The organism is Flagellimonas olearia (assembly GCF_009184425.1).
Classification (GTDB): domain Bacteria; phylum Bacteroidota; class Bacteroidia; order Flavobacteriales; family Flavobacteriaceae; genus Flagellimonas; species Flagellimonas olearia.
On sequence record NZ_WELG01000002.1, the window covers coordinates 1443046 to 1500716 of the forward strand.

At 45.1% G+C, this 57671-nt stretch carries 51 protein-coding genes and 2 riboswitches (2 of these 53 only partly in view); of the genes, 29 read left to right on the forward strand and 22 right to left on the reverse strand.

All coding sequences use genetic code 11. The features are described from left to right. Together F8C76_RS15860 and F8C76_RS15865 are read right to left on the reverse strand one after the other, a co-directional pair. Positions 1-1312: the 5' portion of a sensor histidine kinase gene (locus F8C76_RS15860; protein ID WP_152132604.1), read on the reverse strand. It extends 182 nt beyond the left edge of the window; 1312 of the gene's 1494 nt are visible here — the first part of the coding sequence; it begins with the start codon at positions 1310-1312; its stop codon lies off the left edge, out of view. 10 nt (positions 1313-1322) lie between these two features. Then, positions 1323-2036, reverse strand: a complete 714-nt coding sequence (locus F8C76_RS15865) for a response regulator transcription factor (RefSeq protein WP_152132605.1) — start codon at positions 2034-2036, stop codon at positions 1323-1325. Positions 2037-2262: 226 nt separating this feature from the next. Here F8C76_RS15865 and F8C76_RS15870 point away from each other — a divergent pair, with 226 nt between their 5' ends. Further along, positions 2263-3846: a spondin domain-containing protein gene (locus F8C76_RS15870; RefSeq protein WP_152132606.1), complete on the forward strand. Its 1584-nt coding sequence runs from the start codon at positions 2263-2265 to the stop codon at positions 3844-3846. A gap of 100 nt (positions 3847-3946) precedes the next feature. Here the strand turns inward: F8C76_RS15870 and F8C76_RS15875 are convergent, their stop codons facing one another. Both F8C76_RS15875 and F8C76_RS15880 read right to left on the reverse strand, forming a co-directional pair. Beyond that, entirely contained in the window at positions 3947-4816 is an 870-nt protein-coding gene (locus F8C76_RS15875) for a polysaccharide deacetylase family protein (protein ID WP_152132607.1), read from the reverse strand. A 139-nt stretch (positions 4817-4955) separates the two neighbouring features. Beyond that, positions 4956-5228 carry a DUF4242 domain-containing protein gene (locus tag F8C76_RS15880; RefSeq protein WP_152132608.1) on the reverse strand — a complete coding sequence of 91 codons (273 nt, stop codon included), beginning with the start codon at positions 5226-5228 and terminating at the stop codon, positions 4956-4958. 189 nt (positions 5229-5417) lie between these two features. On the opposite strand from F8C76_RS15880, the gene F8C76_RS15885 reads away from it, so the two are divergent. Further along, positions 5418-5606, forward strand: a complete 189-nt coding sequence (locus tag F8C76_RS15885; RefSeq protein WP_152132609.1) for a hypothetical protein — start codon at positions 5418-5420, stop codon at positions 5604-5606. Positions 5607-5660: 54 nt separating this feature from the next. Here the strand turns inward: F8C76_RS15885 and F8C76_RS15890 are convergent, their stop codons facing one another. The 13 genes from F8C76_RS15890 to F8C76_RS15950 form a co-directional block, all read right to left on the reverse strand. After that, on the reverse strand, positions 5661-6164 hold the full coding sequence (locus F8C76_RS15890) for a hypothetical protein (protein WP_152132610.1): 504 nt from the start codon (positions 6162-6164) through the stop codon (positions 5661-5663). A 111-nt stretch (positions 6165-6275) separates the two neighbouring features. Next, positions 6276-7508 carry a cyanophycinase gene (locus tag F8C76_RS15895; RefSeq protein WP_152132611.1) on the reverse strand — a complete coding sequence of 411 codons (1233 nt, stop codon included), beginning with the start codon at positions 7506-7508 and terminating at the stop codon, positions 6276-6278. A 100-nt stretch (positions 7509-7608) separates the two neighbouring features. Next, positions 7609-8502 (reverse strand): cation diffusion facilitator family transporter, encoded by an 894-nt coding sequence (locus F8C76_RS15900; RefSeq protein WP_152132612.1) that lies wholly within the window; start codon positions 8500-8502, stop codon positions 7609-7611. Between the two features lie 23 nt (positions 8503-8525). Further along, positions 8526-9197 (reverse strand): hypothetical protein, encoded by a 672-nt coding sequence (locus F8C76_RS15905; RefSeq protein WP_152132613.1) that lies wholly within the window; start codon positions 9195-9197, stop codon positions 8526-8528. A 57-nt stretch (positions 9198-9254) separates the two neighbouring features. Continuing rightward, on the reverse strand, positions 9255-10721 hold the full coding sequence (locus F8C76_RS15910; protein WP_152132614.1) for a sulfatase: 1467 nt from the start codon (positions 10719-10721) through the stop codon (positions 9255-9257). 72 nt (positions 10722-10793) lie between these two features. Next, positions 10794-11147: an iron chaperone gene (locus F8C76_RS15915; RefSeq protein WP_152132615.1), complete on the reverse strand. Its 354-nt coding sequence runs from the start codon at positions 11145-11147 to the stop codon at positions 10794-10796. Positions 11148-11151: 4 nt separating this feature from the next. Then, positions 11152-12210 (reverse strand): endonuclease/exonuclease/phosphatase family protein, encoded by a 1059-nt coding sequence (locus tag F8C76_RS15920; protein ID WP_152132616.1) that lies wholly within the window; start codon positions 12208-12210, stop codon positions 11152-11154. 116 nt (positions 12211-12326) lie between these two features. After that, entirely contained in the window at positions 12327-13709 is a 1383-nt protein-coding gene (locus tag F8C76_RS15925; RefSeq protein ID WP_152132617.1) for a S41 family peptidase, read from the reverse strand. A gap of 67 nt (positions 13710-13776) precedes the next feature. Continuing rightward, positions 13777-14601: a thymidylate synthase gene (locus F8C76_RS15930; protein WP_152132618.1), complete on the reverse strand. Its 825-nt coding sequence runs from the start codon at positions 14599-14601 to the stop codon at positions 13777-13779. Positions 14602-14773: 172 nt separating this feature from the next. Then, the gene (locus F8C76_RS15935) at positions 14774-16234 is read right to left on the reverse strand and encodes a NupC/NupG family nucleoside CNT transporter (protein WP_152132619.1); all 1461 of its coding nucleotides are present in this window, start codon (positions 16232-16234) and stop codon (positions 14774-14776) included. A gap of 9 nt (positions 16235-16243) precedes the next feature. After that, the gene (locus F8C76_RS15940; RefSeq protein ID WP_116217306.1) at positions 16244-16876 is read right to left on the reverse strand and encodes a bifunctional nuclease family protein; all 633 of its coding nucleotides are present in this window, start codon (positions 16874-16876) and stop codon (positions 16244-16246) included. A 91-nt stretch (positions 16877-16967) separates the two neighbouring features. Continuing rightward, positions 16968-17936, reverse strand: coding sequence for an electron transfer flavoprotein subunit alpha/FixB family protein (locus F8C76_RS15945; RefSeq protein ID WP_129654782.1), 969 nt, complete (start codon positions 17934-17936; stop codon positions 16968-16970). A gap of 96 nt (positions 17937-18032) precedes the next feature. Further along, positions 18033-18779 carry an electron transfer flavoprotein subunit beta/FixA family protein gene (locus F8C76_RS15950; protein WP_152132620.1) on the reverse strand — a complete coding sequence of 249 codons (747 nt, stop codon included), beginning with the start codon at positions 18777-18779 and terminating at the stop codon, positions 18033-18035. Between the two features lie 172 nt (positions 18780-18951). On the opposite strand from F8C76_RS15950, the gene F8C76_RS15955 reads away from it, so the two are divergent. From F8C76_RS15955 to F8C76_RS15970, 4 genes are all read left to right on the forward strand, one after another. Next, positions 18952-19929: a pyruvate dehydrogenase complex E1 component subunit beta gene (locus F8C76_RS15955; RefSeq protein ID WP_129654778.1), complete on the forward strand. Its 978-nt coding sequence runs from the start codon at positions 18952-18954 to the stop codon at positions 19927-19929. 158 nt (positions 19930-20087) lie between these two features. After that, complete coding sequence (locus F8C76_RS15960) at positions 20088-22583, forward strand: DUF5686 and carboxypeptidase-like regulatory domain-containing protein (RefSeq protein WP_152132621.1); 2496 nt, start codon at positions 20088-20090, stop codon at positions 22581-22583. A 75-nt stretch (positions 22584-22658) separates the two neighbouring features. Next, positions 22659-23186: an inorganic diphosphatase gene (locus tag F8C76_RS15965; RefSeq protein ID WP_152132622.1), complete on the forward strand. Its 528-nt coding sequence runs from the start codon at positions 22659-22661 to the stop codon at positions 23184-23186. A gap of 113 nt (positions 23187-23299) precedes the next feature. Beyond that, positions 23300-25699, forward strand: coding sequence for a sodium-translocating pyrophosphatase (locus F8C76_RS15970; RefSeq protein ID WP_152132623.1), 2400 nt, complete (start codon positions 23300-23302; stop codon positions 25697-25699). Between the two features lie 215 nt (positions 25700-25914). Here F8C76_RS15970 and F8C76_RS15975 read toward each other — a convergent pair whose 3' ends face one another. The 5 genes from F8C76_RS15975 to F8C76_RS15995 form a co-directional block, all read right to left on the reverse strand. Beyond that, complete coding sequence (locus tag F8C76_RS15975) at positions 25915-26631, reverse strand: energy transducer TonB (RefSeq protein ID WP_152132624.1); 717 nt, start codon at positions 26629-26631, stop codon at positions 25915-25917. A 126-nt stretch (positions 26632-26757) separates the two neighbouring features. Beyond that, a complete protein-coding gene (locus tag F8C76_RS15980) occupies positions 26758-27198 on the reverse strand; it encodes a DUF1801 domain-containing protein (RefSeq protein WP_152132625.1) in 441 nt (146 codons plus the stop codon). 5 nt (positions 27199-27203) lie between these two features. After that, positions 27204-28484, reverse strand: coding sequence for a serine hydrolase domain-containing protein (locus tag F8C76_RS15985; protein WP_152132626.1), 1281 nt, complete (start codon positions 28482-28484; stop codon positions 27204-27206). Between the two features lie 27 nt (positions 28485-28511). Further along, positions 28512-28724 carry a hypothetical protein gene (locus tag F8C76_RS15990; protein ID WP_152132627.1) on the reverse strand — a complete coding sequence of 71 codons (213 nt, stop codon included), beginning with the start codon at positions 28722-28724 and terminating at the stop codon, positions 28512-28514. Positions 28725-28840: 116 nt separating this feature from the next. Beyond that, on the reverse strand, positions 28841-29458 hold the full coding sequence (locus F8C76_RS15995; protein WP_129654762.1) for a deoxynucleoside kinase: 618 nt from the start codon (positions 29456-29458) through the stop codon (positions 28841-28843). A 321-nt stretch (positions 29459-29779) separates the two neighbouring features. Here F8C76_RS15995 and metK point away from each other — a divergent pair, with 321 nt between their 5' ends. The 23 genes from metK to F8C76_RS16110 all read left to right on the forward strand — a co-directional run. Next, on the forward strand, positions 29780-31033 hold the full coding sequence (gene metK / locus F8C76_RS16000) for a methionine adenosyltransferase (protein WP_152132628.1): 1254 nt from the start codon (positions 29780-29782) through the stop codon (positions 31031-31033). A gap of 104 nt (positions 31034-31137) precedes the next feature. Continuing rightward, a complete protein-coding gene (locus tag F8C76_RS16005) occupies positions 31138-33072 on the forward strand; it encodes a CocE/NonD family hydrolase (protein ID WP_152132629.1) in 1935 nt (644 codons plus the stop codon). 74 nt (positions 33073-33146) lie between these two features. After that, a riboswitch (SAM riboswitch) is annotated at positions 33147-33256 on the forward strand. A 110-nt stretch (positions 33257-33366) separates the two neighbouring features. Then, positions 33367-34644, forward strand: coding sequence for an O-acetylhomoserine aminocarboxypropyltransferase/cysteine synthase family protein (locus F8C76_RS16010; RefSeq protein WP_152132630.1), 1278 nt, complete (start codon positions 33367-33369; stop codon positions 34642-34644). A gap of 32 nt (positions 34645-34676) precedes the next feature. Next, entirely contained in the window at positions 34677-38060 is a 3384-nt protein-coding gene (gene thrA, locus F8C76_RS16015) for a bifunctional aspartate kinase/homoserine dehydrogenase I (protein WP_152132631.1), read from the forward strand. Then, a complete protein-coding gene (locus tag F8C76_RS16020; protein ID WP_152132632.1) occupies positions 38057-39229 on the forward strand; it encodes a trans-sulfuration enzyme family protein in 1173 nt (390 codons plus the stop codon). The genes thrA and F8C76_RS16020 overlap by 4 nt, the downstream gene beginning before the upstream one ends. A gap of 58 nt (positions 39230-39287) precedes the next feature. Continuing rightward, on the forward strand, positions 39288-39698 hold the full coding sequence (locus tag F8C76_RS16025; RefSeq protein WP_116217323.1) for an RrF2 family transcriptional regulator: 411 nt from the start codon (positions 39288-39290) through the stop codon (positions 39696-39698). A gap of 180 nt (positions 39699-39878) precedes the next feature. After that, a complete protein-coding gene (locus F8C76_RS16030; protein WP_129654750.1) occupies positions 39879-40145 on the forward strand; it encodes a DUF2061 domain-containing protein in 267 nt (88 codons plus the stop codon). Positions 40146-40156: 11 nt separating this feature from the next. Continuing rightward, a complete protein-coding gene (locus tag F8C76_RS16035) occupies positions 40157-40780 on the forward strand; it encodes a phosphoadenosine phosphosulfate reductase domain-containing protein (protein WP_152132633.1) in 624 nt (207 codons plus the stop codon). 62 nt (positions 40781-40842) lie between these two features. Further along, on the forward strand, positions 40843-41781 hold the full coding sequence (gene cysD, locus F8C76_RS16040; RefSeq protein WP_417935929.1) for a sulfate adenylyltransferase subunit CysD: 939 nt from the start codon (positions 40843-40845) through the stop codon (positions 41779-41781). Between the two features lie 13 nt (positions 41782-41794). After that, a complete protein-coding gene (locus tag F8C76_RS16045) occupies positions 41795-43042 on the forward strand; it encodes a sulfate adenylyltransferase subunit 1 (RefSeq protein WP_129654744.1) in 1248 nt (415 codons plus the stop codon). A gap of 83 nt (positions 43043-43125) precedes the next feature. Beyond that, a complete protein-coding gene (locus F8C76_RS16050) occupies positions 43126-45216 on the forward strand; it encodes a ferredoxin-like domain-containing protein (RefSeq protein WP_152132634.1) in 2091 nt (696 codons plus the stop codon). Further along, positions 45209-45985 carry a uroporphyrinogen-III C-methyltransferase gene (gene cobA, locus F8C76_RS16055; RefSeq protein WP_152132635.1) on the forward strand — a complete coding sequence of 259 codons (777 nt, stop codon included), beginning with the start codon at positions 45209-45211 and terminating at the stop codon, positions 45983-45985. The genes F8C76_RS16050 and cobA overlap by 8 nt, the downstream gene beginning before the upstream one ends. Positions 45986-46030: 45 nt before the next feature. Next, positions 46031-47092, forward strand: a complete 1062-nt coding sequence (locus F8C76_RS16060) for an NAD(P)/FAD-dependent oxidoreductase (protein WP_152132636.1) — start codon at positions 46031-46033, stop codon at positions 47090-47092. A 90-nt stretch (positions 47093-47182) separates the two neighbouring features. Next, entirely contained in the window at positions 47183-48100 is a 918-nt protein-coding gene (locus F8C76_RS16065; RefSeq protein WP_152132637.1) for a helix-turn-helix domain-containing protein, read from the forward strand. Between the two features lie 83 nt (positions 48101-48183). Continuing rightward, a complete protein-coding gene (locus F8C76_RS16070) occupies positions 48184-48945 on the forward strand; it encodes an SDR family NAD(P)-dependent oxidoreductase (protein ID WP_152132638.1) in 762 nt (253 codons plus the stop codon). A 141-nt stretch (positions 48946-49086) separates the two neighbouring features. Beyond that, a riboswitch (SAM riboswitch) is annotated at positions 49087-49189 on the forward strand. A 135-nt stretch (positions 49190-49324) separates the two neighbouring features. Then, a complete protein-coding gene (locus tag F8C76_RS16075; protein WP_152132639.1) occupies positions 49325-50338 on the forward strand; it encodes a homocysteine S-methyltransferase family protein in 1014 nt (337 codons plus the stop codon). Further along, positions 50322-50792 carry a DUF4488 domain-containing protein gene (locus F8C76_RS16080; protein ID WP_249042436.1) on the forward strand — a complete coding sequence of 157 codons (471 nt, stop codon included), beginning with the start codon at positions 50322-50324 and terminating at the stop codon, positions 50790-50792. Before F8C76_RS16075 ends, F8C76_RS16080 begins: the two co-directional genes overlap by 17 nt. Before the next feature lie 11 nt (positions 50793-50803). Further along, positions 50804-53500, forward strand: coding sequence for a methionine synthase (gene metH, locus F8C76_RS16085; protein ID WP_152132640.1), 2697 nt, complete (start codon positions 50804-50806; stop codon positions 53498-53500). Positions 53501-53503: 3 nt separating this feature from the next. Then, positions 53504-54457, forward strand: coding sequence for a methylenetetrahydrofolate reductase [NAD(P)H] (metF, locus tag F8C76_RS16090; protein WP_129654725.1), 954 nt, complete (start codon positions 53504-53506; stop codon positions 54455-54457). A gap of 19 nt (positions 54458-54476) precedes the next feature. Continuing rightward, the gene (locus F8C76_RS16095; protein WP_152132641.1) at positions 54477-55577 is read left to right on the forward strand and encodes an acyloxyacyl hydrolase; all 1101 of its coding nucleotides are present in this window, start codon (positions 54477-54479) and stop codon (positions 55575-55577) included. A 2-nt stretch (positions 55578-55579) separates the two neighbouring features. After that, on the forward strand, positions 55580-56386 hold the full coding sequence (locus F8C76_RS16100) for a head GIN domain-containing protein (protein ID WP_249042437.1): 807 nt from the start codon (positions 55580-55582) through the stop codon (positions 56384-56386). 89 nt (positions 56387-56475) lie between these two features. Beyond that, positions 56476-57540, forward strand: a complete 1065-nt coding sequence (locus F8C76_RS16105) for a serine hydrolase domain-containing protein (protein WP_249042460.1) — start codon at positions 56476-56478, stop codon at positions 57538-57540. Positions 57541-57562: 22 nt separating this feature from the next. After that, positions 57563-57671, forward strand: partial view of a response regulator transcription factor gene (locus tag F8C76_RS16110; RefSeq protein WP_152132643.1) — the start only. It continues 626 nt past the right edge of the window; 109 of the gene's 735 nt are visible here — the first part of the coding sequence; it begins with the start codon at positions 57563-57565; the stop codon falls past the right edge of the window.

The following is a 57671-nucleotide window of genomic DNA, read 5'->3' on the forward strand; positions in this document are numbered from 1 at the left end:
GGTTTTCCTTGGCAATGCCAGGTCCCGAATCTTGGATGGTGACCTGTACATACTTGTTTAGGGTTTCAATCTTTACAACAACTGTACCTCCATGAGGGGTAAATTTTAAGGCATTGTCCATAAGGTTTTGAATGGCCCGCTCCACCAACGATATATCTGCAAAGACCAAAGGGATATTATCGGCCATGGACAGTTTTAGGTCAATATTCTTTTGTTTGGCAAACAACGAATAATTTCTGTGGATGTCATTGGCCAATTCACTGATGAGAAACGGTTCTTTTTTGGGTTGTATTTGATTGGCCTCCAATTTGGAGTACTCAAAAAGCTGTGAGATTAGTTTGGATAGTTTTTCACTGCTTTTGGAAATTGTGTTGAGGTATTCTTCCCGCTCTTTTTGGGAAAGCGTATGGTCCTTCATGTGCAGCGTTTCAATATATCCTTGGATTATGGATAACGGGGTGCGCAAATCGTGTGAAATATTGGCAATAAGTTCCCGTCGTAGCTCTTCCACGGACTTTATCTTTTCAATATCGGCCAAAATCGTGTCCGCCATGCTATTGAAAGTACTGGCCACATTGGCCAAATCGGTCTTTTCCGCATTCGCTATACGATATTTTAAATCGCCTTGCTGGAAACGTTTTGCAGCATAAATGATTTTTCTGAGACTCCGGGTAAGGTGCCAAATGGCCAGAACTCCCAAAAGGGTTGCAAAGATCAGGGTAAGTAGTGATCCCCCTAATCCCAATCGCATAAAATAGCTATTGAAGAGGTCGCTTCGGGTGGCCAGAAAATCTTCACCTGCCAAAATAATATAGATGTACCCTTCATGCCCTTCCTTTTGGAAGTGTGCCGCTGAAAAAATGGTCTGCTTGCTCAAATCCTTGGGGTCATCGCCTAAAATATAATGGGAACCTTGTTCAGCAATGAATTGCTTTATCGGAGCAAGATTTATCTTTTTTTCTTTGGTTTCAGGGGCGTCATGGTTCAGGACAACGGAGTATTGCACATGCCCTTCATTGTCCAACAAATAGACCTCAATGGCACGGTTAACGGCCATCATGTCGTGCATAATGTCCCCAAAAAGGGCTTTGTTCACCGTTCCTGTTGAATCAAAAGGATGGGTGTCCTTGAATTTTTCATCAATAAGGTCTTGGGCCAGATTGGCATGCAAACGCTGTGTGGTCTCGTTAAAATATTTGTTGGAGAGGTAAAAGGAAATCAAGGTATACCCAACCCCAGCAAGTATCAAAATAGCTGAGAAGGAGAGTATGAGCTTTAGAATAAATCGGGTTGAAAGGATATTGTTTTTCATGATAGGTCGGTTAGGTATTCATGAGCTCTTCATTGAATTTGTACCCTACGCCCCAAGTGGTCAAGATGAATTTTGGATTGCCCATATCAGGTTCAATTTTGGAGCGCAGTCTATTGATGTGTGAGTTCACGGTATGTTCGTATCCATGAAAATCATAGCCCCAGATCATGTTCAATAATTTACTACGGTCATAGCTTTTGCCGGGATTGGAGGATAGGAGTACCAAGAGTTCAAATTCCTTGGGCGATAGTTCTATCTTTTTGCCATCCAAGATTACTTTGCGCAATTCAATGTCTATGGACAAACGGTCAAAATGCATCAATTTTGCATCTTTTTCAGAGGATGGCTCCGTCAGGTCCATTTTTTGTCTTCTGAAAATGGCCTTTACGCGAGCAATAAACTCACGGACGCTGAAAGGTTTGGTGAGGTAATCATCGGCGCCCACTTCCAATCCTAAGACCTTGTCAATTTCTTCGGAACGGGCAGTGAGCATCATTATGGGCGAGGTGATATTATTGGCCCGAATCTTTTGACAGATTTCAATACCATCCATTTCCGGAAGCATTACATCCAAGATAATGAGGTCTGGATGTTCTTCAAGGGCCTTTTTGAGACCCAGATCTCCCCGGGTCGCCGACGAGACTTGGCAACCTAGATCTTTAAGGTGTATCTCCAAAAGGTGGATGATTTCGACATCGTCCTCAACTATCAACACGTTTTTCATGGTAGCGCTAATTAAATGGCAAAGTATCACAGAAAGTTCACCGTTTTCTAAACATTCCGAACGGTGTGTCCCTTAAAAAGTCTGTTTTTCGGCCCAATCTTTACAAAACCACTCTTTTTTTATTGTAATAATTTGATAATCAATACATAAACAATTTTGAATTTTATGTGAGACTTCTGCAACATCTGTGCGGTTCATTTGTGCCATAACCTTAAAAACAGCAATAATGAACAACTTAAAATTTGCATTGATGTTAATGTGCATAGGTGTCTTGGTGGTTTCATGTAGTAATGACGACTCCGAGGTAGTAGAACCTGTTGTACTTGATGCGGGAACACTTTCCGGCGGACCTTTTACATTTACTGTTGACGGAACCCCCGACATGGTCAGTGGGATTACCTTGGATGCCAGCGGACTGGTGGGCGGTAATAGTGGTTTTGTGATCACGGACGATTCCGATATGATTTTGGGACTTCCCTCAACATTGGAAGCCTTGGAAGGAGTGGATTTTGATGGAGCCGGAGTGGGCGTATGCTTTATTTACCATGTAGTCTATGAAGATGGATTGCAAGGACTGGAAGCTGGTATGAGCCTTAACGACCTCTCTGGAGAGTACGATCTTTCCAATAGTATTATGGTGACCAGGGGCGCCAACCCAAGTGCCAGTTTTACGGTAACCATTGAAAACGTGATTACCCCCAAAGCGTATTTCAGTACCGGGGCCACCGCGGGAATCCCTCCGGGGGAGTCTGTGGAATACAGCTTTAATGCAGGGATTGGTCACTATTTGAATTTCGCCACCATGCTGGGGCAATCCAACGATCTGTTCTTTGCGCCTTACGAGAACGGAATCCAATTGTATGATGAGAATGGCGTTGCCAAAACGGGAGACGTAACCTATCTGGTTGCCTTGTGGGATGCCGGTACCGAGGTGAACGAAGAGCCCGGGGTTGGACCTAACCAAGCGCCGAGACAACCCGAACCCAACACCGGGATGGACGAAAACGGAACCGTGGAATTGATAGAAAACATATCCGATGGGTTTACCTACCCCGAGGTGGACAGTATGATCAAGGTGGAACTTTCCCATGATGGAGGTACCGAGTTTACCTTGATCATTCACAATATTTCCAATGAGTGCAGTTTGGTTTCGCCTTTTGCCCCTGGTGCCTGGGTGGTGCATGGAGCCGACAAAACCCCATTCTTTGAAGAAGGGATTTCCGCTTCCGAAGGTTTGGAACGAATGGCCGAGGACGGTAACAACGCGATTGCCGTTATGGAATTGGATGAAAACAGTGGATACGTGTCCCCGTTCGCACCTGGGGCTTACGGAATAAACAACCCTGTTTTTGAAGAAGGCATGGCTTCTACCGAGGCTTTCGAGGCTTTGGCGGAGGATGCAAACCCTTCTGGATACGAAAATATTTTCAATACGCCGGTGGGGGCAGCAGGGCCTGGGCCGATATTCCCCGGGGATTCCTTCAGTTTTGAGTTCACTGCCGAAAACGGGGACATGCTCTCGTTTGCCTCCATGCTGGGACAGTCCAACGATTGGGTAGTGGGTACCGAAGGCATTGCCCTGTTTGAAAATGGGACTCCAATCTCTGGCGATATCACCTTGGAACTCAGTATTTATGATTCTGGGACCGAAGTGGACCAATATCCGGGAGCTGGGGCGGACCAAGCCCCACGACAAAGCGGACCTGATACCGGTGCTGAAGAAAATGGTCTGGTGGCCGAGGAAACCGAGATAGCGGACAATGTTCCCTCCATTGAACACTTGGTACGAGTCACCATCACCGTCAATTAAATTGCTATGTGAAAGGGAATGTCACATGTAGGTTGACCGGTTGGTCGGAGCGCCCAAACTTTGTTTGGGCGTTCTTTGTTATAATGGTGAAGCTAAAATGTCAATGGCGGGCCAAAAGGCTATTGATTTCTCCCCAAGTGATCAATTTGATACCGTTTTCTTCAATTTTTGATTTTACGGCCTCACTGGTGAAGGTGTCAAAATCAATCTGTCGCCATGCCGAACCGAAATTCGGATGGTTTATGGTGACACCCTGCATCTCGCGGTCATCAAAAGCGGTATGGATCAAGATCACGTTGAGACCTTCGGCCAAATTATCCAAGATGTCCATGTACTGATTGCCCAATTGTCCTTTTTCAAAATGGTCATAGGAACCCAAATGCACTTGGTCCACCAGAAAATCACCTTCCTGAATAATGGTATCGGGGTCCAGACCCACCATGGTAAGGAGCTGTGCATTGATCTGTACGGGGAGGTCATATTTTTTGCCAAGCTCCCGGTACACTTCAAAGAACGCAGGGTCAGAACCCACACTGTACATATGGGAATCTATATGGGTGGGCCGTAATCCATACGCCAAAGCCTTTTCGATTTGGGCGGAAAGCTCTTTGGCCACTTCGTTGGCAGACGCCTGTTTTTTAAGAACATCCCTCTTTTTGGGGAAATGCCCGTTTTCATCCACCAAACTGGGAACTTCATGGACGGGCAGTACGGGGCCAAACTTGTAATTTTCCCATTCGCAGGTCAAGGTAAGGTGCACGCCATGGTCAAATTGGGGGTGTGTTTTGGCAAAAAGGGCCATTTCATGGAACCACGGGCAGGGCACCATAATGCTATAGGAATTTACGGATCCGGTGGAAAGGGCCTGTATGGTGGCCTGGTTTTCGGAATGGGACAATCCGGCATCGTCTGCATGGATGATCAACAGTTTGGTCCCTTTTGGGAAACCAAGCGTCTGGGCTGTGTTCATATGGGCAAAGGAAATTGTAAGGGTCGATTATAAGTAGGATAAAGGTACTGAATTTTGAAATTGGGGTATGCCAAAACCAAAAGAAGCCTGCCATGTGCCCCTGTGGGCCATGGTCTGTATGTGCGGAAAGGGCCTTGGCCTACTCGGCGGTGGTGGGGTCTATGATGGCGGCCACCTCGCTCACCGAATTTACAGGAAACCCGCCCTGCTTGGCATGTTCCCGTACCATGTCCTTGTTGGGGGCTATGTACACGCAATAGACCTTGTCCCCGGTGACATAGCTCTGTATCCATTGGATCTCTGGCCCCATGTTCCTGAGAACACCACAGCTAGTCTGCGATATTCCCTTGAGCTGCTCGGCGGTTAAATTACCGGCATCCGGTATTTCCCGCTCAATGACATACTTTGGCATGTTGTTGAATTTAGTTCCTACTCGTTTGGCTTTTGGGTTACGCCCCGTTTTTGTGTGGTTGCTGGACTCCACTTAAAGATAAGAAATAATGCAGCTTCTTGAAGGGGTTTATGCCGAAATCCCATAGTTTTTTGTAGTAGTCATAATTTATTATGACCCTTAAAACCAAAAGCTTATCTACATTTGGGTATGTCCCAAAAGAAAGAAAAATTACAGGAGTTTATTAAGGAGGGTTACGGTACCCCGGCCCAATTGGCCGACATCTTGGACCTTGGGGTGGTCATGTTGTTCTATCTGGAAGAGGACACCTTTTCCCGAAGGGAAGTACAAAGTGTGGTGGAGGCCCTAAAAGGGATTGAGGGTTGGTTGAGGGATTGAGGGTTTATGTTATGGTTGGGTGTATTGGATTGTAGCCGCTGTTGTAATTGGAAATCATTTACCGAATTCCGTTATACTCAATTCAGGAATTGTTAAGTATACATTTCTTTTTTCCTGTCTTACATTGCCATCGTTCCATTGTCGGACAAAAGTAATTTGAACCGTCTTGTAGTCTGAAGCATTTTTGATTTGTTTTAAAACAAGTTCAGCGACTTCTTTTGCCAATCCATTGGCTGACTCATCATTTCGATAGTCAGTCAAACTTTCTGGATTTAAGAGAACCGCCTGTAACCACATTCGTTCGTTAATTTGCTCTTTTGTTTCTTTGTCATATCCATGTGTTTGAAAGGTTCCAATTTTAGATTCTTCTGCGGAAAATAGCTCTTTGAGTTTAAATTCGGCAGATTCCTTTGATTCATTGAACTCAGGCTCAATAACATAGCTGTAATCTGGAGGAGGCATATTCTTTAATTCATTCAGTGCCTTGTATAATCTTTGATTACAAGAAAACAAGGTTAGAAATGCCATGCTTAAAAATGTCAACTTAATTCCTTTCATAGGCCTCGTTCAATAACGTACAACACGATTTTAGGAATAAAAATACACCTTTTACCCGAAGTATGGTCTAGGCCTAAATGGTCTTGGAGGGATGGTTGCAATGAATTATGGTCATAGGTTTTGTTCCACAACTTTGTTGAATCTCTGGTTTAGGCCATCTATAAATTGATGCGTTTTTTTATCAAAGCCAATGATATGTCCTAAAGTGTCTCTTTTAAAATGAAACCATAATTCTGCATCCGTATCAAAAAACAAATCTTTTCCGTAGGGATAAATTGGGATTGGGTCACGGACAATGTTCCTGCGTACAATTTGAAATTTTAAGGTGTCATTTTCAATGATGATGTTGTTCCAATACACCTTACTTTTCTCAAATAAAAAGCTCCCTAAATATTCCTTTTGTGCTTCGGGTGAAATTGTTTTTGGTTGTAAGAACCTATTGCGTTGGACCCGTCTTTCCTTGAGATTGTACTTGTCGCCATTTTCCAAAAGATAGAACTTTCCCTTTCCCGTTTCAAGGGTATCGATCTCATTAAAATAGTCCGCCCAAAATGTACCGTCATATAGGGCAACATATTTATCCCCAATGACTTCAAATACATTTCCTTGGACCACAACAGCGGTGTTTTTATCCACACCCACACCTAATAGTTCAGGGTTTACTTCCAGTAATTCGAACATGTCGTATTGCCTGTTTCGTTCAAGGTGGTGTTGGTCAAAAGCGGTGTTGGATACAAACCCGAAACCAACGTTGGAATCGCTGATTATGTTGTAGTTGCCGTCCTCCTCTCGTCCTCCTCTTACCAAATAGGAACCTTGGATAGATGCTCCTGCTGAGTGTCCGCCAATAATTCCACCGCGATCTAGAACGTTTTTCAATTCCGCATGGGTCTTGGTGTTTAAATAGGTATCGGCCATTCGCCATTGTCTTCCTCCGGTAAGCCAAACCGCAGTAGCAGTTTTGAGCGGTTTTACAAAATCATCGCTATTGGCCATTAAAGTGTCCCTTGTGTGCATGAATTCAATGCTATCGAACCCTCGTTCCCTGAACTGCCGTTCCAAAATTTTAAATTCTGGGTCATACTGGATTGAACCTTCATCAAAAGCTGTTGGAATCACCACAAGTTTAGCTGACTTGCCACCTGCCAAATCAAAAAACACTTGCCACATTTCATCCGTCATACCACCGCCACCAATTAACAATGCACCACTTTTTGGCCCTATGGACTGACTTTTGGCGGTATTCGATTCATTTTCTGGATTTTGGCAAGAAATTGCTGAAATCAGAAGTAAAATTATAGATAGGTTTTTAAGACTTTTCAATGTCAATTTCCTAATGTCCATAAATTGCGGGAGGTTTCTTCTAAATGTTAACTGGTTGGTTTATGGAATGTAAAATACACCTTTTTCCCGAAGGGAGACCCCGAACAGGCGACCCTATCGGTCATGGTTTCAGTTCCGTATGGTGCGGGGTATCCGGTTCTATATGGATCAAAACGTGGCCCAAATTGGGGATCTCGCTCCGTAAATGATCTTTAAGATGGTGCGATATGTCATGCCCTTCCTTCACCGAAATGTCCCCATCCACAATGGCGTGTAGGTCCACATGGTACTTCATGCCCGCTTTTCGGATAAAACATTTTTCCGTCCCTACCACTCCCTTCACCTTAATGGATTCTTCCCGGATCTCCTCCAACAGGTCATCGTACAAATGTTCGTCCATGATTTCCCCCAGTGCTGGTCTAAAGATCAAATAGCTGTTGTAGAGGATAAAGGTGGAGGCCAACAAAGCGGCCCAATCGTCCGCCGTTTCATATCCTTTTCCGAACACCAAGGCTATGGTGATTCCAATAAATGCCATGATAGAGGTAATGGCGTCGCTGCGGTGGTGCCAGGCATCTGCCCTGAGCGAGGAACTGTGGGTCTCCTTACTTTTTTTGATGACGATCCTGAACGAGATTTCCTTCCAAAGGATAATGCAGCCCAACACGATCAGGGTCCATGGTTTGGGCACTTTGTGGGGCGTTCTAATGTTTTGGATGCTTTCATACGCGATTACCGTGGCCGAAGTGACCAAGAAGGCCACTACCAAAAAAGTAATCAGGGGTTCAATTTTTCCATGGCCGTACGGATGGTTCTCATCGGCGGGCCTCTTGGCATATTTTAAACCGAACAGGACCAATAGCGAAGAAAAAATATCGGTGGTGGACTCAATGGCATCGGCAATAAGGGCGTACGAATTCCCAAAGAACCCGGCAAGGCCTTTAATCAAGGCCAAACTGGCATTTCCAATAATACTGAAATACGTGGTCCGAATTGCGCTTTGTTCGCTATCCATTTTTGGTGTTCGGGTGCATCATCCTATTGCTTGTCGTCTGCCAAGGGCGAGATCATAATGTGGGCCCTGTGCGTTCCCGGGTTCATGATCCAAGGGTGGTTGGATCCCACGGGATTTTCGGGAAGTCCTGTGGATTCGGCCGTGGCAAAGGGTAGATACACCACGTAGCGGTATTTTGCACCCTCCACTTTATGCGTTTCGGGGTCGTAGCGCTCATTGGGGCCGTAATAAATGTGCAGGGTGGCCCCAGCTATGCCCATATCCAGTTTTCCGGATTTGGCCTCTTCTTCCCGAATATCGAAAATTTCGGTGCCGGTCTTTCCTTCGGCTCTAAGTTCCCGGCCCCTGGCCATAAAAGGTTCCAGACTCTTGTGGTAACAGGCGGCATTGAACCCGGATTTTTTTGGGTCGTCCGCCAAAACGATGAATTCGTTGTTCCCTTCCTTATAGGTCACCAATTCCCCTTCGTTGTTGTAGCCGATGACCTTGCATCCGGCGCGACTTGCCTCCGGGGCGGCCATCAAGGAGGTGGCGATTAGGGCTTCTTCGGTATCAATGGCAACGAAATGGGTGGCGGTGCTGTCCGTTGCCATTTCTGTTGAAGGGGACTCCTCTGCGGTGTCCTTGGTCTTGTTTGAGGTGTTGCAGGACATCAAAGCTCCTGTCAGGGCCAATACGGTGATGATATGTTTCATTTTCCACGATTTTAAGGGTTGCTCTCGGTCGGTTTAAGATACCACAAAATTTGCAGATTATTTGGAGTAGTCAATTCCCAAGTCGTTGGTACGGACCTCCTTCAGTTTGTCCTTTAGTTTTTGCTGAAAATCGGCCACCACATCGGCGTATTTGGGATCGTAGGCGAGGTTGGTGTATTGCTTTGGGTCGTTTTCCATGTCGAAAAGTTCCATGCCCGATGCGGCATCTTCATCGTATTGGATATAAGCCCATTTGTCTGTTCGCAGGAGAAAGGTTTTTCCGCCTTGCGATACGCTGAAGGCCATATCCCTGACTTTTTCAGTGGGGTCCTCCAATAGTTTTACCAAATTTTTTCCCTGTAGATGCTCGGAATATTCCACTCCGGCCAATGAGGCAATGGTGGGGTATAGGTCGATGAGTTCAACAAACGAATTACATACGGCGGGTTTTTGACCGGGTACTTTTATAATCAAAGGCACCTTGGCCGATTCTTCGTGCAGGCTCACCTTCATCCAAAAATCGTGTTCCCCCAGATGGAATCCATGGTCGGAAGCGAATACTACGATGGTATTATCTTCCAGCCCTTCCTCTTCCAAAGTCTTTAATACTTTCCCTACCTGCTCATCCATAAAGGAAACGGAAGCATAATAGGCGGCAACGGCCTTTTGCTGTTGCTCAATACTCATTTGTCCATTTACACTGGTCACGTAATTGATGCCCCTTTTGGGGATGTCGTCCCAGTCATTTTCCACTTTTTTGGGTAAAACGATATCGGCATAGGAGTACGGGTCAAAATGGGATTTTGGGGCCACAAAGGGAACATGGGGCCGTACCATTCCCACGGCGAGGAAGAATTTTTCATTCTTGTGTTGGCGAATCAGCTCACTGGCCTTTTGGGCCGTTTTTCCATCGGCATGGACCAGATCGTCTCCATCCGCCTTGACAATGGTCATTACGTTGCCTCCTTTTCGTTCTATGGCGCCATCGGGGTTGCCCTGTACGAGTTCGGCCTCTCCCTTGGTTTGCCATTCCGGGGCCTGACTGTTGTATTTTTCATTCCACGAAGCGGGGTCGTCCTTGCCATCGCTGCCCTGTTCAATATCGATGGGAACACCCATATGGAAAATCTTGCTCACCCGGGCCGTATAATACCCATTGTCCTTGAAAGACTGGGACCATGTTTTTCGTTCCTCACCAATGTTTTCACGACCGCTCACATATCCGTAGGTGGTGGTGGCATTGGGATAGTACCCACTCATGAAAGAGGCCCGCGAGGGGCCACACACCGGATATTGGCAATAGGCTTTGGTAAATCGGGTTCCTTCCGATGCCAGTTTGTCGATATTGGGCGTATGTACGGCCTTGTTTCCATAGGATGACACGGCCGTTGCGGTAAGATCGTCGGAAATGATGAAAAGTACATTGTAGTCCTGTTCCTGTTTTTGGGAATATGAAAATAGATGTAGGCCCGCACAAAGGACTATACTTAGTAATGAACTTCTTTTTAAAAATAACGCTGGCATGGTTTTCTATGGTTGATTTTATATTTAAATGTATCGTATTGCCCCAAATTGGATTAAACGTGTGAGCTTGTTTTATGGCGTGTTTTCAGATACCCTGAACCGTACAATTTCAGCAATTAAATCCAAAGGTATGGCTTGGTCCAATGGAAATTGAACGGAGCCCTTGCCTTGTTTGTATTGGGACAGTTGGGACTCGAATGCACTATGCCCTGTTGGAGTGGCATAGAAGCCGATATGCTTTGCATATCCGGCGAAATACACCAAGGGTTTTTTGTGGAGTTTGTAGGCAGGCATGCCATACGCAATACCTTCAATGGCATCGGGGGCATTTTTTTGGATGACTGTGCGAATCTGGTTGAGCTTTTTCTGAATTTCCAAGGGAAACTCGGCGATATACCCATCCACATCTATTGGTTTTTTGTTCATTTTTCTAGTTTTCTTCCTGTGCGGCTTCCTTGCCTTCCACAATAATGGAAACCACTTCTTGTTTCAATTCTGGCTCTATGGCTTTTACGGTTTTATGTCCCGTATCGGTAATGGTAAATGTAGCAAATAGTGGCAAATGGTCGGAGCCAATGGCGGGCAAGGTCTTTATTTGGTGAACTTCCATGTCCCTAGAGTGGAACAATAGGTCTATGGGGAAACGGAACAGTTTGGGTTTTACCGGGAAGGTGCTGTAGAACCCCTTTCCCAAGCGGGCATCCTTTAGCTTGGAGATTTTTGAGAAGAGTTTAGAGCTTTTGGACCAGCACACATTGTTGAAATCGCCCGAAACCAAGGTAGGCATCTTTTTATCATGGACTTTCCGAGCCACCATCATGAGTTCCGCGTCTTTTTGTTTGGAGGTAGGCTTTTCCGTAGGGCTCGGAGGTGGCGGATGGATGCCCCAAAAGGTGAAATCGGTACCATTTTTGTCCACCAAAGTGGCTTCAATGGAAGGGTGCTCATCGGAAATCAAATAATGGCCTTGACAGGATTTTACCTTGAGCTTGGAGTACAAATGCATGCCATACCGGTTCTCTTTGGACATTTTGTGTGAAAAGGTGAAGTCACTTTCAATTTCTGAAAGTGCTTTTTCCCATTCCAAGTTACTTTCCATGGTAAGGAAGAGGTCCGGTTGGATTGTTTTGACCAACCCGATGAGTTTTTGATAATCGGTATTTTTTTGAAGCACATTGACACTGATCAGGGTAATGGCTTTTTCTGGAACGCCTTTGGACTGCTTTCGAAATGGCAGATAGGGCCAGATGATAAAAAGTTGGTAGGCGATTGCCATTAAAAGCAAGACTTGGGTGAGTGTACCCAGAAATAGGGAGCCACTACTGAAGAACAAATCGGTTATGAACAGCACCACCAGTAGTGCTAAGAGTTGCAGTCGTACAAAATCAAAAATGCGGAAAAACCAATGCTTAAAATCCAAAAAGGGCAAGAAACTCACCAAGGCACACAAAATTGACAATGTGTTCAGTACAATATGCCAATAATCCATGTGTAGTTGTATTGATTTTTTGCTTTAAATAGGGAGTAAGGGCAACCACTGGTAAGTTACCACATAAATTTTAAATGGTCGAAACTGCTTTGGATTTGGGTGTATTCTTTTAGGGCCTATTTTTCCCCAAGATGCTTTAGCAAACCATCCAGAATTTCATCATCCTCATTCAGCAAATGATCTTTAATAAAGATGTCCGGTATTACACCCTCCTTTTGGGTACTCCCGTTCACCCGGACAATTTTTCCTTTGGATACACTGACGGAAATCCCGGTGTGGGGGAGCTGGTATTGGAACTGGGAGGCATATAGGGAGGGATAATCGCCTGTTTCTTCCCCAACTAGGGTGCCAAATCCGTAGTCCTGTATTTGCGCCGCGGTAACCGCCGATTGGGAGTGCGATTGCCGGTTGATCAAGACATAGACCTTGCCTTTATAACGTTTGGCGATAGGTTGCGGAGGGTAATCGTCAAAATTATAGTCATAAACCTCACCATCCTTATGGTCCAGTATTTGTTTCCAATAAACCGCAGTGGTATCGTTGTTTTGTCGAACCTGTTCTTTTAAAAAAGCACTTGTTTTTAGGGTGAAACTCGAATGCCATTGAAAGGGTCTGTCGGCAATATAGGACACCAAATAATCGCTGAAAGCATTGTCGCCACCGCCATTGTTCCGTAAGTCTATGATCAAGTTTCCACTCTTTTTTGAATGTATTTCAGCAAAGGAAGAATCAATGAACTGTTTGAATTTGGGTTCGTCCCCAGAAAAATTTCCCGGATTCAGATAAGCGGTCTGTCCTTTGAACCACAATTTCATAGTGGCGTTCAGCACTTCAGTGCGTTTCATTTCGTACCCGTCGATGAGGTCCACAGCCTTTAAGGAATACGTTGTGTTTTTGCCTTTTGATTGAATTTCAACCTCAAACTGATCATGCCGTCCAAAGACTTGCCAATAGAGCCTTGGAAAGGAATACAGTTCTATTTTGGCATTCTTAAAATAGGATCGCTCCGCCGAAATCTGGGGATATATCTTGGAGAGAATTTCTGCCATCGGTATTCCATTGATACGTAAAATCTTGTCCCCAACTTTTATGCTGTCGTTATCCGACCAATTTTTTCTGATCAGGGGAATATTGTATTCAAAGGCAATTTCCAAAGGAAAAATAGTACCGCCCGCATAGGCATATGCACCATAGGATTGACCGGGGAAACCGATTTCGGTATGTCCATTGTTTACCACAGAGATTAATTGTTGTAAGATGGTGGTAGTTTCCAATAGGCTGAATGAATCCTTTTGGATCCCTTCCTTAATTTGCAGATATCTTGCATTGAACTCTTGTTCCGTGATATAGGCATATAGGTTATAATGAGCTTCTTCCAAAGATTCTTGTAGTGTCTTTAAATCTTCCAACACCTCTTTTTTTGAAAACTTTGGACGTAATTGCCCAAAAAAGAGGTATGGAACCAGCAAGAAAATAAGGAGTAAATACTTTGATTTCATTTGTTTGATGGGTAAATAGTTTTAATTACAATCCAACAAATACAAAGACGACTATGGTGAAAATTCGTTACACGGCCACCACTCCTTTAATATGTGGATGCGGGTCGTAGTGGAGCAATTCAAAATCGTCAAAGGTGAAATCAAAAATATCCTTTACCTCTGGGTTCAATCGCATGGTGGGCAAAGGTCGTGGGTCGCGACTCAGTTGGAGTTCTACCTGTTCCCTGTGGTTGTCGTAGATATGCGCATCACCAAAGGTGTGGATGAATTCCCCGGGCTGGTAGCCACAAACTTGGGCCATCATCATGGTGAACAATGCATAGGAAGCTATATTGAAGGGGACACCCAAAAAGATGTCTGCACTACGTTGATACAGCTGGCAGGAAAGTTTGCCATCGGCCACATAAAACTGGAAAAAGGCGTGACAGGGAGGGAGTGCTGCCTTACCATTGGCCACATTTTCGGAAAAGGATGCCGAAGTGTCCGGGAGTACGCTGGGATTCCAAGCTGAGACCAACATCCTGCGGCTATTGGGATTGTTCTTCAGGGTTTCGATGACTTCTTTGATCTGGTCGATTTCCTCACTGTTCCAATTGCGCCATTGGTGTCCGTACACCGGGCCTAAATCCCCATTTTCATCGGCCCATTCGTTCCAAATCCGTACCCCGTTCTCCTGTAGATATTGAATGTTGGTATCACCTTTCAAAAACCAAAGCAGTTCGTGAACAATGGATTTTAGGTGCAGCTTTTTGGTGGTCACCATGGGAAATCCTTCGGAGAGGTCAAAACGCATTTGATAGCCAAAAACGCTCAAGGTTCCTGTTCCCGTGCGATCGCCCTTGGCATTGCCGTGTTCCAAAACGTGTTTAAGAAGGTCGTGGTATTGTTTCATTCTGTTGGTGCAAATTAGAGGTCATTTCGAACGAATGCAATAAGGAGAAATCCAAGACATCTCGACTGCGCTCGATGTGACAAAAAATCAATCTGTCTAAATTACATCAAGAAAAAAGTATTCAAAATAGAAACTGGATGTACTTATAAAGATTTTATCAACGGACTTTTATCTATCCCAAAATCATTCCGGCAATGGTGGCCGAGAGAAGTGAGGCCAAGGAACCGCCCAAAACGGCCTTCATGCCAAATTCGGAGAGCGTTTTGCGTTGTCCGGGGGCCAAGGAGCCAATGCCACCTATCTGAATGCCAATGGAGGCAAAGTTGGCAAAGCCACAGAGCATATATGTGGCCATGATCACAGATTTGTTATAAGCAAAGTGCAGGTCGCTGGTCATGTTCTTGAGTTCCGCCAATTGGATATAACCCACAAATTCGCTGGCGGCGAGTTTGATGCCAAGCAGTTGACCCATAAGCATAACATCTTCGTTGGCCACGCCAATAAGCCACATGAGGGGGGCAAATACAGTGCCTAAGATAGCTTCCAATGAAAAACTGTTGTAGGGAGAGTTGGCTGCAATCCAATTGTTGAGAGTGCTCCAATCGCCGACCCAGCCCAAAATACCATTGATCATGGCAATAAAGGCCACAAAGACCAAGAGCATGGCCCCTACGTTCAGAGCCAGTTTTAATCCTTCCGTGGTTCCGTTGGCAATGGCGTCCAAGATGTTGGCGCCTATTTTTTCCGAAGAGACTTGGACATCAGTATTCACGGTTTCGGTCTGAGGGTATAATATTTTTGAAATGACAATTGCTCCCGGAGCTGCCATTACGGAAGCGGCCAACAGGTGTTTGGCAAAAACCAAGCGTAGCGCAGGGTCGTCCCCACCCAAAAAACCGATATAGGCTGCAAGAACAGCGCCGGCTACGGTAGCCATCCCGCCAATCATCACCAAAAGGATTTCGGACTTGTTCATTTTTTCCAGATAGGCCTTGATGAGCAAAGGGGCTTCGGTCTGTCCCAAAAAGATATTTCCGGCCACGGATAGGCTTTCCGCTCCTGATATGCCCAATGATTTGGACAATAACCAAGCCATGGCCTTGACCACTTTTTGAATGACTCCCAAGTAGAACAATACCGAGGTCAATGCAGAGAAAAATACAATGGTGGGCAATACCTGAAAGGCAAAAATATAGCCAAATGTGTCCATGTCCACGACCAAGCCCTCAAAAAGGAATTGGCTTCCTGCACGGGTAAAATCTAGAATACTGACAAAAACTTCCCCAACTTTTTCAAAGGCGTATTGTACAAAAGATACCTTGAGCACTCCAACGGCAATCAGCAATTGCAACGCAAGGCCAATGCCTACCGTTTTCCAGTTGATGGCCTTTCGGTTGGAGCTGAACAAAAATGAGATGAAAATCAATACGGCCATTCCCAAAGCCCCGCGCCATAACGTATGGAAGGAAAAACCTTGGTTTGGGATAATTTCCGTTACGTTCTGGGATGGAATATCATTGATGAGGGTGGTGCCAAGGGCAATATTGAGGGAGTCGGTAGGTGGGGTATTTTGTCCTAAGGCAATAGTGCACAGGAGCAATAGTGTCAGGAAACTTAAGGTCTTTTTCCCCATGTAGTTGGTTTATTTACGCTTGGAAATTTCGTCCCGCAACTTGGCGGCCTTTTCATAATCTTCGTTGGCCACTGCCTTGTCCAATTCTTTATGGAGCTCGTCCAAGGACATTTCCCGATACCCATGGGTGTCTGCCCCTGATTCTATTTCTACGGTTTCGCCTTCTTGAAGGATTTCATCCACTACAATGCTATCGTCCTCCTCGTTCTCTTCATTTTCCTTGGGGGAAAATTTAAGAAAAATTCCTGCTTTGTCCAGGATGGTCTTGTAGGTGAAGATGGGGGCATCAAACCGGAGTGCCAAAGCAATGGCATCGCTGGTCCGGGCATCAATGATTTCCTCCACCTTATCTTGCTCACAGATGATACTGGAATAAAAAACACCATCAACCAATTTGTGGATGATTACCTGCTTTACCACAATCTGAAACCTATCCGCGAAATTCTTGAAAAGGTCATGGGTCAAGGGTCTTGGTGGTTTGATTTCTTTTTCCAGCGCAATGGCAATGGACTGGGCTTCAAAGGCACCAATGACAATGGGAAGTTTTCGGTCTCCCTCCACTTCATTTAAAATAAGGGCATACGCACCGTTTTGTGTTTGACTATATGATATTCCCTTTATTTTTAATCGAACTAAGCTCATAATCTCCTCCTAAAAACCCAAAAGGGCCGTTCAAATAAGTGGCGTTGCCAGTTATCTGAACAGCCCCTTGTTAAGGGCAAATTAACAAAATTTAAGCGTTTTGGGCTTTAAATTCCTTTAATTTTTCGATGAGCTTGGGCACCACCTCAAAGGCGTCGCCAACTATACCATAATCAGCGGCTTTGAAGAACGGGGCCTCAGGGTCGTTGTTGATGACCACCTTGGTTTTGGAGGAGCTTACTCCCGCCAAATGTTGAATGGCGCCTGAAATTCCTATGGCGATGTATAGATTGCTGGCCACCGGTTTTCCGGTCTGGCCTACGTGTTCGCCATGAGGACGCCAGCCCAAATCCGATACGGGTTTGGAACAGGCAGTGGCTGCTCCCAATACATCGGCCAATTCTTCTATCATGCCCCAATTTTCTGGGCCTTTAAGTCCACGACCTCCTGATACCACAATATCGGCATCGGCAATGGAAACTTTCCCGGCGACCTTGTCCACTTCAATGGATTTGGTGGTGAAATCTGCATCGCCCAAGGAGGGGTTAAAATCTTCAACAGCAGCTGAAACGTTGTTTTCCATTACGCCATAGGCATTGTTGGACACTCCTATGATTTTTATGTCCGAACTAATTTCGGTATGCGCAAACCCCTTGTTGCTGAATGCAGTGCGCTTCACCACAAATGGGGAAGTGCTATCCGGAGCGGCTACGACATTGGGAACGTAACCCGCGCTGAGTTTTGCGGTTAGGATGGGTGCCAAAAACTTGGTGTCGGCACTGGAACTTAAGATAATGACTTTGGCGCCTTCGGCTTCGGCAGCCTGGGTCAGGGCATCCGCGTAGGCCTTCGCATTGAAAGTGCCCAATTGGTCATTGGATATTTTTAAAACCTTGGAAACACCATAATTGCCCAATGAAGCCTCATCGTTGGCATTAAAGGCAACCGCAGTGACACTTGTTCCCAGGTCTTGTGCTACTTTGTAGGCATAGGAAGCCACTTCAAAGGCACTCTTTTTGAATTTTCCTTTTTCGGATTCGGTATATACTAATACTGACATAAAAGTTTTATTAAAAATTTTTCCTGAACTTGTTTCAGGAACCTTATGACTTTTTTAAATGGATTCCGAAACGAGTTCGGAATGATTTAGCTGTGCCTAAATCACTTTAGCTTCGTTGTGCAATAGGTTCACTAACTCACCAACATTGTCTGCGTCTACCAATTTTACTGGTCCTTTAGGTGCTGGTTTCTCAAATTTTTGGTCTTGTGTGGGTTGCGAAGCTTCCACGGGTTCCACGACATTCAGCGCCTTTTGGCGGGCCATCATGATTCCCCGCATATTGGGAATGCGAAGGTCACTTTCCTGTACCAATCCTTTTTGGCCTCCAATGACCAAGGGTAGGGAAGTGCTTAATTTTTCTTTTCCACCATCAATTTCCCGAAGGGCCGTAGCTGTATTGCCATCGACCTCCAAGCCAATACAGGTGTTCACAAAGTTCATGTCCAAAAGGGTGGCCAGGATTCCCGGGACCATTCCCCCGTTGTAATCAATGGATTCCCTACCGGCAATCACAAGATCGTATTCTCCATTTTTAACGACTTCCGCCAATTGTTTGGCCACAAAAAAGCCATCAGTGGGTTCAGCGTTTACCCGTATGGCCTCATCGGCCCCAATGGCCAATGCTTTTCGGATGGTGGGTTCGGTCTGTGCACCGCCTACTGTGGCCACGTGTACGGTGGCTCCTTGCTTTTCCTTGAACCACATGGCGCGTGTCAATCCAAATTCATCATTGGGATTAATCACAAATTGCACCCCGTTTGTATCAAACTTGGTATCACCGTCAGTAAAATTTATTTTAGAGGTGGTATCTGGTACATTGCTAATGCAAACTAGAATCTTCATAGGTACTTTAAGGTTTATGGTTTCAAAGATAGCCATTAAATTCTGAAATTTATTATGCATGCATAATAAATTTTGCTCTTTTTTTGATTTATCCCCAAGCATTGTTCTTTTAGTTTTTGCTATTTTTGCTTGCGTTTTTAAGCACACTAACAAAACTTTTTAGCATCAGTTAATGAAAACACTACAGTTTAGGGAAGCAATTGCGGAAGCCATGTCCGAGGAAATGCGAAGGGACGACACCATTTATTTGATGGGGGAGGAAGTAGCTGAATACAATGGGGCCTACAAGGCTTCCAAAGGAATGTTGGATGAATTTGGACCGGAACGCGTATTGGACACTCCCATTTCTGAGTTGGGGTTTGCCGGTATCGGTGTAGGTTCTGCCATGAATGGCAACCGTCCCATTATAGAGTTCATGACCTTCAATTTCTCCTTGGTGGGAATTGATCAGATTATAAACAATGCCGCTAAAATTCGACAGATGTCCGGTGGGCAGTTCAACTGTCCTATCGTTTTTAGGGGTCCTACCGCTTCTGCAGGCCAATTGGCGGCCACGCACTCCCAGGCTTTTGAGAGTTGGTTTGCCAACTGTCCGGGATTGAAGGTGGTTGTGCCTTCAAATCCAGCTGATGCCAAAGGATTGTTGAAAGCGGCCATCCGTGATGATGACCCTGTAATTTTTATGGAGTCGGAACAGATGTACGGTGACAAAGGTGAAGTGCCCGAAGGTGAATATACCATTCCGCTGGGTGTTGCGGATATCAAAAGGGAAGGTACCGATGTGACCATAGTTTCTTTTGGTAAAATCATCAAGGAAGCTTACAAAGCAGCTGAAGAATTGGAAAAAGAAGGGATTAGTTGCGAAATCATCGATTTGCGCACCGTGCGTCCCATGGACTACGAAGCCATCCTTAATTCCGTGAAGAAAACCAATAGAATGGTCATCTTGGAAGAAGCCTGGCCTTTTGGAAATGTGGCCACTGAAATCATTTACCATGTACAGGACAAGGCGTTCGATTATTTGGATGCCCCTATTGTGAAAATAAACACAGCCGACACTCCGGCACCCTACTCACCTGTGCTTTTGGCCGAGTGGTTGCCCAATCACGAGGATGTCATTAAGGCTGTTAAGAAAGTGTTATATAAATAGCTTGCGTATATTTGTAAGGTATATTAGCCCCGTCAACCATGTTGATGGGGCTTTTTTAACGGAACAGTTTTTGATAAGAAGTTACTTTTAAACCAAAATTTGACCTAAAGTGCAGCTGGAAAGCCCAACGGTTTTTCCAATGTCCCATATATCAAAACATGAAGAGATTCCTAGCCGTTTTCTTTTTCCTTTCCTCTTTGACCATTTTCTCGCAGACCAAGGTGGGCGGTATTGTATTGGATGAATCCGGCGAACCCATTGCCTTTGCCAATATCATCTTTAAAAACTCATCCGAAGGGACCATTACCAATGACAATGGTAGATTCTACTTGGAATCGGACGATACCTATGAAACCATCACGGTTACTTTTATTGGGTATGAGAGTAAGGATATTGATTTGCCCCAAAAGGTGAACTACGGATTGGAGATCGTGTTGAACGAATCCATGGAGCAGCTAAAAGAGGTTATTGTATATACCGGAAAGCAGTCCAAAAAAGATAACCCGGCGATTGATATCCTCAGAAAAATATGGGCCAAGAAACGTGAAAATGGGGTTCGTAAGTTCAAACAATACAAGTACGATAAATACGAAAAAGTTGAGTTCGATCTCAATACCATAGACAGTGCATTGATCCAAAGTAAACTGTTCAGGGGGTTGGAGTTTATGTTCGAGGATTTGGATACCTCGAGGATTACGGGGAAGACCTATTTGCCCTTCTTTTTGAACGAAACCTTTTCCAAGGTGTATGGCGACAATATTTTAGATCGTGAAAAGGAGGATGTCTTGGGGAACAAAAGCTCTGGATTTGAAGGCAATCAGGCCATCACCGCATTTGTGGAAGACCTGTACTCTGATTACGACATCTACGATAATTACCTGCGGTTTTTCGATAAAAGCTTTACCAGTCCATTGTCCAAAACAGGGGTGGACACTTATAATTATGTACTATCGGACAGTACCTATATCGACAACAAATGGTGTTATAACATCATCTATTACCCCAGACGAAAGAACGAACTCACTTTTAAAGGTGACTTTTGGGTGAACGATACCACCTTCGCGATCAAGAAAATTAACATGCAGGTCACCAAGAGTGCCAACATCAACTGGGTAAAGGAAATTTATATTGAACAGGATTTTGATGTGGTCAACGATTCGGTCTTTTTGCTGAAACGGGACTATATGCTCAGCGACTTTGCCTTCTCCAAGAAAGAAAAATCGAGAGGAGTGTACGGAAAGCGTACCACCGTCTTTGATCATTATGAGTTTGATTTAAGTCGACCCGAGTCGTTTTACAAAGCGGAATCCGACCCCTATGACCCAAGGGTCTTTTCGCAGGATACCACTTTTTGGAAAAATGCCCGGCTTGAGAATCTCACGGATGACGAATCGGGAATCTTTCAACTTTTGGACACTCTGAAGACCGTTCCCAAGTTCCGGACCTATTATGATATTGTGAGCATCTTGGGCTCTGGGTATATAGAAATTGATAAGTGGAACATAGATATTGGCGATGTTTACAGCACCTTTGGTTATAATGATGCCGAAGGAATGCGCCTTAGGGCAGGGGCCCGTACCTATTTTGGCCAAAATGATACCTGGCGATTGGAGGGCTATATGGCCTACGGGTTTGGGGATCATAAGTTTAAACATGGACTTTCGGGTAAGTTCTTGCTGGACCGAAAGACCAGATTGATTCTTTCCGGTGGAAACCGAAGGGATATAGAACAGTTGGGACTTAGCCTCACCAGCACCAACGATGTGCTGGGAAGGAGTATTGCTTCATCCTCATTGGTCACAGTGGGTTCCAATGATCGGCTCACCAATATTAACCTTTCCACATTGGGGCTGGAGATGGAACCCGTCAAGAATTTCCGGATTCGTTTGGGGAGTTCTTTGCGTACTCTGAGTTCGGCCTTGCCGGAAGCCTTTAACCTAGATTATGTGGATGCGGATTCACCAACAGGCATTTCATCCGAAGTAAAACAGTTTGATGTTAGTACGACCTTGATATATACACCGGGCAAAAGAACCATTGGGTATGGTGTGGAACCGGCCAATATCAACGATGATCATAGCGCCGTGGTGTTGAATTACACCAAAGGGATCAGTGGCTTTTTGGAGAGTGATTTTGACTATGAGCGACTTCAGTTTTCTTATCGACAGCCTTGGCAGGTAGGTGGTTTTGGTAGGTTAACCACCAGCGTGGAACTTGGGAAGACCTTTGGAGAAGTCCCTTTATCGCTTTTGAGCGTAATTCCAGGTAACCAAACCCTGTTCTCATTATACAATGTATTCCCCAATCTGGATTTCTACGAATTTGTGACCGATACCTATGCTACCGTGCATTTGGAGCATAATTTTAATGGGAGACTGTTCTCCAGAATTCCATTTTTACGCAAGTTCAACCTGCGTGAAATTGTTGGGTTGAGAGGCGCTTGGGGCCAAATTTCGGATGAAAATATCGCACTGAGTGCCCCTGCCAATATCCCATTGATGGCTCCCGAGGACCAGATTTATTGGGAATATTCGTTTGGGGTGGGCAACATCTTCAAGATTTTGCGCATCGATTTTAACTTTAGGGGAAATTATCTGGATAATCCAGATGCACGTCCGTTTGGAATCACGGGAACCTTCGGATTTAATTTTTAATTAATACGAATAACGCAATTTCATTACCCCATTCCATCTATACGGGCTATTTTTGTAGAAAATAAAACTTCAAGCATGTCCAAAAGAGAACCCGTTACCTTTGATGTCCTAATTGAAATACCAAAAGGTAGCCGAAACAAATACGAATACGACTTTACCCTGCACAAGATTCGGTTCGATCGAACCCTATTTTCCTCGATGATGTATCCTGGGGATTACGGTTTTGTTCCAGAGACCTTGGCCTTGGACCACGACCCCTTGGATGTATTGGTGTTGGGCACCGAACCCACCTATCCCATGGTGGTCATGGAAGTGAAGCCTGTTGGAGTATTCCATATGACCGATGAAAAAGGACCGGATGAAAAGTTGATCTGTGTTCCCGTTTCCGACCCTATTTGGAGCAAACGGGATGATATCAGTGAACTGAACCCACATAGACTAAAGGAAATCGAGCACTTTTTCCAGGTATACAAGGACTTGGAAAAGAAAAAGGTCGACACCGGAGGTTGGGGCGGTGTGGACGAAGCCATAGAGATTTACCTCGAATGTGTGAAACGCTATGATGAAAGCGAACACAAAAAGAAACGTACTTATACCATATAAGGAACAATCGCCAAGAAATTATGCGCTTTTATTAAATAAAAGCGCATTTTTTTTATTACTCCGTATTTTACTACATTAGCTGCCATTAAAAAAATCTTAAACAACTACTAACTATGGATTTGATTGTGAAATTTTTGCCCGTGTTTGGTATCCTGGGCTTGTTGTACGTGTTCATTAAAAACGTATGGATTTCTAAGCAGGAAGTCGGGGATGAAAAGATGGCAAGAATTGCCAAGAACATTGCAGATGGTGCAATGTCGTTCTTGAAGGCTGAATATAAGATATTGAGCATTTTCGTTGTTGCCGTAGCCATTTTACTGTTCTTCAAGGGCAGCAACGAGGCAGGTTCCAATGGCATGGTGGCCGTTTCCTTTATTGTTGGGGCCATTTGCTCCGCATTGGCTGGATTCATCGGAATGAAAGTGGCCACTAAAGCAAACGTGCGTACCACAAATGCCGCCAGAACTTCTTTGGGTAAGGCCTTGGAAGTGGCTTTCGCCGGTGGGGCCGTAATGGGTCTCGGTGTTGTAGGTCTTGGCGTTTTGGGATTGAGCGTGCTCTTTATGGTGTATAGCGGACAAGGATGGGAACTCAGTGAAGTATTGAACGTACTTTCTGGATTCTCCTTGGGAGCATCATCCATAGCACTCTTCGCCCGTGTGGGTGGAGGTATCTATACCAAAGCGGCCGATGTTGGTGCTGACCTTGTAGGTAAGGTGGAAGCCGGTATTCCCGAAGATCACCCCTTGAACCCTGCCACCATTGCAGATAATGTTGGTGATAATGTGGGGGACGTTGCCGGTATGGGGGCCGACCTTTTTGAATCGTATGTAGGTTCCATTATTGGTACCATGGTATTGGGGGCCGTTTTTGCGGGTCTTCCAGAATTCCAAGCCGCTTTTGACGGTCTTGGGGCCGTATATCTTCCCTTGGCGTTGGCCGCAGTGGGGATTGTAATGTCCATTATCGGGACGTTCTTTGTTAAGGTAAAGGATGGTGGAAACCCACAGACAGCTTTGAACATTGGTGAATTTGGTTCTGCTGGACTTATGTTGATCGCATCCTATTTCTTGATTACTGGAATGCTTCCAGAGTCTTGGATTGAAGGAGGAAAAGAATACTCTTCCATGGGTGTTTTCTGGGCTACCATTGCCGGTCTTGTTGCCGGATTGTTGGTAGGTAAGGTCACCGAATATTATACAGGAACAGGAACTAAACCTGTGAACTCCATTGTGCGTCAGTCCGAAACCGGTTCTGCCACAAACATTATCGCCGGTTTGGGTGTGGGGATGATGTCCACCGCCATTCCAATCATATTGATTGCCGCCGCAATTTTGGTTTCACACTATTTCGCAGGATTATACGGAATTGCCATCGCAGCCGTAGGGATGTTGGCCAATACCGGTATCCAGTTGGCGGTTGATGCCTACGGACCTATTTCCGACAACGCGGGTGGTATTGCCGAGATGGCTGAATTGCCAAGTGAAGTGCGTGAGCGTACCGATAAATTGGATGCCGTTGGAAATACTACTGCTGCCATTGGTAAAGGTTTTGCCATTGCTTCCGCGGCTTTGACCGCTTTGGCATTGTTCGCAGCCTTTATGAAGACTGCCGGCGTAACATCCATTGACGTGTCCCAGCCTGATATCATGGCGGGACTATTGATCGGGGGAATGCTTCCTTTCGTGTTCTCTGCCCTTTCCATGAATGCCGTAGGTAGAGCTGCCATGGCTATGATCGAGGAGGTACGTCGTCAGTTTAGGGATATTCCCCAATTGAAAGCAGCCCTTGAGGTAATGCGTAAATACGACGCTGATATTTCAAAAGCTACTGAAGAAGATAGAAAGATTTTTGATGCCGCCGATGGTGTGGCCGAATATGAAAAGTGTGTGGCCATTTCCACACAGGCTTCCATTAAGGAAATGGTCTTCCCAGGATTGTTGGCGATTGCCGTTCCTGTGGCCGTTGGGTTCATTGGAGGTGCTGAAATGTTGGGCGGATTGTTGGCCGGTGTAACCACAGCTGGGGTGTTGATGGCCATCTTCCAATCCAATGCCGGAGGTGCTTGGGATAATGCCAAAAAGACCATCGAAAGTGAAGGTCGCAAAGGCTCTGATGCCCATAAAGCTGCCGTGGTTGGAGATACCGTTGGAGATCCTTTCAAGGATACCTCAGGGCCATCCTTGAACATCTTGTTGAAATTGATGTCCGTTGTGGCTTTGGTCATCGCGCCAAGTTTGGTAAGTCTATCCCCAGCAGATGAGTTGAGTATGGTCAAGGAGGATGCTACTGTCATCACCATTTCTGAGGAAGGAATGAAAGAGACCAAGACCATTGCCAAGAAGTTCTTAGTGGAGGTAAGCAATACTGCCGATGGTGCTTTCAAGGCTATCGTGACCTCTAGCTACGAAGCCAATGGAAAAGTAGTGGATGAGATAGAAGAGTTCACTGCTGATACCAAAGAAGAGGTAGAGCGATTGGTGGAAGCATATAAAAACAAGACGAAGCAATAAGGAATTTGCTTTCAATACGAGTAAAAACCACGCCTTTGGCGTGGTTTTTTTATTTTGAATTCAGCCTATGTTCGATTTCTCGATCGTCCTTGCGGTCCTCTTTTTAAAATGACATGTTTTCTTGATGGATTTCTCAGTCGCTACGTTTCTTCGAAATAATCCTGCCGTTTCTACCGTCATTTCGAACCCACCTTGGGAGTGTGAGAAATCTTAAATCAATTCAACTTAAATGTAATGGGTATGGAGAAGGGTACCTTTACGGCATTGCCCCGTTGCTTGCCCGGAGTCATACGGGGTAGTTTGGAGATGATACGGGCCGCTTCGCCTTCCAAACTTTCATGGGGACCACGCATGCGTACATCGCCGATGGTACCATCCTTTTGAATGGTGAACACCACATTTACCCGACCTTCCAAACCCATTTCTTGGGCAATTTCAGGATAGCGGATGTTTTTTTGGATATGTTTTTGCATCATTTCTTGAAAGCAAATCTTCTTTTCTTCTTTGTCGGTTACATTTTCGCAACCTGGAAATATAGGGGCATCTTCAACAACAATAAAGGATACTTCTTCGGGTATATCCTCATCAACGACCTCAATGTCTTCATAGGTAATGATTTCGGTATCTTGGTCGGTTTCTGAAGATTCAATGACAGTTTCTTCCAAATCTGTATCGTCTTCCACGATTTCAATAACTGGAGGGGCTTGGATTTGAGGAGGTGGTGGGGGTGGTAATTTTTGGATGGTAATTGGAATCTCCTCATCTGGTAGCACATCTGGATTTATAAGGGAAATATCCCAATCTGGGGTTTCATAATACGTCTTCCACTCCAATGCGGTGTAGATAAGGAGCAATACCAAGAACATCCCCATAAAAAAGTAAAGGAGGCTGTTCCGTTTCAATTCCACATGCTGATTTTTCTTTGGTTCCATGATTTTCAAGTTTTAATGGCCCGTGAGGGTCGCAGTTCGTACCCTTAAACTACTTTGAAAATCACCCCAAAAAAACCTGTAATGAGTGAACGCCCCTTTTGGATTAGGGAATGACCTTGATGAGGTTCAAGATGGGTTTTGTATGCCTAGTGTGGGGAGGTGTTTCACCTTGTGATAGGTAAGGGCGGCCCTTATACAATGCTTCAGTTCTTCCACAGCGATTTCATCATCCTTTTGGAAAACAAGGGCTCTTTTCCCTTCAAATTCAAAAACATTCTGGAAGGTTGCCTTGAACGTTTCCACCAATCGGCTGGTGCATTTAAAGTACAGGGCATATTGATTGGGGGTTTTGGATTTCCAATCCATCCGTATGGTACTGCCATTTTTGGTCAAATAACTGGGTTCACCCCATTTCAGGGTCTCTTCAAGTGAGGATATATCCTCAGTTTCCTTGGCAGTTTCCACAATCAACTCCCGAAGCACTAACAGCTTTTCCCTAGCCCAATCGGGATAGCGGTCGAATACCATTTTTACTTCGGGATTTGTGGTTATCTGAAGATTTCCCATAAAAATCAGTCGGTCAATGCCTGATAGATCAAGGCGCGGAGTTTTCCATGGTCGTCAATTTTTCCGGCAGGGATCAATTGGGTAAAATAGACCACCACCAAGTCTTCCTCAGGATCTACCCAATAGGAGGAATGATACGCGCCACCCCAACCGTATTCACCTTTGGAGCCCAATACCCCTCGTCTGCCCAAATCCTCCACAACGGAAAAGCCCAAACCGAATCCAGTGCCGTTTTCCCAAGGATAAATTACATCGCTGGCCAAATGGTTCACGGTCATGAGTTCCACGGTTTTGGGTGAGATGACCTGCTTTCCGTTAAAAGTTCCCTTGTTGAGGGTCATTTGAAGGAATTTGGCATAGTCCATGGCGGTGCTCAAAAGACCGGCACCACCGGAAAAGCTTTTTCGTGGACCATTCACATAAGCCCCTTGTCCTACCATATGCCCAGGTTCGGGCGCGCGTTCCAATCCGTTTTCGGTAGCGGAATACACCGTGGCCAAACGTTGCCTTTTGTCCTTGGGAAGATAAAAATGGGTGTCGTTCATACCCAGTGGGTCCAGAATGTTTTTCTTGATGAAGACATCCAAAGGTTCGCCGGAAACTACCTCGATCAAGGCGCCAAGAATATCGGTGTTATAGCCATACACCCATTTTTCACCGGGTTGGGATTCAAAGGGGAGATCGGCCATGCGGTTGATGGTCGCTTGGATGGGTTCGTTGCGGTCTGCAAAATACCATCCTTGGATGTTGGCGGCTTTCCATTGGTCTTTGGCTATGCCACTGCCGTAGGATACTCCCGAGGTGTGGGTGAGCAGATCGCGGACGGTGATGGGCCTTTTGGCCTTCACCACATCATAAGAGCCATCCTCCTTGGCTACGGCCACCTTGGTTTCCATAAAAGCGGGCATATATTTTCCCAAGGGATCACTGATGAGCAATTGGCCTCGTTCCTGAAGGATCATCACCCCAACACTAATAACGGCCTTGGTCTGCGAAGCAATCCTAAAAATGGAGCTTTCGGTCATGGGGATGTTGTTCTCCATATCGTTCTTTCCAAACGACTGCAAATAGGCCACTTTTCCTTTGCGGGCCACCAGTGCCACCGCACCGGACAGTTCGCCGTCATCCACATACTCCTGAAAGGTCTTGGTGAGTACGTTGAGGCGTTCGGAAGATAGGCCTACCTGTTCGGCAGGGACTTTGGCCAACTCTTGGGCCGTGGTGCCCACATAAAGTAGGGATACAAAGGCAAACAGTAAAAACTTGGAAAACGATAGGGTTCTCATAATGGGTTGATTGTGATGATTATTTTCTTATTTCTGGATTTCCAACAGCTCCATGGCCTTTTTCAACTCTTCTTGGAGTTCATTAAAGCCAATGGCATGGCCAATGTTGATGAACTCCTGAAAATGGCTCCGAAGATTTTGATATAATGTTTCTCTAAGTTGATTGCTCAATTGTACCACTTCCTTGGTCTGTTCCATACTTTCCAACTGCTTGTAGAGCTTTATGATATCTGAATTCATGGTGTTGGTTTTCTGATTTTTACAGGGTAAAATCTTGAATGCAAAAACTAAATATACCCATATCCCTTCAAAAAAGGAGTGGTATAAAGTTGATAAATAAGTTCTGGCGTAAAAAATTATTCAAACAAGCCGTGGATCTCCGCGTCAATGCGGTTGATCACCTCACCTAAATCCTCGGGGGAGTCCACAAAGTTGAGGTTGTCCACATCAAAAATGAGCAATTTCCCCTTTTCGTAAGTATTGGCCCAAGCTTCGTAGCGTTCGTTCAATCGGCTGAGGTAGTCAATGGAGATACTGTTCTCGTAATCCCGCCCGCGCTTGTGGATTTGGTTTACCAAATTGGGAATGGAACTGCGAAGGTAGATCAACAGGTCTGGCGGTTGCACCAAGCTCTCCATCAACTCAAAAAGGCTTTTGTAGTTTTCAAAATCCCGGTTGGTCATCAACCCCATGGCATGCAGGTTGGGCGCAAAAATATGGGCATCCTCATAGATGGTCCTGTCTTGGATCACATCCATGCCAGTTTCACGGATTTTAAGAATCTGTCGGTAGCGACTGTTCAAAAAGTAGATCTGCAGGTTAAAACTCCATCGTTCCATTTGGGTGTAGAAATCATCCAAGTATGGATTGTCCACTACATCCTCAAAATGGGCGTCCCACTTATAATGTTTGGCAAGTAAGTTGGTTAAGGTGGTCTTTCCGGCGCCAATGTTTCCTGCTACCGCAATATGCATGGGATGATGTTGTTTAAAGTTGGTGTATTAGGTTGGGGAACCAACGCGCAATATACAAAGTATATCCAGTAGAAGAAAAAAAACCGGTTGAAATGGGAAACTTGTGAACAGTGATAAAACAAAGTTTTAAAATATGTTGCAAATATGTACTTTTGCCCATCTGAATGAGGATAGATTTGACTGATTGCAACCTCAGTCGCCCAAAGGTTGGGTGTACAAAAATGCTAAAGCAGTTTATACTGAACCTGGTTCGGGCTTCTTGGTGAAGCATTGTAAACTTCTTACGCCTTTCCGTCAAAACTATCCATTTAAATTAGAATCATGGCATATTTGTTTACCTCAGAATCGGTAAGTGAGGGACACCCAGATAAAATTGCAGATCAGATCAGTGATGCCCTTTTGGATAATTTTTTGGCCTTTGACCCCGAGAGTAAAGTGGCCTGTGAAACCTTGGTGACCACGGGGCAGGTGGTTTTGGCGGGTGAAGTGAAGAGCCATACCTATTTGGACTTGCAGAGCATTGCCCGGGAAGTCATAAACAATATTGGTTACACCAAGGGGGAGTATAAGTTCAGTGGCGATTCCTGTGGGGTGATTTCCTTGATCCATGAGCAATCCCAGGAAATCAACCAAGGGGTGGATCGCGGAAGCAAGGAAGAGCAAGGTGCCGGTGATCAGGGAATGATGTTCGGGTATGCCACCAAGGAAACCGATAACTACATGCCCTTGGCCTTGGATATTTCGCACAAGATCTTGCAGGTTTTGGCAGAATTGCGACGTGAAGGTACTCAATTGACCTATCTACGACCTGATGCTAAGGCACAGGTGACCATAGAATATTCAGACGATAACGTGCCACAACGCATTGATACCATTGTGGTCTCCACACAGCACGATGAGTTTGGAACGGATGCCGAGATGCAGGCCAAAATCAAGGAAGACGTAATAAATATTTTGATTCCAAGGGTCAAGGAACTTTTGCCTGAAAATATCCAGAAACTATTCAACCATACCATCAAATACCATGTAAACCCCACCGGAAAGTTTGTGATTGGTGGCCCACATGGCGATACAGGCCTTACTGGCCGTAAGATCATCGTGGATACCTACGGTGGAAAGGGAGCCCATGGTGGTGGTGCCTTTAGTGGAAAAGACCCCAGTAAGGTGGACCGTAGTGCGGCTTACGCTGCGCGACATATTGCCAAAAACTTGGTGGCTGCAGGAGTGGCCAATGAAATTTTAGTTCAGGTGAGCTATGCTATTGGAGTAGTGGAACCCACTTCCATTTTTGTGGACACCTATGGGACCGCCAATGTGGATCTGACCGATGGTGAGATTGCCAAAAAGGCATCCGAACTCTTTGATATGCGACCTTTTGCCATTGAGGAACGCTTAAAACTGCGCAATCCCATTTATTTGGAGACGGCAGCCTATGGTCATATGGGAAAACAACCCCAAACCTTGACCAAGGTTTTTGAATCGCCCTACAATGGAAAAGTAGAAAGGGAAGTGGAACTCTTCACTTGGGAAAAATTGGATAAAGTGGATGCCGTGAAAGCAGCCTTCAACCTATAAAGAAAAATAACCACACTAAACGAAGGAGTCTCGAAAGGGGCTCCTTTTTTGTTTGGGATACTCTGTGGAACTTTAGTAGTTTTAGGGAATCTAAATACAAAGTGATGAAAAGTTTGGTCAAGGTTCTGTTTCTAAGTGTTTCCCTGTTGTTTGTGGTCAGTAGTTGTAAGAAGACTGTAAAAACCGAGGGTCAACAAGTTGATACTTATGTGCAAGATCATTACACCAAGCAGGAGGTGGATATTGAGATGCGGGATGGGGTAACATTACATACTACCATTTACTCCCCAAAAGATACTTCCAAGGAATATCCCATTTTAATGCAACGGACTCCCTATAGCTCACGCCCTTATGGTGAAGGCAATTTTAGAACGCAGATCGGGCCCAATGTGCATTTAATGAAGGAAGGGAACATTATTGTGTACCAAGATGTGAGGGGGCGTTGGCTCAGTGAGGGTCATTATGAGAACATGCGGGCCTATATTCCCAACAAGACTTCCAATGATCAAGTGGATGAAAGTTCGGATACCTACGACACCATTGATTGGTTGGTGAACAATGTGGAGAACAACAATGGCAATGTTGGGGTCTGGGGGATTTCATATCCCGGGTACTATGCCACCTATGCCACGGTGGATGCGCATCCGGCTTTAAAGGCCGCTTCACCCCAAGCTTGTATCGGGGATTTCTTTTTTGACGACTTTCATCACAACGGGGCCTATTTATTGAGTTATTTCAGGGCCACCTCCCTTTTTGGAACACCACGCCCCAATGGTGATCAGCCCATCGACACCGCATGGTATGTGTTGCCGGAATTGCCCACGGAAGACCAATATCAATTCTTCTTGGATGCCGGCCCGTTGAAAAACCTGGATTACTTTTTTGAATATGAAACCGCGGACACCCCAAAAATGCGTCCCGAGGGTGTGACCGATGACTTTTTCTGGAATGAGCTAAAGGAACATCCCAATTATGATGAGATGTGGCAAAGCAAGGGGCTCATCCAACACCTGAAAAATGTAAAGAGCCATGTGGCCACCATGATTGTGGGAGGATGGTTTGACGCCGAAGACCTTTATGGACCTTTGGAAACCTACAAAAACATTGAAAAATACAATAAGGGTAACTACAATACCATGGTTTTTGGTCCGTGGGATCATGGACGTTGGTCCAGACGGGATGGCCGAAGCGTGGTGGGCAATTATTATTTTGGGGATTCCATTGCAGAGTTTTATCAGGATAATATTGAAACCAAATTCTTCAATCACTTCTTGAAGGGTGATGGCGATATGAATTCCGGTCTTCCCGAAGCCTACGTGTTTGACACGGGTAAAAAGGAATGGAAACAATACGATACGTGGCCGCCCGCAAATATGATGAAACGGACCCTATACCTTTCCGAAAATCAAGAATTGACCTTGGAGCAAAAAGGAACCGATGGAATCCAGTTTATCAGTGATATAAAAAAGCCGGTGCCTTATTCCGAAGATGTGAAAACCGTGTTCACCCCGAGAAAATACATGACGGATGATCAGCGGTTTGCCGCAAGACGTTCCGATGTGTTGGTGTTTGAAACCGAGGTGATGGATGAGGACCTTACCTTGGCGGGCGATATTATGGCGCATTTAAAAGTGGCCACCACGGGAACAGCAGCCGATTGGATTGTCAAGATTATTGATGTGCATCCTGCTGATGCTGAAACCAACGAGGAAATGCAGGACCACCTCAAAATGAGCAATTACCATTTAATGGTACGGAGCGAGGTGTTGCGTGGGCGTTTTCGAAACAGCTTTTCCAATCCGGAACCTTTTACGCCCAATCAGAAGACCGATGTGGACATCAAGCTCCAAGATGTGTTCCATACCATCAAGAAAGGACATAAATTACAGATTCAGGTGCAGAGTACCTGGTTTCCCCTTATCGATTTGAACCCGCAGACCTATGTGGACAATATTTTTAAAGCGGATGAATCCGACTTTAAGACCCAAACACATACCGTTTTTACCGATTCGAACATTGAGTTTTCGGTTTTACGCTAATTTTTGCCAAAAGATTAGGAATTTCGGTGTTTCCATCAGTATATTTGTCCCCACAAGTTCAAACACGTATTGATTAGTTATCAAGAAAGGTGGAGGGAATAGACCCTGTGAAGCCTTAGCAACCCTTGGCCCCTAGTGCCAAGAAGGTGCTACATTCTATCCTGTTAATGGGAATAGATAACGACGATCGATTTTTTTCGATTTCACTTTCTTATAACTTTTTGATTTATCTATGGGCCATGCCCTTGGGTTTGACTTTTACGTATTGTTTTAAAAATTTAAAAAAGAAAAGTCATGAGTAATCAAAAATTTGCAACCAACGCTTTACATGCCGGACACGATACTACCCAAACAGCGGGTACAAGGGCAGTGCCTATTTATCAGTCCACCTCGTATGTGTTCAACAACACGGACCATGCGGCCAACTTGTTTTCCTTGGCAGAACTGGGCTTCATCTACACCCGATTGAACAACCCAACCAATCAGATTTTACAAGATCGTTTGGCTGCTGTTGAAGGTGGTGTGGGTGCAGTGGTATTTGCTTCCGGGACATCCGCTATTTCAACAGGGTTGTTGACCCTACTAAGGGCGGGAGACCATATTGTGTCTTCGAGCAGTTTGTATGGAGGTACCTATAACTTGTTGAATGTGACCTTGCCAAGGTTGGGCATTACCACCACTTTTGTGGATGCATCCGACCCTTCCAATTTTGCAGCCGCCGTGCAGGATAATACCCGTGCCTTCTTTGTGGAATCCTTGGGGAACCCCAAGTTGGATGTGCTTGATTTAAAAGGAATATCCAATGAAGCCAAAGCGGCACAAGTACCTTTTATTGTGGACAATACTGTGGCCACTCCCGGATTGTTGAATCCGATTGAGCATGGGGCCAATTTGGTGATCCATTCTTTGACCAAATACATTGGTGGTCAGGGGAACTCCTTGGGTGGGGCCATCATTGACGCCGGTACGTTTGATTGGGCCAATGGAAAGTTTCCTGAGTTTACCGAGCCCTCCGCAGGTTACCACGGTTTGGTATACCACGAAGCCTTGGGTGCTGCAGCCTTTACCTTTAAATTGATTTTGGAGGGACTACGTGATTTTGGGGGGGCTTTGAGTCCGTTCAATGCCTTCCAGATTTTACAAGGGTTGGAAACCTTGCCTGTTCGAATCAAACAGCACAGTGAAAATGCATTGGCATTGGCTGAATGGCTGGAAAGTAGGGATGAGGTTGCCTGGGTCAATTACCCTGGGTTGAAAAGTAGTGAGTACAATGATTTGGCAAAAGAATATTTGCCAAAAGGCCAAAGTGGAATCGTTACCTTTGGGGTAAAAGGTGGGTTTGAGGCTGCCAAACAGCTGACCGATGCCACCCAGATATTTTCATTGTTGGCGAATATTGGCGATACCAAATCCTTGATCATACACCCTGCCAGTACCACGCACCAACAATTGAACGAAGAACAACAGGAAAGTGCCGGTGTGACCCAAGATTTAATTCGATTGTCGGTAGGCCTTGAGGATATCGAAGATTTAAAAGCCGATTTGGAGCAGGCCTTTGCGTCCATCGGATAAAATAATAGAATACGCATATTACAGATACTTTCATGTTACAGCATCTTAACATACCGCAATTCACCACACAAAATGGTACCACCCAGGATTTGCAACTGTCCTATCAGCTTTTTGGGCAGCCCTTGTATTCGGCTCCCATTGTTTTGGTAAACCATGCCCTAACTGGAAATTCCAATGTGGCGGGTGAACACGGTTGGTGGTCCGATCTTATCGGTAAGGATAAGTCCATCAACACCGATATCTATACCATTTTGTCCTTTAACATTCCAGGAAATGGTCATGACGGTTTTGTGATCGATAATTACAAGGATTTTGTGGCAGGGGATATCGCAAGGATTTTTCTTTTGGGATTACAACAGTTGAAGATAGACCGATTGTACGCCATCATTGGCGGGTCTTTGGGTGGGGGTATTGCCTGGGAAATGGCCGCATTGAACCCAAGGATCACGGAACATTTGATTCCCGTGGCCTCAGATTGGAAGTCCACGGATTGGCTTATTGCCAACTGCCAGATCCAGGAACAATTTCTGGTGAACTCCAAGCAGCCTGTTCATGACGCCCGTATGCATGCGATGCTCTGTTATAGGACTCCTGAATCCTTCAAGGAACGTTTCAAACGGAGTACCAATGAGGAACTTCAGGTCTTTAACGTGGAGAGCTGGTTGATGCACCATGGAAAGAAACTTCAGGAACGGTTCCAACTATCTGCTTATAAGCTGATGAACCAATTGCTGAAGACCATAGACATTACCCGAAATGGGGATGAGGGTTTCAAGGAACTGCAGGATAGTGATACCAAGATCCATATTATTGGGGTCAACTCGGATCTGTTCTTTACGGCTGAAGAAAATAGGGAAACCTTTAAACGTTTGGCCCAGGCCAATACCAATGTCACCTATGGTGAAGTGCAGTCGTTGCATGGCCATGATGCTTTTTTAATGGAGTTTGAACAGCTGGAAAAGCTGTTGGAAGCTGTTTTTCCCAAAAAGGGAAAACAAGAGCGCATCAAGGTCCTGAAGTTTGGAGGGAAGTCCTTGGCCAATGGTGAGGGCATTGAAAGGGTGTTGAACATCATCACCAAAAGAGCATCGGAACATGAGAATTTTGCCGTGGTGGTCTCGGCCCGGGGCAAGGCTACGGACCAATTGGAGAACATGCTTGAAAAAGCGGCAAGAGGTGAGGAGTTTGAAGAAGCTTTAGCTGCTTTTTCCGCCTACCAGAAGAATGGTTTTTCCGTAGCTATTGAAGAAGAACTTAAATCCATAGAGAAAATATTGAGTGGGGTATTCCTCACCGGGGATTATAGCTTGAGGACCAAAGACGAGTTATTGTCTTTTGGGGAATTGATTTCCGGAAAGACTGTTGCCACACTTCTGAATGAAGCAGGGTTAAAGGCACAGTTGATAGATTCCAGAAGTTTGATCAAGACCGATGATACTTATAGCAATGCCGAGGTGGACCAGAGTCTTTCCAAAGAAAATGTGATTCGTTGCTTCCATGATCTGGATTCCAATACCATTCCAGTGGTGACCGGTTTCATTGCTTCCAACAAAGATGGGGTAACCACCACTTTGGGTAGGAATGGTACCAACTATTCGGCTGCTTTGTTGGCCAATTTCTTGGATGCTTCGGAACTCATCAACTATACCCATGTGGATGGGATTTTTACGGCCAACCCGGATTTGGTGAGCGATGCCAAGCTCATTGATGTGATATCGTATGACGAAGCGAATGAACTAGCCAATTTTGGGGCAACCATTCTACATGCGAAGACCATAATCCCACTTATTGAAAAGAACATTCCTTTGCGCATCTGCAACACGTTCAATGATGATAACGAAGGAACCCTGATTGGTCCAAAAACCCAAAATGGGGGCATTAAGTCCCTTTCGGTTTTGGACAATATGGCCCTCATCAACTTGGAAGGAAGGGGCCTTTTGGGCAAGGTAGGTATAGATGCCCGGATCTTTAGGGCGTTGGGTCAGAACGATATCAGCGTTGGTATCATTTCCCAAGGCTCTTCGGAACGGGGGATTGGTTTGGTGGTCGATTTATCCAAAGCGGAGAAGGCCAAAAAAGTCTTGGATGCAGAGTTTGAGACCGACTACTCTTCGCAGGACATCAATCAGATAACCGTGGTTAAGGATGTATCGGTGATCTCCATTGTGGGTATGGACCTGAGCAGTTTCCATAAACCTTTTAACGCCTTGGCGAAGAACCAAGTAATCCCCTTGCTTTTCAACAATACCGTTACGGGTAAGAATGTGAGTATGGTGGTGAAAAAATCAGACCTCCATAAGGCTGTCAATGTGATTCACGGGCAAATTTTTGGCATTGCCAAAAAAGTGAACCTGGCCATTTTCGGACACGGTAATGTGGGTGGTACGCTGATCGATCAAATCTTGGATTCCCAAAAAAGCATAGAGGAACGAAAAGGGATTGGCTTTCGGGTATTTGCGGTGGCCAATTCCAAAAAGGTATTGCTGGATGCCTCTGGAATTGGATCGGATTGGAAGGAAAGATTGGAAACGGAAGGTATCCCTTACCAGATGGAAAGTGTGGTGTCCTTTGCGCAAACCCATCACTTGGAGAACCTCATTGCAGTGGACAATACCGCGAGCAAGTCTTTTGTGGAGAACTATGAAACCTTGGTCAAGCACGGTTTTGATTTGGTCTCTTCCAATAAAATAGCCAATACGCTGAGCTTTGAGAAATACAAATCCATACGAAAGTGCTTGGATAAAAATCAAAAACAGTACTTGTACGAGACCAATGTGGGGGCAGGGCTCCCCTTGATCGATACCATTAAGCTCTTGCATCTTTCCGGTGAGAACATAACCAGGATCAAAGGGGTGTTTTCAGGTTCGTTGAGCTATATTTTCAACACCTTTTCGGAGCAGGATATTGCATTCTCGTCCATTGTCAAGGAAGCTATGGAGAAGGGGTATACCGAGCCGGACCCGCGTGAGGATCTGTCCGGTAATGATGTGGGTAGAAAGTTGTTGATCTTGGCCCGGGAACTGGATCTTCAAAATGAATTTTCAGATATAGAAGTGGAAAATCTAATCCCAGCAGGACTAAGGACGCTTGAGTTTGATGCCTTTATGGAGAAGATAGGGGATATGGATGCCATCTATCATGACATTAAAAACGCACAAAAGGAAAACCATGTGCTCCGTTATGTGGGAGATCTTCATGGCGATCTTCAGCAAGACAAGGGTGTCTTGGAAGTGAAATTGGTGTCTGTACCCAAAGAAAGCGCCTTGGGGCAAGTAAAGGGGTCGGATTCCATTATTGAAATCTATACCGAGTCCTATGGAGAGAACCCATTGGTGATCCAAGGAGCTGGAGCTGGAGCAGCTGTAACGGCTCGAGGGGTTTTTGGTGATATATTAAGAATAGCAGAAAAGATATGAGCGAGCATAAGAAGCAATTTGAAACGGAAGCGATCAGAACGCAAATGGAGCGTTCCCAATATTTGGAACATTCTGCACCCATGTACCTTACTTCGAGCTTTGTGTTTGAGGATGCCGAGGACATGAGGGCTTCCTTTGCCGAGGAAAAGGACCGCAATATTTATTCGCGTTACGCCAATCCAAACTCCTCTGAGTTTATCGAGAAGGTTTGTAAAATGGAGGGGGCCGAAAGTGGTTTTGCCTTTGCATCGGGTATGGCTGCCGTATTTTCTACCCTGGCAGCGCTGTTGGAAAGTGGGGATCATATCATCTCTTCCAAAAGCATATTTGGGTCTACCCATAGCCTTTTTACACAGTTTTTCCCAAAATGGAACATTGGCACCAGCTATTTTGATGCCAATGATTTGGACAGTATAGAAGCATTGATTACGCCCAAAACTAAAATCATTTATGCCGAATCGCCGACCAACCCAGGTGTGGATGTATTGGATTTGGAGGCATTGGGCAACATTGCAAAGAAACACGGACTTATTTTTATTATCGATAATTGTTTTGCTTCGCCCTATTTGCAACAGCCCATTAAGTTTGGTGCGGATTTGGTGATCCACTCTGGGACCAAGCTCATGGATGGTCAGGGACGGGTTTTGGCCGGTATTACCGTGGGAAGCCATGAGTTGGTGGACAAGGTATACCGTTTTTCCCGAATAACCGGGCCAGCACTTTCACCGTTCAATGCATGGGTGTTGTCCAAAAGTTTGGAAACCTTGGCTGTACGGGTGGACAGGCATTGTGCGAATGCTTTGGAGTTGGCCAATTATCTGGAAAAGCATGATAAAGTGGAATGGGTAAAGTACCCGTTTTTAAAGTCTCATCCCCAATATGAAATTGCCAAAAAGCAGATGAAGGCTGGTGGTTGTGTGGTGGCCTTTGAGGTAAAAGGAGGACTGGAAGAAGGACGTAGGTTTTTCAATAGCATAAAATTGTTGTCCCTTTCTGCCAATTTAGGGGATTCTCGAAGTATAGTGACGCACCCGGCATCTACCACGCACAGTAAACTCACCAAAGAGGAACGGGAGGCCGTTGGGATTTCAGATGGTACGGTACGGGTTTCGGTTGGACTGGAACACATACAGGACATTATAGCGGATATTGAGCAGGCTTTGGGCTAAAACCTATGCGAGCTATATTTTTGAATAGAGGATTGTTAATTTTCGCTATATTCGTGGGATGCTCTCCAAGAAGACAAAATATGGCTTAAAGGCTTTGGCTTACCTTGCTACGGTAGGGGATAAAGAGCCCGTTCAGATTGCAGAGATCGCCAAACATGAGAACATCTCCCAAAAGTTTTTGGAAAGCATCTTGCTTACCCTTAGAAGAAATGGCTTTTTAGGTTCCAAAAAAGGAAAAGGTGGAGGGTACTATCTGATTAAAGACCCTAGCGAAATTCTAATGACTTCGGTAATGCGGGTACTGGAAGGGCCTATTGCAATGGTTCCCTGTGTCAGCCTCAATTTCTACGAAAAATGTGATGACTGTCCGGACGAAGGAGAGTGTTCTGTGCACAAATTGATGCTCCAAGTAAGGGACAGTGCCTTGGAAGTATACCGGAACAACACCCTGGCAGACCTTATTTCTTAGGTCGAAATCCATTAATTTTTAGAACCAACGATCAAGAAATCGATAAAAGTCAACCTGTAATCTAATTAATCTACTAAAACTATAGGATAAAAGTAATTTTATACGGATTTTAACAATCTACTTTAATGAAAAATTCTATTTTTGGAATCCCTAGTAAACCGATAGGATAAAATAAAACAAATGATTGCAGACCAACTCGTAGCTCATAAGACCAAAGAAGAGAGTGCTACCTATAAGAAGGACAGAAGCTCCGAAAGTCCAAAGCGTAGTATTGTAAAATCTATTAGTTGGAGGATGGTAGGCACATTGGACACCATCATTATATCATGGATCATAACCGGGACCTTGTCTTTGGCTTTTTCAATTGGTATGGTGGAGTTGGTTACCAAAATGGTGCTTTATTTTTTTCATGAGAGAATTTGGAATACAATCAAGTGGGGCAAATAAAATTTGATGTTATGGCATTGTCACTAGAAGAAATTCAGAACTTAAATCGCCAGTTCAAGGGCATTCCACCGGAAGAGATTATTTCTTGGGCCATTGGCCATGGGAAGAAATCTGTGGTTACCACTAACTTTCGACCTTACGAAGTCGCTATTCTTCATGCGGTGACCGAAGTGAATAAAAGCACTCCGGTTATTTGGTGTGATACGGGATATAATACGCCCAACACCTATAAGCATGCAGAGGAGTTGATTTCGCGCTTGGGGTTGAACGTTAAGTTGTATGTGCCTAAACAGACTTCGGCGCATAGGGATGCTGTCATGGGGATTCCACAAATAGATGACCCAAGGCACAAGGAATTTACGGAACAGGTAAAGCTGGAGCCTTTTAGAAGGGCCATGGAAGAGCATCAACCCGATGTGTGGTTCACCAATTTGCGCAAAGGTCAGACGGCCCACCGGGATTCGTTGGACGTGTTGAGCTTGAGCAAGGATGGGGTTCTTAAGGTAAGCCCATTTTATCACTGGAGCGATACCCAGTTGGATGCATATCTCAACACGCACAAATTGCCCAACGAGCACAAATATTTCGACCCAACAAAAGTATTGGAGAACCGTGAATGCGGTCTGCATACCTAAATCATAAACTAATTCTACCTCGAGAGCAATCGAGAGAACATAAACACAATACATTGAGCACAATCACAGAAGAATTGCAAAACCCAGAAACCCAAAACCTGACCGATAGGCCAAGGGCCAATGCATTGGAGCATGAGGCCATTTACATTATCCGTGAGGTTGCGGCACAGTTTGAAAAACCCGTACTGTTGTTTTCGGGAGGAAAGGATTCCATAACCTTGGTCCGATTGGCCCAAAAGGCATTTTGGCCCGCCAAGATTCCATTTCCCCTAATGCATATTGATACGGGACATAACTTCCCCGAAACCATAGAGTTCAGGGATAAATTGGTAGAGGAATTGGGTGTGGAGCTTATTGTACGTAATGTTCAGGATTCCATTGATCAAGGAAAGGTAGTGGAGGAAACAGGGAAATATGCCAGTAGGAATATGTTGCAGACCACAACCCTTTTGGATGCCATTGAGGAGTTCAAATTTGATGCCTGTATAGGTGGTGCCCGTCGCGATGAGGAAAAGGCCCGTGCCAAGGAACGTATTTTTTCGGTTCGGGATGATTTTGGCCAGTGGGACGAAAAAAACCAACGTCCTGAATTGTTCGATATGTTGAACGGTGAAATAGAGATGGGTCAGAATGTTAGGGTATTTCCTATCAGCAATTGGACCGAATTGGACGTATGGAGCTATATCCAAAAAGAAAATATTGAGATTCCTTCCATTTATTTTGCCCATAAGAGGAACACCTTCTTAAGAGATGGGTTGATTTGGTCTGCTGAGGATGATGTCGTCTTTAGGGCAGATGATGAACAAGTGGAAGAGCGTGTGGTGCGTTTCAGAACGGTAGGGGATATGTCCTGTACCGCTGCGGTGGAATCCCATGCCGATACCATTGATAAGGTAGTGTCAGAGATCAGAAGTTCAAAAATCTCGGAAAGAGGTGCGCGAATCGATGACAAACGCTCCGAAGCCGCCATGGAAAAACGTAAACAACAAGGATACTTTTAAGAAGAAGAGAAACATGGAAGTTTTAAAAATAGCAACAGCAGGAAGCGTAGATGACGGTAAAAGTACCTTGATAGGACGCTTGCTTTACGATACTAAATCCTTGACCGAGGATAAACTGGAGGCCATAGAGCGCACCAGTAAACAAAAAGGATACGATTACCTGGATTTTTCCTTGGCAACTGATGGATTGGTGGCCGAAAGGGAGCAGGGCATCACCATTGATGTGGCCCACATCTACTTTTCAACCGAGTCCAAGAGTTATATCATTGCCGATACCCCTGGGCACGTGGAATATACCCGTAACATGGTTACCGGTGCCTCCACATCCCAAGCAGCCATTATTTTGATCGATGCGCGAAAAGGGGTCATCGAGCAGACCAATAGGCACTTTTTCATCAATAACCTACTGCGGGTGAAGGATGTGATCGTGGCCATCAATAAGATGGATTTGGTTGATTTTTCAGAGGATGTCTTCAATGATATCAAGGCCGATTTTGAGGAATTGATGGGAAAAAGGGATTACCAGGAACAGAAAATCACCTTTATTCCCGTGAGCGCCCTTAAGGGAGACAATGTGGTGCATCATTCCGAAAACACCCCTTGGTACAATGGGCAAACCCTATTGGAGCACTTGGAAGAATTAAACCTTCAGGATATATACAATACTGGAACCCCAAGGTTCCCCGTACAGTACGTAATTCGTCCCAAGACCGATGAATTCCACGATTTCCGTGGATTTGCCGGAAAGGTATATGGTGGTGAATTGAGTGTGGGTGATGAAGTAGTGGTATTACCCTCCATGACAAGGTCCAAAATTAAGGCGATATACTTTTATGATAAGGAATATCAAACCGCACCAAGACGTTCATCGGTGACCATTACCTTGGAAGATGAGGTAAATGTAAGCCGTGGGGATATGTTGGTGAAGACCGATGACCTGCCTACCATAGACAAGCAATTGACGGCAACGGTATCTTGGATGGATGCCGACCAGTTGACAACCGGTGGCAAGTATATTGTGCAGCACGGTGTAAACAAGGTATTGGCCAAAGTGGATGCCATTGAACATAAAATACATCCAGATTACTCCGGTATTGAAGAGAATGCCACGACCTTGCAGATGAACGATATTGCCAAAGTGCGATTCAAATTGAACAAGCCCATTTTTTATGACAAGTTCAAGGATCACCGAACCAATGGCTCGTTCATCATCATTGACAGTCGAACCAACACTACCGCGGGAGTAGGTTTTATCAGTTGATCTTACTTTAAAAATTAAAAACCCCATAGAGGGATAGAGGATTTATAACAAAATCCTATAAAATTGATAGGAAAAATAGAAAAATGAAAAGCTTCAGAACAGAAATAGAGAACCCTATAGTTGAAAAGGACATCATTGAATTGGAGAAAAAAATTCGCCAGTTCAAAGGAGGTGAAGTGGACGAGGAAAAGTTCAGGAGCCTTCGTTTGGCCCGTGGGGTATACGGACAACGTCAGCCCGGGGTACAGATGGTACGGATAAAATTGCCCTATGGCAAGGTAACTTCCAATCAACTTTTGGGGATTTGCGACGTTTCCGATGAGTTTTCCAGGGGAAGATTGCACATTACCACCCGTCAGGATATCCAAATCCACTACGTGGACTTGGAAAGAACTCCTGAACTTTGGGCACAATTGGAAAAAGATGAAGTCACCATTCGCGAAGCCTGTGGAAATACGGTTCGAAATGTAACGGCCAGCGAAACCGCAGGAATCGATGTCAATGAACCTTTTGATGTTTCCCCATATGCCCATGGAATTTTTGAATACTTTCTAAGAAACCCCATTGGGCAGGAAATGGGCCGTAAATTCAAGGTTTCCTTTTCATCCAGTGATGAAGATACCGGCTTGTCCTACATGCACGATTTGGGCTTCATCGCCAAAATCCAAAACGGGGAAAGAGGCTTTAAGGTTATGTTGGCTGGTGGATTGGGCTCGCAGCCCCGCCATGCCGATGAACTCTATGAGTTCTTGCCCACAGACAAAATAGTTCCCTTGATGGAAGGCGTGATTCGTGTTTTTGATAGATACGGGGAACGTAAAAGTCGTGCCAAGGCCCGTATGAAATTCTTGTTGAAGGATATTGGCTTGGATGGTTTCAAGGCACTTTTGGAAGAGGAGCAATTGGCCATACCTGTAAAATCGTATCCGATTGAATATCAAAACTATCCTGAGGTGAAAGTAGCTGAGGTGGAGACGCCCGAAGTCACCATCGAGGACAAGGAAGCATTCGCACAGTGGAAATCCACCAACTTGGTGCCCCAAAAACAGGATGGCTACGTAGCCATTGGCATCAAGGTGCTTTTGGGAGATTTTTATACCGATAAGGCCAGGGAATTGGCAAAATTGGTTCGCGATTATGCGGCTGGGGAAATACGACTCTCCTTAAGACAAAATATATTGATTCCGTTTGTGAAGGAAGAGTTGGTGCCTTTCTTTTATGTTGAGCTTCAAAAATTAGGTTTTGCCGAAGCCGGTTACAATAAGGCTTTGGACATCACCGCATGCCCCGGTACGGATACCTGTAACTTGGGTATTGCCAGTAGTACGGGGATTGCCGATGAGTTGGAGCGCGTGATCAAAGCGGAATATCCACAGTATATTAGTAACCCTGATGTGGTGATCAAGATCAGTGGATGTATGAATGCCTGTGGACAGCACAATATGGCCCATATCGGATTCCAGGGAATGTCCGTTCGTACCAAGGATAAATTGGTAGCTCCTGCTTTGCAGGTGCTATTGGGAGGTGGAAATCTTGGAAACGGGAATGGGAAGTTTGCCGATAAGGTGGCCAAAATACCTAGTAAAAGAGGTCCAGAGGCCCTTCGTTTGATCTTGGATGATTTCGAGGCCAATGGCAATGGAGCATCCTATACCGAATACTATGAAAAACAAGGCCAGCATTATTTTTACGATTTCCTAAAACCACTCACCGATGTGGAAAACCTTGCCCCGGAAGACTTTATTGATTGGGGAAATGAGGAAAAATACAAACAAGAGATAGGTGTAGGTGAATGTGCCGGTGTAGTGATCGATTTGGTGGCTACGTTGTTTTTCGAAAGTCAAGAAAAAATAGAGAATGCCGAAGAGGCCATTCAGCAAGGGAAATGGGCGGCCAGTATCTACTACTCGTACCAGTCCATTGTGAATTCGGCCAAGGCGTTGCTTACTTCTGAAAAAGTGAAGACCAATACCCATTCCAGCATCATCAAGGATTTTGAGGAACTCTATGTGGCATCCGGGAAGATTGCCTTCGAGGGCGGTTTCGATACTTTGGCCCTCCAACTGAATAAAAATGAACCTTCTGAAGCCTTTGCCAAAAGCTACTTGGAAGATGCCAAGACTGTTTTGCAGCGATTGGAAGCCTTTAGAAAATTGGAATTGCAACATGCGTAGTGGAAAATTGACAGTGGTTGGGGCAGGCCCCGGTGATGTGGATTTGATTACCCTGAAAGGAATCAAGGCCCTTCAAAATGCAGACGTTGTCCTGTTCGACGCTTTGGTGGACCAACAATTGTTGGAGTACGCACCACAGGCCGAACAGATTTTCGTGGGAAAACGAAAAGGCTGTTACCGATATCAACAAGAACAGATCAATGAATTGATCGTGCAACGGGCCAATTCGGGCTTACATGTAGTACGTTTAAAGGGAGGTGACCCTTTTGTCTTTGGAAGAGGAGCGGAGGAAATGGAATACGCAGCCCAATATGGTCATGAAGTGGCCGTGGTGCCAGGTATTTCATCTTCGGTATCCGTACCTGCTTCGCAGAATATCCCGGTGACCAAAAGAGGAGCTTCCGAAAGTTTTTGGGTGATTACCGGAACCACAAAAGAGCACAAACTTTCCAATGATGTGGCTCTGGCCGCCAAGTCCAGTGCTACCGTCGTCATTCTTATGGGAATGTCCAAATTGGGAGAGATCATGAAACTCTTTAGGCAAGAGGGTAAACAGGAAATTCCCGTGGCCATCATCCAGAACGGTACCACAGAGCAAGAGCGAGTGGGCATAGGAACTGTGGCTACCATTGAAGATATAGTAGAGGAGCAAAAATTGGCCAACCCGGCCATCATTGTGATCGGTGAAGTGGTACAACACCGCCAACAGATATTGGATATCCAAAAAGCATATCAGGAAAAGGGAAAAGAATTGTTTGAAAAAGTGTAAAAACGGTCTGGTAAACCATCGTCAAGACCGAATAAAAGTAGTATTATGATTAAAACAGACATCATTATAATTGGAGCGGGACCCACAGGATTGTTCACCGTTTTTGAAGCAGGTTTGCTAAAGTTGAAATGTCATTTGATTGACGCTTTGGCCCAACCGGGAGGACAATGTTCTGAAATCTACCCGAAGAAACCTATTTACGATATTCCAGCCTACCCAGAAATTTTGGCGGGAACTTTGGTAGATAACCTAATGGAGCAGATTAAACCGTTTGAACCTGGCTTTACTTTGGGTGAGCGTGCCGAAACTTTGGACAAGCAAGAGGATGGGTCTTTTATTGTCACCACCAGTAAGGGTACCCAACACCATGCTCCCGTTGTGGTTATTGCAGGGGGATTGGGTTCTTTTGAGCCTAGAAAACCCCTGATTGCCAATCTTAACTTGTTTGAGAGTAAAGGGGTGGAGTATATGATCAAAGACCCTGAAGTGTTCCGAAATAAGAAAGTGGTCATTTCTGGAGGTGGGGATTCCGCTTTGGATTGGTCTATTTTCTTGGCCGATGTAGCTTCCGAAGTTTCTTTGGTGCACCGAAGAAATGAATTTAGAGGCGCTTTGGACTCCGTGGAAAAAGCAAGGGAATTGGCCAAATTGGGCAAGATCCAACTCTATACCGAAGCTGAGGTGAAGGAAATCCATGGGAAGGAAGACCTTCAGGCGGTCGTGATCAAGTATAACGATGAGACCAAGGAAGAGAGCTATGTGGAAACCGATTACTTTATTCCTTTGTTCGGTCTTTCACCAAAATTGGGACCTATTGGCAATTGGGGCTTGGAAATCGAAAAGAATGCTATCAAGGTGAACAACGCTAAGGATTACCAGACCAATATCCCCGGTGTATTTGCCATTGGCGATGTTAACACTTATGAAGGTAAGCTCAAGTTGATTTTGTCCGGTTTTCACGAAGCGGCCGTAATGTGCCAGTATGCCTATCAGATTATCAATCCAGATAAGCGCTACGTCATGAAATATACCACCGTAGGTGGTGTGGAAGGATTCGATGGATCCAAAAAAGAAGCCAAAAAAGAAGTAGTACAGAGTATCTCATAATAGGATACGGATTACTAAAGTAAAGGCACCCTCCAAAAGGCATTTGGAGGGTGTTTTGTTTTATGGCGTATATTTGAATTTTACAATTCCATGCAGAGCCTTTTTACCTTACGGGATTTTTACAGCAATCATGGTTTGCCCATTCCTGAAAACATCGGGAAGGATATTGGGCATTTCAATGTGTTTAAGATTGATGAGTACATGGCTCGCCTTAAAAGTGGTGAAATGCGCTATGACAGACGTTCGTATTTTAAGATCAGTCTCATCAATGGAAGAAACCGGGCAGAGTATGCGGATAAGGTCATCCATATAGAAAACAAGGCGCTTTTGTTTGCCTCTCCCAAGATTCCGTACCATTACGTGCCGCAGGATAAAGTCCAATCCGGATATTTTTGTGTGTTTACCGATACCTTTCTTTCCAAGGATAAAAGTGGGGTCATTTTGGATAATCTTCCCTTGTTTCAGCCAGGCGGCTATCCCATATTTAATATTTCGGATGAGGATTACGCCGAGTTGGAACAGCTTTTCAAAAAGATAGATGGGGAACTGTCATCGGATTACGCTTATAAATTTGACCTTATCCGGGCTTATGTGGTAGAGTTGCTGCATCTTGGCCAGAAATTGCATCCTGTCCAAGCCCTGGAAAACAACAAAAATGCCGCTACCCGAATCACGGATTTGTTCGTGGAACTGCTGGAGCGACAATTTCCCATCAATTCCCCGGTTCAACGACTGGGATTGAAAACCGCCCAGGATTTTGCAGAGCGATTGGCGGTGCATGCCAATCACCTGAACAAAGTACTGAAAGAGACCACCGGAAGTACAACAACTGCCATTATCCATTCCCGAATTTTTGAGGAAGCCAAGATTTTGCTTAACAATACGGATTGGAACGTTTCCGAGATTGCCTTCAGTTTGGGGTTTGAGGAAGTGGCCCATTTCTCCAATTTCTTCAAAAAACACGCCGCACTATCCCCTTTGCACTACCGTACAGGGGCAAAAGTTTGATTTTTACAAAAAGTGGATTGATGGATGCAATTCCTTAGGAAGGGCATGGATGATCTTTGTTCCCTACTTAAAAATCATACAAAATGGGAAATTCAAAGATTGCGTTGGTAACCGGTGGCAGTAGAGGCCTCGGTGAAAATATGGCCATCAGTTTGGCCCAAAAGGGATTGGATGTGATATTGACCTATCGGAGTAATAAGGACGAGGCCCAAAAAACCGTCATTGAGGTGGAACAATTGGGGCAAAAGGCCCATGCGCTTCAACTGGATGTGGCTGATATGGGAAGTTTTGACGCCTTTGTCCAAGAGGTCAAAAAAATGCTCAAATCCCAATTCGGGACGGAAAAAATTGATTTTTTGATCAACAATGCCGGTATAGGGATCAATGCAACTATTAGTGAAACTACTGAGGAACAGTTTGATACCTTGGTGGATATCCACTTCAAAGGAGCATTTTTCTTGACGCAGAAGCTGTTGCCTTTATTGGCGGACGGAGGTGGAATCGTAAACATTTCTAGCGGGTTGGCACGGTTTTCACTCCCCGGTTTTTCGGTCTATGGTTCCTTGAAAGCGGCCATGGAAGCCCTTACCAGGTACCAGGCCAAGGAATTGGGTGCAAGGAAAATCAGGTCCAATGTGGTTGCACCGGGAGCCATTGAAACCGATTTTGGAGGTGGCGTCAATAAAACTGATGAGGAAAAGAGAGCGATTATTGCCAATGTTACGGCTTTAGGTAGGGTTGGAATGCCCGATGACATTGGGGGGGTGGTGGCCTTTTTGTGCACGGACGATGCCAAATGGATCAATGGTCAACGGATTGAAGCATCAGGTGGAATGATGATATAACGGATGCTTTCGGTACATTAAAAGGATTGGGTTCTCTCAATCCTTTTTTATTGCCCCTAAATCCCAAAATTAGTGACTCTTTTTTTGCTTTTCAGTCAGGAGTGCCGTTATTTTGTACCCTAGTTCATTTATAAACTGAAATGGTTATCAAGAAAGGTGGAGGGAATGGACCCTGTGAAACCTTAGCAACCCTCGACTTCGAGAAGGTGCTACATTCTACCCCTGTCCTGAATTGTGCTGAACGTGTTTTGGTATGTTTTGGGAACTCATGGAAGGAAAACCGACCATGGTAAGGGAAGGATAACAAAAATACATTCCTGTTGTATTTCCATATTTTCTTGATACCATTTTATTTCCTGCATAGGGGAAGTTATGTAGTATGGAAAAGATTGAAGACATTTTACAAAAACGCATTTTAGTGCTGGATGGTGCCATGGGTACCATGTTGCAGCGGTATAAGTTCGAGGAAGAGGATTTTAGGGGGGAGCGTTTCAAGGATTGGGAATATCCTTTAAAGGGAAACAACGATTTGTTGTCCTTGACCCAACCCCAAGCCATAGCGGATATCCATCGCAAATATTTTGAAGCGGGTGCCGATATCGTGGAAACCAACACTTTTTCTGGGACCACTATTGCCATGGCCGATTACCACATGGAAGATTTGGTGTATGAACTCAATTATGAGTCAGCCCGGATTGCCAAGGAAGTGGCCAACGAGTTTACCGCCAAGGAACCCCATAAACCCAGATTTGTGGCTGGGAGTATAGGTCCCACCAATAAAACGGCCAGCATGTCGCCCGATGTGAATGACCCAGGCTTTAGGGCCATTTCCTTTGATGAATTACGTGAAGCCTACAAACAACAGGTGGAAGCTTTGTTGGATGGGGGTTCGGATTTGTTGCTGGTTGAGACTATTTTTGATACCCTCAATGCAAAAGCGGCACTTTTTGCCATAGAAGAAGTTAAGGACGAACGCAATATTGAAGTGCCTATCATGGTCAGTGGGACCATTACGGATGCTTCAGGGCGGACCTTATCCGGACAGACCGCCGAGGCTTTTCTGATTTCGGTGTCCCATATTCCCATTTTATCGGTAGGGTTCAACTGTGCCTTGGGGGCCAAACAGTTGGTTCCGCACTTGGAGGTAATTTCGGCCAAGTCGGATTTTGCCACATCGGCCCACCCCAACGCCGGTTTGCCCAATGCCTTTGGGGAATATGATGAAACCCCGGAGCAAATGGCATCACAGATCAAAGAGTATTTGGAAAAAGGATTGGTGAACATTGTAGGTGGGTGCTGTGGTACTACGCCGGAGCACATCAAAGCCATTGTAGAGTTGACCAAACAGTATTCACCCAGAAAATTAAAACCGACCCATGAAGCGCATGCATAACATAATGATGATTTTATTGGTGATGATGACCTTGGCTTCCTGTGGAAAAAAGGAAAAGGTCGAAGAAACCATTTCAACCCCAATTGAAGTAGAAAAAGGTGTCATGGGCACATGGAAACTGGTCTATGGTGAGATAAGGACGGAAGATTCGTTGGAAGTAAAGGATTTGTCCAATACCGAGTTCGTAAAGATTTTGAATGAGGACCATTTTGCCTTTTTCAATCAAGTGAAGGATACCGCAGATGGATTTTATGGGGGTGGAGGAACCTACAGCTTGGATGGGGACACCTATAAAGAACGATTGGATTATGTGGGTGTGAAGGAAATAAGGGGACACGAGTTCACTTTCAATGTGGAAATCAAGGGAGATACCTTGATTCAATCTGGTATTGAGGATGTGCCCGAAGCCGGCATCAAGCGGCATATTGTGGAAAAATATATTAGGATCAAGTAAGGAAGAGATACATGGCCCAAACAAGAGCTTTAAAACTATCAGGTCTGGAACCGTTGGTCGTTACCCCGGAAAGTAATTTCATCAATGTGGGGGAGCGAACCAATGTGGCGGGCTCCAAGAGGTTTCTTAGGCTTATCAAGGAAGAAAAGTTTGATGAAGCCCTGGAGATTGCCCGTCATCAGGTAGAGGGAGGAGCACAGATTATAGATGTGAACATGGATGATGGATTGATCGATGGCAAAGCTGCCATGGTCAAGTTCCTGAACCTAATTGTATCCGAACCCGATATTGCCCGAGTGCCTATCATGATCGATAGTTCCAAATGGGAAATTATCGAGGCAGGGCTCCAAGTGGTGCAAGGGAAATGTGTGGTCAATTCCATCAGCCTGAAAGAAGGGGAAGAGGAGTTTATGCATCATGCCAAACTCATCAAGCGGTATGGGGCGGCCGTAATTGTCATGGCCTTTGATGAGGTAGGACAAGCAGATACCTACGAACGCCGTATAGAAATCGCCAAACGTTCCTATGACATCTTGGTCAACCAAGTGAAATTTGCCCCGGAAGATATCATTTTCGACCTCAATATCTTTCCTGTGGCAACGGGAATGGAAGAACATAGACGCAATGCCCTTGACTTCATCGAAGGCACCAGATGGGTGCGTGAGAACCTGCCTCATTGCAGTGTAAGTGGCGGGGTCAGTAATGTGTCTTTCTCATTTCGTGGGAACAACCCTGTACGTGAGGCCATGCACTCCGCTTTCCTGTTCCATGCCATCAAGGCAGGGATGAATATGGGAATCGTAAACCCTGCTATGCTGGAGGTGTATGACGATATTCCCAAAGACCTTTTGGAACACGTTGAGGATGTTTTGCTCGATAGACGGGACGATGCCACGGAACGCCTTTTGGAATTTGCCGAAACCGTAGTGGGAACGGCCAAGGAAAGCAAAGTGGACCTGTCATGGCGGGAAGACCCCTTGCAGGATAGGATTACAAGGGCTTTGGTGAAGGGAATAGATCAATACATTGTTGAAGACGTAGAGGAAGCCCGTATAAACGCCAAAAGACCTTTGGAGGTGATTGAGGGCAACCTGATGACGGGAATGAATGTGGTTGGGGATTTGTTTGGAAGCGGAAAAATGTTTTTGCCCCAGGTGGTCAAATCGGCCCGGGTGATGAAAAAAGCAGTGGCCTACCTTACCCCATATATCGAGGCGTCCAAGGATGCCAATGCCAAGGCGGCCGGAAAAATATTGATGGCCACGGTGAAAGGGGATGTACATGATATTGGAAAGAACATAGTCAGTGTGGTATTGGCCTGCAACAATTATGAGATTGTGGATATGGGCGTTATGGTGCCGCCAGAAAAAATTATCAATAAGGCGAAAGAGGAACAGGTAGATATTATTGGTTTGAGTGGGTTGATCACCCCGTCATTGGATGAGATGGTCTTTTTGGCCAAGGAAATGGAACGCCAAGATTTTGAAGTTCCCCTTCTGATCGGTGGGGCCACTACCAGTAAGGCCCATACCGCGGTTAAGATTGATCCCGTTTACAGCAATGCGGTGGTGCATGTCAATGATGCTTCGCGGGCGGTGACCGTGGTGGGCGATTTGTTGCAGACCGAAACCTCTGATGCCTACAAGAAGTCCATCAAATTGGATTATGAGAGCTTTAGGGACAAGTTTCTGGGGAGATCCAAACAAAAAACCTATTTGAGCTTGGAGGAAGCCCGAAAGAACAAACTCCAAATCGATTGGGATTCAAAGGATATTGTGGTTCCCAAACAACTTGGTATTGAGGTCTGGGAGGATTTCGACCTGAAAAAATTGAAAGAGTTTATAGATTGGAGTCCCTTTTTCCGAAGCTGGGGATTACATGGAAAATATCCGGATATCCTAACCGATAAGGTTGTAGGGGAACAGGCCACGGAACTTTTTAAGGATGCCCAGGTCATGCTCAAGAAGGTGTTTGATGAAAAATGGTTGACGGCAAAGGCTATTTTTGGTTTGTTTCCGGCCAATCAGGTGAACGAGGATGATATTGAGCTTCAGACAGGCTCACTGGAGGGTTCAGGCGCAGGTGGGAATGACACAACGGTGTTCAGGACCCTTCGGCAACAGCTCAAAAAGAGGGATGGGGTGCCCAATATTGCCCTTGCGGATTTTATCGCTCCCAAGGATAGTGGCCTACAAGATTACATAGGCTGTTTTTGTGTTTCCACCGGTTTTGGGACACAAGAACTTGCGGCTGATTTTGAGAAAAAGCACGATGATTACAACTCCATTATGATCAAAGCCATTGCCGACCGTTTGGCAGAGGCCTTTGCGGAGTATCTGCACAGACAGGTACGAACCAAATTCTGGGGCTACGCTGCAGCAGAATCCCTGTCCAACGATGAGCTTATTGAGGAAAAGTACTTGGGAATCCGTCCAGCACCGGGATATCCGGCCTGTCCAGACCATTTGGAGAAGCTTACCATTTGGGAATTATTGGGGGTCAAGGAGAAAATAGGGGTGGAACTTACCGAAAGCTTGGCCATGTGGCCCGCAGCGAGTGTAAGTGGTTATTATTTTGCACATCCGAAGGCAAAATATTTCGGATTGGGAAAAATAGAGCAAGATCAAGTGGAGGATTTTGCAAAACGAAAGAATATTGAATTGGAGAAAGCCCAAAAATGGCTGGCTCCCAACATAGTTGAAGCATAAGGCATGAAAGTAACCGACCATATTAAAAAGGCAAAAGGGAAAACCCTTTTTAGTTTTGAGATCATCCCTCCGGTAAAAGGGAAGAGCATTCAGGAGCTGTACGATAACATTGATCCCTTGATGGAGTTCAAGCCCCCATTCATTGATGTGACCACCTCCCGGGAGGAGTACGTATACATTGACCGCGATGGGTTGCTCGATAAAAAACTGACCCGGATGCGTCCCGGTACTTTGGGTATCTGTGCATCCATCAAACACAAATATGATGTGGATACCGTTCCCCATGTGCTTTGTGGAGGGTTTACCAAAGAGGAAACCGAATACCTTTTGGTGGACTGTCATTATTTGGAGATAGAGAATGTAATGGCCCTACGTGGCGACGCAATGAAGGAGGAAAAATACTTTGCCCCAACACGGGGAGGCCATCAATATGCGTCAGAGTTGGTAAAGCAGATCCATGACATCAACGGTGGAAACTATTTGCACGAGGTTATAGAAACCGATGACTGTGCCAGTTTCTGTATTGGAGTGGCCGGGTATCCGGAAAAACACATGGAAGCCCCTTCCTTGCAATCGGATTTGAGACGATTAAAGGAAAAAGTGGACTTGGGTGCAGATTATGTGGTGACACAAATGTTTTTTGACAATCAAAAATTCTTTGCCTTTGTGGAGGCAGCACGGGAGATGGGAATCAATGTGCCCATTATTCCTGGAATTAAGCCCATTGCCGTCAAAAGGCACTTGCAATTGTTGCCCCAAGTGTTTCGGGTGGACATTCCGCAGGATTTGGTGGATGCCGTGGATGCCTGCAAGACCAACAAAGATGTACGCCAAGTGGGTGTGGAATGGTGTATTCAACAATCCAAGGAACTCAAGGAAGCGGGAGTGCCGGTTTTGCACTATTATTCCATGGGGAAATCGGATAATATCAAGGCAGTTGCCAAGGAGGTATTTTAATTTCCTACTTTAGCGGCCCATGAGGCACCTACTTTTTTTGGTTATTGTTTTCTGTGGTTATTTTGGATTTTCCCAAAAAGGGGAGACTCCCAAGAAGTATGTGCTGGACGCCAGTCAGTTCTACGGTTCCATTTTACTGCACAACCCAGATATTTCGCATTTGATCACGGCCCATCCCGGAGGGATTATTTTGGGATTCAACCGAAAACGTTTTGGACATGAGGATTGGGAGGCCAGTTTGGGGTATCCTGATACGGGTTTTTCGTTTGTGTATCAGGATATGAACAATCCTACCTTGGGCAAGAACTTTGGGTTATATGCCCACTACAACTTCTATTTTTTAAGGAGAAACCTACAATTTAGGATAGGGCAAGGGGTGGCCTATAACACCAACCCTTATGATAAGGCTGAAAATTTCAGGAACAATGCCTACGGAAGCCATTTGCTGAGTTCTACCATGGTCATGTTCAATTATCACAAAGAAAATCTATTGGCCGGTTTGGGGTTCAAGGCAGGGATTTCCCTGATCCATTATTCCAATGCCAATTTTAAGGCGCCCAATACCTCTACCAATACCATGGCTTTGAATTTTGGGCTTACCTATGATTTGGATGGCGGAGAAGTTTATGAGTTTCAAGAACCAAGGCCTCAAGAAAAAATTATAGAGCCCATCCGATATAATTTTGTACTGCGCGGTGGTGTGAATGAGAGCGATGTGATCAACTCAGGTCAGTATGGATTTTGGATTTTGTCCGCCTATGCCGATAAACGATTGGGCAATAAAAGTGCCCTGCAACTGGGAACAGATGTGTTCTTTTCCAACTTTTTGAAGGAGTTGATTCGATTCCAATCCACTTCCTTTCCCGAAATGGATGTAGACCCGGATACTGACTTCAAGCGTGTAGGTGTATTTGTAGGTCATGAACTCTTTATCAACAAAATGAGTGTAGTGGCCCAATTGGGCTATTATGTGTATTATCCGTTTGATTTTGAAGGGCAGGTATACAACCGTGTGGGATTGAAACGGTATTTTGGAGACAAGCTATTTGGTGCCGTGACCTTAAAATCACATGGAGCCAAGGCAGAAGCAGTGGAATTTGGAATTGGGATTAGATTATAGTGATGATGCGAATTGCAAGAAGATATAAAAGAAGTAGGAATGGCACCTCGAGCGCAGTCGAGAGGTTTTGTCTTGCATTACTTCTACTGTTGTTGCTTTCCTGCAATGGGGACAATGTGCCCGATTGTTTTCAAAACGCAGGGGATACGGTAAGATTGACCGTGGATGTGCCGGAATTCAATACCATTACGGTTTTTGAGAATCTCAATGTGGTGCTTAAACAGGGAGATGAACAACAGGTTGAAATTGAAACCGGGGAATTTCTTCAGAATGATGTATCGGTAGAGGTCAAGGACAATAGATTGATTGTGCGCAATGAGAACAACTGTAATTATGTCCGGGAGTATGGGTTGACCACTATGTATGTAACATCGCCCAATATTTCAGAAATACGAAGCAGTACAGGACTCCTGATTTCCAGCGATGGAGTTTTACAATATCCAAACCTTTCCTTGATTACCGAGAGCTTCAATAATCCGGAAACCGAGACTACGGATGGTTCCTTTGATCTGCAATTGAATTCTGAACGGGTCAGTATTGTGGTAAATGGCATTGCCTATTTTAAGTTGGCAGGGACTACCACTGATTTTAATGTGACCATTGCCGCCGGGGATTCCAGAATAGAGGCGGAGAACCTTGTGGCCGAAAGGGTGAGTCTTAACCATAGAGGTTCAAATGATATTTTTGTCAACCCACAGCAACGCATCAGTGGGACAATTAGTGGGACAGGCGATGTGATCAGTCTAAACCGTCCTCCAGAGATTGAGGTGGAGGAACTCTTCAATGGGCGATTGATCTTCAAAGATTGATGTTTGGCTTCAAGCTTATGGGAAAACCCATGGATGCCACCTAATTTCTCATTACTTTCGAAAGTATCAAACCTAGACCTTTGAAGTCTGTGTTCACGTATTTAAAAAAACTATTCTATTCAGGCCCCAAGGTCAAATCCCTTGATGGGCTTCAAGGCCTGGAAAGGGCCGATGCACTCTTTCACAACTTGGCCGTGGAAGGTCAAATCCCCGGTATGGCGGTTACCATTCTAAAAAACGGCAGTCCGATACTCCAAAGGGGATATGGTCATGCCAGTGTGGAAGGGAAAACCCCGGTGGACCCCAAGGACACTTTGTTTCGGATTGCCAGTATTTCCAAGTGCATTACCGGATTGGCTTTGGGCAAGATGATGGAAGAGGGAATTCTGAATTTGGAGGATTCGTTTTATACCCATGTGCCTTATTTTCCAAGGAAAAAGTACGACTTCACCTTGCGTCAACTGGCAAGTCATACCGCAGGTATTCGAGGCTATCGCGGAAAGGAATATGCTTTGAACCAGCCTTTTGGCATTAAGGATAGCATTAGTGTATTTCAAGATGATCCCTTGGTCTTTGAGCCGGGAAAGGGGTATCTGTACAATAGTTTTGATTTTGTATTACTCTCTTTGGCCATGCAAGAGGCTTGTGGTATGCCCTTTGAGGACTATGTGGAACAAAAGGTACTGCATCCGCTGGGGATGCTGCATACATTCCCTCCAAAAACTGGAGATACTGATACTTCGGCCCAATGGTATACCAAGACTTCATTGTGTTTTAAAAAGGCAGTTGAGGTAGATAATTTCTACAAGTTGGCTGGAGGAGGTTATTTATCTACCAGCGAGGATGTAGCTCGATTGGGACAAGCCATTCTAGATCAAAAACTGCTCCAAAAAGAAACCTATGACGCACTCTTGACCGCACAAGAATTCAATGGAAGATCCACCTACTATGGTTTGGGCTTCCAAGTGAGCCAAGATGCCCAAGGTAGACCCTTTGTGGGCCATGTGGGAAGCAGCGTCGGGGCATATACCAACTTTTACGTATATCCTAAAGAGAAAGTGGTAGTTTCATTGTTGATCAATTGTACCGATCCCAAGGTACAGCAGACTTTGGACGCGGCCATTACCGCCATATTGGATTTGCGAAGCTTATGATTTTTGCTGAAATTTATTCCAAATGAGAAGGGTCTTCAAATTTACATTCCTACTTGCCGGAGCTTTTTTGCTTTTGGCCATTTCATCCACCTATGCCAAGGAGGCAAAATTTTCCATGGAGCAGCTTAGGA

Excerpts from the sequence above, each read along its gene's own strand:
- F8C76_RS15865 (WP_152132605.1), bottom strand. The coding sequence starts at position 2,036 with ATGAAAAACGTGTTGATAGTTGAGGACGATGTCGAAATCATCCACCTT.
- F8C76_RS15870 (WP_152132606.1), top strand. The coding sequence starts at position 2,263 with ATGAACAACTTAAAATTTGCATTGATGTTAATGTGCATAGGTGTCTTG.
- F8C76_RS15875 (WP_152132607.1), bottom strand. The coding sequence starts at position 4,816 with ATGAACACAGCCCAGACGCTTGGTTTCCCAAAAGGGACCAAACTGTTG.
- F8C76_RS15880 (WP_152132608.1), bottom strand. The coding sequence starts at position 5,228 with ATGCCAAAGTATGTCATTGAGCGGGAAATACCGGATGCCGGTAATTTA.
- F8C76_RS15885 (WP_152132609.1), top strand. The coding sequence starts at position 5,418 with ATGTCCCAAAAGAAAGAAAAATTACAGGAGTTTATTAAGGAGGGTTAC.
- F8C76_RS15890 (WP_152132610.1), bottom strand. The coding sequence starts at position 6,164 with ATGAAAGGAATTAAGTTGACATTTTTAAGCATGGCATTTCTAACCTTG.
- F8C76_RS15895 (WP_152132611.1), bottom strand. The coding sequence starts at position 7,508 with ATGGACATTAGGAAATTGACATTGAAAAGTCTTAAAAACCTATCTATA.
- F8C76_RS15900 (WP_152132612.1), bottom strand. The coding sequence starts at position 8,502 with ATGGATAGCGAACAAAGCGCAATTCGGACCACGTATTTCAGTATTATT.
- F8C76_RS15905 (WP_152132613.1), bottom strand. The coding sequence starts at position 9,197 with ATGAAACATATCATCACCGTATTGGCCCTGACAGGAGCTTTGATGTCC.
- F8C76_RS15910 (WP_152132614.1), bottom strand. The coding sequence starts at position 10,721 with ATGCCAGCGTTATTTTTAAAAAGAAGTTCATTACTAAGTATAGTCCTT.
- F8C76_RS15915 (WP_152132615.1), bottom strand. The coding sequence starts at position 11,147 with ATGAACAAAAAACCAATAGATGTGGATGGGTATATCGCCGAGTTTCCC.
- F8C76_RS15920 (WP_152132616.1), bottom strand. The coding sequence starts at position 12,210 with ATGGATTATTGGCATATTGTACTGAACACATTGTCAATTTTGTGTGCC.
- F8C76_RS15925 (WP_152132617.1), bottom strand. The coding sequence starts at position 13,709 with ATGAAATCAAAGTATTTACTCCTTATTTTCTTGCTGGTTCCATACCTC.
- F8C76_RS15930 (WP_152132618.1), bottom strand. The coding sequence starts at position 14,601 with ATGAAACAATACCACGACCTTCTTAAACACGTTTTGGAACACGGCAAT.
- F8C76_RS15935 (WP_152132619.1), bottom strand. The coding sequence starts at position 16,234 with ATGGGGAAAAAGACCTTAAGTTTCCTGACACTATTGCTCCTGTGCACT.
- F8C76_RS15940 (WP_116217306.1), bottom strand. The coding sequence starts at position 16,876 with ATGAGCTTAGTTCGATTAAAAATAAAGGGAATATCATATAGTCAAACA.
- F8C76_RS15945 (WP_129654782.1), bottom strand. The coding sequence starts at position 17,936 with ATGTCAGTATTAGTATATACCGAATCCGAAAAAGGAAAATTCAAAAAG.
- F8C76_RS15950 (WP_152132620.1), bottom strand. The coding sequence starts at position 18,779 with ATGAAGATTCTAGTTTGCATTAGCAATGTACCAGATACCACCTCTAAA.
- F8C76_RS15955 (WP_129654778.1), top strand. The coding sequence starts at position 18,952 with ATGAAAACACTACAGTTTAGGGAAGCAATTGCGGAAGCCATGTCCGAG.
- F8C76_RS15960 (WP_152132621.1), top strand. The coding sequence starts at position 20,088 with ATGAAGAGATTCCTAGCCGTTTTCTTTTTCCTTTCCTCTTTGACCATT.
- F8C76_RS15965 (WP_152132622.1), top strand. The coding sequence starts at position 22,659 with ATGTCCAAAAGAGAACCCGTTACCTTTGATGTCCTAATTGAAATACCA.
- F8C76_RS15970 (WP_152132623.1), top strand. The coding sequence starts at position 23,300 with ATGGATTTGATTGTGAAATTTTTGCCCGTGTTTGGTATCCTGGGCTTG.
- F8C76_RS15975 (WP_152132624.1), bottom strand. The coding sequence starts at position 26,631 with ATGGAACCAAAGAAAAATCAGCATGTGGAATTGAAACGGAACAGCCTC.
- F8C76_RS15980 (WP_152132625.1), bottom strand. The coding sequence starts at position 27,198 with ATGGGAAATCTTCAGATAACCACAAATCCCGAAGTAAAAATGGTATTC.
- F8C76_RS15985 (WP_152132626.1), bottom strand. The coding sequence starts at position 28,484 with ATGAGAACCCTATCGTTTTCCAAGTTTTTACTGTTTGCCTTTGTATCC.
- F8C76_RS15990 (WP_152132627.1), bottom strand. The coding sequence starts at position 28,724 with ATGAATTCAGATATCATAAAGCTCTACAAGCAGTTGGAAAGTATGGAA.
- F8C76_RS15995 (WP_129654762.1), bottom strand. The coding sequence starts at position 29,458 with ATGCATATTGCGGTAGCAGGAAACATTGGCGCCGGAAAGACCACCTTA.
- metK (WP_152132628.1), top strand. The coding sequence starts at position 29,780 with ATGGCATATTTGTTTACCTCAGAATCGGTAAGTGAGGGACACCCAGAT.
- F8C76_RS16005 (WP_152132629.1), top strand. The coding sequence starts at position 31,138 with ATGAAAAGTTTGGTCAAGGTTCTGTTTCTAAGTGTTTCCCTGTTGTTT.
- F8C76_RS16010 (WP_152132630.1), top strand. The coding sequence starts at position 33,367 with ATGAGTAATCAAAAATTTGCAACCAACGCTTTACATGCCGGACACGAT.
- thrA (WP_152132631.1), top strand. The coding sequence starts at position 34,677 with ATGTTACAGCATCTTAACATACCGCAATTCACCACACAAAATGGTACC.
- F8C76_RS16020 (WP_152132632.1), top strand. The coding sequence starts at position 38,057 with ATGAGCGAGCATAAGAAGCAATTTGAAACGGAAGCGATCAGAACGCAA.
- F8C76_RS16025 (WP_116217323.1), top strand. The coding sequence starts at position 39,288 with ATGCTCTCCAAGAAGACAAAATATGGCTTAAAGGCTTTGGCTTACCTT.
- F8C76_RS16030 (WP_129654750.1), top strand. The coding sequence starts at position 39,879 with ATGATTGCAGACCAACTCGTAGCTCATAAGACCAAAGAAGAGAGTGCT.
- F8C76_RS16035 (WP_152132633.1), top strand. The coding sequence starts at position 40,157 with ATGGCATTGTCACTAGAAGAAATTCAGAACTTAAATCGCCAGTTCAAG.
- F8C76_RS16045 (WP_129654744.1), top strand. The coding sequence starts at position 41,795 with ATGGAAGTTTTAAAAATAGCAACAGCAGGAAGCGTAGATGACGGTAAA.
- F8C76_RS16050 (WP_152132634.1), top strand. The coding sequence starts at position 43,126 with ATGAAAAGCTTCAGAACAGAAATAGAGAACCCTATAGTTGAAAAGGAC.
- cobA (WP_152132635.1), top strand. The coding sequence starts at position 45,209 with ATGCGTAGTGGAAAATTGACAGTGGTTGGGGCAGGCCCCGGTGATGTG.
- F8C76_RS16060 (WP_152132636.1), top strand. The coding sequence starts at position 46,031 with ATGATTAAAACAGACATCATTATAATTGGAGCGGGACCCACAGGATTG.
- F8C76_RS16065 (WP_152132637.1), top strand. The coding sequence starts at position 47,183 with ATGCAGAGCCTTTTTACCTTACGGGATTTTTACAGCAATCATGGTTTG.
- F8C76_RS16070 (WP_152132638.1), top strand. The coding sequence starts at position 48,184 with ATGGGAAATTCAAAGATTGCGTTGGTAACCGGTGGCAGTAGAGGCCTC.
- F8C76_RS16075 (WP_152132639.1), top strand. The coding sequence starts at position 49,325 with ATGGAAAAGATTGAAGACATTTTACAAAAACGCATTTTAGTGCTGGAT.
- F8C76_RS16080 (WP_249042436.1), top strand. The coding sequence starts at position 50,322 with ATGAAGCGCATGCATAACATAATGATGATTTTATTGGTGATGATGACC.
- metH (WP_152132640.1), top strand. The coding sequence starts at position 50,804 with ATGGCCCAAACAAGAGCTTTAAAACTATCAGGTCTGGAACCGTTGGTC.
- metF (WP_129654725.1), top strand. The coding sequence starts at position 53,504 with ATGAAAGTAACCGACCATATTAAAAAGGCAAAAGGGAAAACCCTTTTT.
- F8C76_RS16095 (WP_152132641.1), top strand. The coding sequence starts at position 54,477 with ATGAGGCACCTACTTTTTTTGGTTATTGTTTTCTGTGGTTATTTTGGA.
- F8C76_RS16100 (WP_249042437.1), top strand. The coding sequence starts at position 55,580 with ATGATGCGAATTGCAAGAAGATATAAAAGAAGTAGGAATGGCACCTCG.